The sequence below is a fragment of the Nitrospirae bacterium YQR-1 genome, from assembly GCA_039908095.1.
In the GTDB taxonomy this organism is placed as follows: Bacteria; Nitrospirota; Thermodesulfovibrionia; order Thermodesulfovibrionales; family Magnetobacteriaceae; genus Magnetomonas.
Genome location: JAMOBJ010000013.1, coordinates 1 through 57,671, shown reverse-complemented (window position 1 = coordinate 57,671; position 57,671 = coordinate 1). Strand labels below are relative to the sequence as shown.

Here is a 57,671-nt window from a genome sequence, read left to right as displayed (position 1 = left end):
CACATTAAAGATATACGAACGGCTGAAAAAGGCTAATCTTGGGGATGAGGCTGCTAAAGAGATTGTAATTGTTTATTGTGGATTGGAATTAAGATTTGGTTTTAATGATAGCATGTAAGCGCAGGTGTTGTCAAGAGAGTTGACTTTTTTTTCTCTATATGATAGTCTAAAGACATGGAAAACAGAGAAGAGATAAAAGAAGTCGTTCTTGAGGCATTGGGACAGGTTATACCGCAATTAATAGAAGCAATCGATAAGAAGGTTGATGCTAAGTTTGAGGCTTTTGAAAAGAAGGTTGATGACAGGTTTGAAGCCTTTGATAAAAAAGTTGATGCTAAGTTTGAGGCTTTTGAAAAGAAGGTTGATGACAAGTTTGAAACCTTTGATAAAAAAGTTGATGCTAAGTTTGAGGCTTTTGAAAAGAAATTTGATAAAAAAGTTGACGCTAAGTTTGAAGTCTTTGAAGGCAGAGTGCGCCAGATATTTCGTGAGGAACTTGATAAATCAGCCTTCTCGGTAGACCATCCTATTAAACTTACAAGAGTTTCGTAATTTTTATCCAAAATAAAGAAAAACATTAAAGCGGGCGACGGGATTCGAACCCGCGGCCAAAAGCTTGGGAAGCTTTCACTCTACCACTGAGTTACGCCCGCAATTATATGAATAATAACACTTAACAGCCACTCCTTGCAAATGTTTTTTTCTTTTAACAATATGTCAGTTAATTTTACAGGTTATTAATATTTTATACACCGGTTTTATTCTAATATTTCAAAGACTTAAACAATTTATTAACAAAACATCCCTGAGATTGCCTATAATCCGTCAGTGAAAAAACTTCTCAAAGAACTGCCAATGAAAATAAATGATACCTATCCCGAACATATTGTTTTACATAATATTACTTATCGGACATTATTTCTAAACATCTTCTGTTAATAAATTGTTTGTATTTGCCATAAAACCCCCTGAGATTGCCGTTGCCATGTTGGTTTACCGAAATTGTACAAATATTAGGCAAAATTTTATTCTTTATTTAATAAGAAGTTAGAATGTATTTATAGGATTGCCTGTCAGTGAGCCGCCATTGTAGGCTGTAACTATAAGACTTATAAGGGATTTCTCTGTTATCGGGATGTTACACGCTTCCTGCAATGTTACTTTAAGATAGTTGTCAGTTGTCACCTGTCTGAGAGCTCCGTCACTTCTTTCCACAATTGCTTTGAGTATCCGTCCTTGCTGGTTTTTCATATACGAATTCTTAAAATTATCGGACAACGTCCGTAGTTTAGATGCTCTTTCTTTTTTTATCCTTCCTGTAATGTGGTTAGACATATTAAAGGCTTCAGTGTTTTTTCTCTTTGAATATGGAAACACGTGCAGATACGTTAACGGTAGCATTGAAAGAAATTTGTATGTGTTTTCAAAATGCACATCAGTCTCGCCCGGAAATCCCACAATGACATCTGTGCCAATTGAGATGTTTTCAATTTCACGCCTTAACCTTGTTGTGATTTCCCTGAACTGCTCTGTATTATGAGGCCTGTTCATCAATTTAAGTATCTCATTATCACCGCTCTGAACTGGTATGTGAATATGCTTACAAACCCGTTCATCTTTAAGGAGTTCAAATAAACCCTCATCAATCTCATTGGCCTCTACAGAGCCTATCCTGAGCCGAATTCCGCCGGTGTTACAAAGAATATTTTCAATTAATGTTGAAAGTGTTACTTTCGGAGGTTTTAAATCCAGCCCGTAATGTCCGATATGTACTCCTGTGAGCACTGCCTCATTAAAACCGTCTCGCTCCCATTGTGCAGCCTCCTGCACTATATCCCACACGCCTCTGCTCCTTGACGCTCCGCGTGCCCTGGTAATTACGCAGTAAGAACATTTGCAGTTACAACCGTCCTGAATTTTTATAAAGGCACGGCTTCTGAATGTTGTTGCCGATACTGTGGGTCTCTCTGTGTTTTCCATAACGCCATGGGTTGCCAACTTCATTTTAAAGAAATCTGTTTTGTCCTCATTTTTTATAATTTCAATATTAGAACCAAGCTGTCGTATTTCACTCTCACCGGTCTCTGAATAACACCCTGTCACAAAAACCCTGCCGGATGACCTCAGCGCCCGCCTGATTAACTGTCTTGACTCATAATCGCTCTTTGCAGTGACTGTGCAAGTATTTATGATACAAATATCGGGGTTTTGTTCTAATCCAACAGGTGTGTGGAAATTCTCAAGAAAAGCCCTCTCTATTGTTGCCGTCTCTGATTGATTTGCCTTACAACCTAAAGTGATTATTGAAAATTTCATTATACAACGAGCTCACCGTCAAGTGAATGTTTAAAGCCCTCCGTTATCCGCACTATAACGGCCATTCCCCTTTTAGTGTTTTCATCAGGAGAGAAATTCACTATTTTATTTGAGGCTGCCCTTCCAAACCATCTTTCTGCATTGGTTTCACTCTTACCCTCAACCAACACCTCGATGCGCTTACCCTGAAGAGTTTTGTTCTTCCTTTCCGTAATTTCATCTGCTATTGAAAGAATCTCGGCAAGTCTTTGAGATTTTACAGAATCATCGAGCTGGTTTTCCATAGTTGCAGCCCTTGTATCCGGCCGTGGGGAATATTTAAATGCAAAAATACCGTCAAATTCAATTTCCTTAAGTGCCCTGACAGTCTCTTTATGATCATTGTCGGTCTCGCCCGGAAATCCGGCAATTAGGTCGGTTGTAATGGCAATGTCAGGGACATGTTTGCGCAGTAGCTGTATCTTATTATAATACTGTTCATATGTATAATTTCTGTTCATAAGTGAAAGCACACCGGTTGAGCCGGATTGAAGAGGAAGGTGAATGTGATTACAGATTTTTTGAGTTTTCCCCATTGTAACGGCAAGCTCCTCGTTTAAGTCCTTGGGGTGAGAGGTGATAAAACGGATTCTAAATATGCCTTCAATTTCACTTATCATAGTTAAAAGCTCTGCAAAGGTGCAATTGCCGTTATATGAGTTAACGTTTTGCCCAAGCAGCGTGATTTCTTTATAACCACGCCGGGCCAGCTCCTTCACCTCTGAAATGATATGGCCATATGGCCTTGAGCGCTCCCTGCCCCTTGTGTAAGGCACAACACAGTAACTACAGTAGTTGTTGCAACCATACATAATGTTGACCCATGCACGTAAGTCGTTATCTCTGTGGGTTGGCAGCTGCATTTGATATATGTCAGTGTTTTCGTCTTTCTCCTGAGTAAAAGCCGTCCGTTTTTCATCATAAAGAAACTCCTTAAGGTTGAATATATTTTGAGGGCCAAAGGAGAAATCCACTGAGGGGTGTGACTTAAGAAGTTTCTTTCCCTGTTGCTGGGCAATGCAGCCGGAGACGGCGATTTTTAATTCCGGTTGTTTTTTTTTCTGTATGCTTAATTTACCAAGATGACTGAGGAATTTCTGTTCCGCCTTCTCTCTGATGCTGCAAGTGTTCAGAACCACTAAAGAGGCTCCATCGGGGGTATCTGAAATGTCGTAGCCCTCCCCTTTCAAAATACCTTTTATTTTTTCCGAATCGTGAACATTCATCTGACATCCCCATGTATGAATATAGGCTGTCAATTTATCTTTTTTCATATGTGTTCCTAATAGTTTAATATTTCAAGAAAATCAATGTAGTCATGTCTTTCGGGCTCAGCTATGGTGCGTTTTCTTTTTTCAAACTCCTCACGAGCCTTAGCAAGATCCCCCTTTAAAAGTTGATCTATTTTTATGGCTTTTATGAGATTTTCAGAGGCCTCCCCGTAGCGTCCCATAGAGTTCAGCACCAGAGCTATACCCATGTAGGAGCTGCTGCTTTTCATATTTCTCTTTAAAGATTCATTAAATGCACCAAGAGCCTCACGCATCTTTCCTGTGCGGTAGTACGAATATCCGAGATTATTGTAAGCTCTGTCAGGTTTTTCATAGAATTGGTTTTCAAGTGCCTTTTTAAAATATTTTATGGAATCTTCCCACTGCCCCATTCTTGCATAGGTTATGCCCAGGTTATTGTGGGCTTCAGAGTAATTGGAATCTGATTTTATTGCTTTTTTAAAAGCCTCAATCGCACCTTGCATATCCTGAAAATGCAGACAGGTAAGGCCAAGGGCATTGAGTGATTCCTTGTCGTCGGGGTCTGTCTCAAGAGCTTTTTTAAACTCAATCTGAGCGCCCTGAAAGTCCTGCTCATTTATCTTGGACATGCCCATCTTATAGTGTGAAACCACTCGTCTGTCCTTGTTATCGGAAGCATTCATTGATGTTGCACAGCAACACAACATGGCAGACAGTGCCGCCGGTAAAACCGTTACTTTTAGCAAAGCTCTAATCAAACCAACCACCTCCGTAGTACTACTGTTGAGTATTATCATTTCTTATATAGTCTCATTTGCGTCGTATAATCTTAATTTCACCAAAGTCTTGCTCCTGAGAAACAAAAGCAAGCCCCAGTCTGAGGATTTCAAGCAGTGCCAGAAACGATACAATCATATTCACCCTGTCCTCTGTTTCTTTAAAGAGATCATTAAATATTATCTCACCTCCTATTTCAAGCCTCTCCATAATGATAGCAATTTTGTCCTTTAAGGTCAAGCTCTCTCTGGTAATACGCCTATCCATAGAGGGTTTTTTATCTATCAGAGAGGAAAACGCCTTCAAAAGCACATACAGGTCAACGTTAAACAGTGTTTGCTCAACACTTCCCTTATCCACCTCCTCAACCCACTGGGGTTCCCTGAAAAAATAAGTTTCCCCGAAAGCCTCTTTTTCTTTAAGTGCTAAGGCGACCTCTTTAAATGACTGGTATGCAAGAAGTTTTTCAACAAGTTCAAGACGGGGGTCATCCTCATCGTCAAGTTCATCCTGCTGCTGCACAGGCAGAAGCATCCGTGACTTTATGTGTATCAGGGTTGCAGCCATTACGATAAATTCACTTGCTATGTCAACGTTGAGCTCTTTCCATGCCTCCAGGTAGTCCAAGTATTGTCTTGTTATAAAGGCAATAGGAATGTCGTAAATGTCTATCTTGTTTTTTTGAATCAGAGAAAGCAACAAGTCAAGGGGGCCTTCAAAAACAGGAAGTTTTACTTTAAGTTCCTGCTCCATCTATGCTTTAAATAAAGTGTTTTCAATAAGAACAAATACAAAAACAGTGACGCTTATATAGCCGTTGATATTAAAAAAAGCCATATTGAGTTTACTGAGGTCATCAGGTTTAACCAACGAATGTTCATATATTAAAAGCGCTGCAACCACGGTTATTCCGATAAAGTAAAGAAATCCCATCTTAAAGATGGCCCCGGTTACAGCAAGAAATACAAACGTCAGCAGATGAAAAAACCTCGATATGGTTATAGCTCTTTTGACCCCGAATCTACGTGGTATAGAGTAAAGGCCGTGTCTTCTATCAAAGTCGACATCCTGAAGGGCATAAAGAATATCAAAACCGGCAAGCCAAAACACCACTGCCAAAACAAGCGGAATTATAGATATGGAAATATCGCCTCTTATGGCAATCCATGCTCCAAGGGGTGCTCCGGATATTGCAACACCAAGAAACAAATGTGAACTCCACGTGAAGCGTTTAGTATAAGAATAAAAAAACAAAACAGCTAAGACAAGAGGTGAGAGCTTAAGACACAAGGGATTTAACATGTACGCCGACACCACAAACAGTGCTGAAAAAACTGCGGTAAACACAGAGGCCTCTGCTGTTTTAACTGCCCCGGAAGGTATCTCCCTGTTTTGAGTGCGGGGATTGAGTGCATCAATTTTTCTGTCGGCTATCCTGTTTAGTCCCATAGCAGCAGAGCGCGCACTAACCATGGCTACCGTTATCCAGAGAATTTCCCTTGCCCCCGGTATGCCACCACCAGCCAAAATCCCGGATGTAAAGGCAAATGGCAGCGCAAAGACAGAATGGGAAAACTTTATCATTTTCAGATAAAGTACGGTACGTCTTAAAAAGTGTGGTGTTATTTTGATTTGGAAACCTGTTTTAACAATAATGAATTTTCCAACGCTATGGAGACCTCTTCACAAAGAGCCATGGCAAAGTCTATCTCATCTTTTGTAAAGTCTCTGTGTTGTGTGGTTAGAAGCCGTAACACTCCGATTGTTGTATTATTGTATGACATCAGGGGGACAGCTAAAAGGCTCTTTATGCCTTCTTCCTTTGCCTCCCTGTGGTACATCACCCTCGGGTCTTTACTTATGTCGTAGATGGCTACCGGTTCACCTTTAAGAGCCGCTTTTATGTTTTCCTCTACCTCGACATCACCACGGTCAAGGTACTGGCTGCTTAGTCCGGAGGATGCCATAAGTTTGAGCTTATTCGTTTCAGGGTCTATCAGTCTTATAGTGGCGGCCTTTGTATTCATTACTTCAGGAAGTTTTTTCACGATTAAATTTAAAATCTCACCAAGGTCCTTGTGCTTACTCATAAGCTTTGTTATTTCCTGAAGAGTTTTTAAGTATGTCACCTCTCTGTATTTCTTTTCATACATTCTTGCATTTTCTATTGCTATCCCGCACTGTTCGGCTAAAAAAGCGGAAAAGTCCGTTTCCTCCTGTGTGAAGTTTTTATACCATCCAGTGTAGATACTAAGTATCCCGATTAATTTTTTTCTTACCTGAATAGGTACGGTTAATATACTCTTTATACCCTCTTCTATAATGTTCTTTTTATTGAGGACACGGCTGTCTGTAGTGGCATCGTAAATTGCAACCGGTGACAGATTAAGCTCCTGCATAATTCTTATATCTTTTTCATGTGGAAACGGGATGGCCGGGTTTTCGAGATAGAGGTACCGAAGTGCCTGAGAAATGTTCATATCCTTCAGGGGGGCGTTAGCAAAAAAACTATCCTTCAGCCCGCATGAGGCCACAACTGTGAACTTTTTTGTCATCTCATCTACAAGCTTTATTGTAACAGCCTTCACCCTGAATGCATCGGCTATCTTTTTTACTATGCTTTTGAGAACCTCCTCAAGTTTTAGCGAGGAGCTTACCGCTTTTGAAATCTCCCGAAACAGTCTTAAATATTCCTTTTCACGAGTAACCAAAGTTTCATATTCTTTTGCATTCATTATAACTATTGCAGCCTGTTCGGCTATTGCAAGCAGGAACTTTCTGTCCTCCTCGGCATAATCACGGGGCTCAGCCGTGTACATCCTGAGCACTCCAATTATCTCGTCTTTAAATCTTAGGGGAATTGATAAAATACTGCTTATCCCCTCTTTTTTAGCCTCTTTATAGTATTTGGAATCCTCATCAAATGTTATATCATACACGGAAACTTGCTTACCGGAAAGGGCGTCCTCTATGCTTTTATCAATTTCAACCGACCCTTTATTGACATACTCCTGACTCAAACCATAGTATGCCGCCACATCAAGAGTGCCGGACTTTTTATTTACAAGCCTGAGCAGACTTGCCTTCACATTCATAACTTTCACAATACTGGTTACTATCAGATTGAGCGTTTCATCTAAAGAAATACTTGAACTTATCACTTTGCATATGTTTTGATAACTTTCGAGATACACTCTTTTTTCAAATATCTTTTCAGAACAGTCAGGGCACATTCCATGGGTCGTCTCCCCCATGCCTTTAATGGCAAAGTACTCTTCTATTGTCTGCCATGAAGTATCGTCCGCCCTGATTTTCTTGCACCACCCGCAGACCATTTTTAATTGATTATCCATCAGTTTCCCGTTAAAATATTAAGTATTTCTTTATATTTTTGAGAGGTCTTCTCAATTACCTCAGCCGGAAGCACCGGCCCCGGATAAGTCTTATTCCAGTTTAGTGTAAGCAGATAATCTCTCACGATTTGTTTATCAAAACTCTCCTGAGCTTTTCCTGGAACGTATTTTTCCTTTGGCCAAAACCTTGATGAGTCCGGTGTAAGTACCTCATCTATCAAAATAATCTCTCCGTCACAGAGCCCAAACTCAAACTTGGTATCTGCAATGATAATCCCCTTTGACAAGGCATACTCGGAGGCCTTTTTGTAAATCTTTAAACTAAATTCTTTAAGCTTTGCCATATGGCCGGCACCGGCAATTTCTGAGGCCTCTTCAAATGTTATGTTAATATCGTGGCCGCTTTCAGCCTTAGTGCTGGGTGTAAAAATAGGTTCATGGAGTTTATCCGATTCCTTCAGACCGGCAGGCAGATTAATCCCGCAAACCTTCCCGCTTTTTTTATACTCACTCCAAGCCGAGCCGGAAATATACCCCCTCACTATACACTCAACCGGTGTTGTGACTGCCTTTTTTACAAGCAGCGCCCTACCCTTTAAACTCCCGGCATATTTATGGCAACCATCAGGAAATTCCGATATATCAGCACTTTGAAGGTGATTTCCTACAATATCCTTTAAAAATGAAAACCAGAAAACAGAGACAGCAGTCAGCACCTGCCCCTTTGACGGTATGCAATCGGGAAGGACAACATCAAAAGCAGATATCCTATCTGTTGCGATAAATAAGAGATATTGGTCTATCTCGTAGATATCTCTCACCTTACCCCTTCTCAGTAATTTCAAATCTGTAAAATCAGTCTCTCTTACGCTGCCCATTAAATCTTTCCTTTGCAAGCCATTTTTCAGTACTTTTGCAGGCCGTTTTCAGTACTTTATGTCTCTATGAAAAAATCAAATTTAGTTACTAACATAGTAAATGATAATAGAAATTCTTGTCAAGGTTTAACTATTTTCTTTTTTTTTATAGTGATTGACAAAAGATATATTTGTTCTATATTATACTTAATGGGCTGTATGAATCACATTAAAAAAACTAACAGGGAAGAACGGATAAGGTTATAGATATGATAAATCCTAAACAGAAATTAGCCAGTGCAATAGTGTTTGCATCAGTTTTTTTGGGTAGTTTTATGGGGGCGGCAATAACTATAATAACAACTCCTAAGACAGCCGCAAAGGAATTGAAGGACAAACTAGGTGATACCGCAGAGGTTTTTAAGGAGAATATGACCGAGCACCTCGACAGTGCTGCAATAAGACTGATAGAAAACAGCACTCACTTTTTGACTAAGACTAAGATGACCATCGGTAACTATGACCACATTTTAAGCACCATAAAAGAGTCTTTGCCGGGCATCTTAAAGAAACAGTGATTCATTGCGGCTTTGTGTTATTCCAAATTATAGTTCAAAAGTAGAAGCAGGCGGCAAGGAACTGGCGACGCCTCCCTCACAAGAGATTCCCCTTGTATGTTTCAATAGAGAGTGAACTTCCCCCGAATTAGTGGACAACCTGATAAGATGGAAAAAAGAAAATACAGGGAGAGTTATGTTCAAAAATATATAAAATGATGAAAATCCATATTGATTTTAGTATTGTTGATGAAAAAATAAACTTTTTGTAGTGGAAAAAAATGGATAGTCTGCTGTAATCTGAAATTTCTCCTCAAAAATCCCTTTTAACGGGATACAGGTTTTTCTATATCGGATTTCGGGACCTGCATTTGCATTTTGGTGGCTATTTTGATATTATATAGTATCAATAATGATTACAGTTACGGCACTCAGTACATTAAGGAGGTCGTCAAAATGCCATCTACATTAAAAGAGGCAATTGATTCTATTAAAGTGTTACAGGGGCAGCAGGAAACCGGCAGAAAAACTTCAGAAGAACTTTTAGGGAAATATAAGGGTATTATCCCTGCAGGAAAAACATCGTCTGAATTTATTAGAGAACTTCGACATTCGTCATTTGATAAAGTAAAAGGTTGAGAAGTGGAGTTTTCTAAGGTTTTACTTGATACGGATGCTGTGATTAATTGGCTTATTGAAGAGACTGAAACCGTATCTGGTAAAGAACTGTGGAAAGCGCCGTTTGAGATAGTACGTCTTATTGAAGATAGAAGCATTTTAGGATTCATCTCCCTTACAACACTTCTTGAAATCCGATATTTACTTCGTAGAAAAAAATCATATCATGATTATCAAATAGAAGAGGATATTTCAAAAATAACAGGCATTTTTGATGTTATTATACCTGATGAAATAACTCTGCTTAAGTCAAATTCTCTCCAATCAGCCCGTCCGCTTGATCCTTTTGATGCAATACATCTATCTGTTGCCTTGGGATTGAAACCAATTACTTTAATTTCAAGAGATAAAGAATTTATTAACGTGGCAGGAAATCTCGTAGATGCCTTAACCCCCGAAAATTTTATAAAAACTGTTAAACATTAATTTCAGGAGAATATCTATTACATCCACAACCTACACACTCCATCACTCCCTATACCACCAATGACCCTCTACCACCTTCCTCTTCGTTTTAATAAACACATCTATCAACTTACCCCTCTTAACCACCCGAATTTCACACTCCTGACTAACCCTATGGCATTCAGTGTCAATTGTAAGCGTCAAGTTAACCCCACCCGTGATTTTTTATGTAAACAGTTTTCGGTCTATATATTGTGGGAGCAGGGCTCTGTAATCATTTTCATCTTTAGCATAAGGCAGATGTTCAAAGATGTAGGTTAAATATTTATAAGGTTCAAGTTTATTTGTCTTTGCGGTTTCTATCAGGCTGTATAAGGCAGCACTGGCCTGCCGCTCCACGAGGGTGCCCGGAGAACAGCCAATTCTTACGTCCCAGCACAAAAGGTCTGATGGCATTCTCTATCAAATTGTTGTCGGGCCTTAATCGCCCATCCTCTATATATCGTACAAGTCTGTCCCATTGGTTCAGTGTATATCCTATATCCTTACCCAATAAGCCCTTCGAAGGTGTTATGTTGGCCACTTTAATCAACCATTTATGAAATTCCTCAAGTATTGGCTTAGCCTCCCCTTGTCGAATTCTATAAATATCCTCAATTGAAAGTCCAAACTCTTTTGACTGCTACTTGGTATGCCATTAGTAAACGTAATTTGGATGTAACAGTGGGTTCTAATGGTAGGCATTTTGTAGTTTCAAATGATGAAGAGGGTTTAACTGATTTGGTAAGCCGGATAAAAAAGATAGGCGAAGTAACAGTGGTAATGGAGGCAACATCGGGTTATGAAAGACTTCTTAAAGCTGGTAAACAATCTAAAGTCGGGATAGTCGCCTGTATGCATAAATTGCTTATTATAATGAATAGCATAGTTAAAAAAAGACAATTATGGTCATCCGGAAAACCGACATAGATGTAAGCAAAACGAGTAGAGGAGTTAAAATTAAAGAAGATAATAAGAAGTAAGAGATCAGCGGAGAGGTTAAGCAAAAAAAGGGTCTTTACCCACTCAAAACGTGAAAGAACCTTTTTTTTAAATTTTACTTGACGTCACGGTTGCTTCAGGGGAGACGCCACGGAGCTTGTGACTAAGCCAACAAAGTTAGACAAATAAATTGGAATTGCTAACTTTTACAAGCTGAAGTCGGCTAAGGATATCCTGTTGTTTTCAAAAGAGGCGTACTCTGTGTTGTTTTTGGAGTCCTTTATCTTTATTTTAGGACTAACACCAAGAGTTTCTTTGGCATGGGCTATAGTTTTTATAAAATCTTTTCTTTTGTTAAGTGCGCTTTTTTTCCAAATGATTCCATCAACTCTTACCACAAGGTATCCCTCTTCCTCGCTGTAGTCCTTCACAAATAAATAACTGTTTTTTATGAAAATATCATTCAATACATTCTCGGCGGTTTCTATTTCCTTTGGATCGGTACTTTTTTGTGGAACCTTGGTTTCAACCCTGCCGAAACTCCCCGTAAACAACATTATCGAATATATGAAAATCACAGCCGCTAAAAGTATTATACTTGCAAATTTCACAACATTAACTTTCTTTCCTTTGCATTGAACAGAACTGTCCATTAAAAAGCCTCCATGGTTTTTGGTTACATCATACAGACACTTAAATCAGTGTACCATATATATAAAAATTAGTAAAGAGTAAAAAAAGGTTTTACAAGAGTTTCTTTCTAAAAAAAAATCTCCGGTCTCATGTGATAGGATGCTGATAAAAAAATAAAAAAATTATTGACTTGCAATCTGTAGTATGTTATACTATATGTGTAGTATTATAGCTAAAGGGGAAGTCTAATATTATGGATATAAGCTTATATAATATTAGCAGCTTTAAAAACACCGTCAGTGTCTTAGGTGGCGGCAAGAGGGAGCAAGGTGGGCAAAACGCTACTTCATCTTTGCCTACTGGGCAGGCAATTGCCTCCGCAATAAACGAAAACATCTCACCTGCTTCCATTTATACTCCACCAAAGCTTAACCTGCTGGACCAACTCAGCAAGTCCATGTTGCAAGCGCAGCAAGAGCAGCAGGAAGATAAAAAAAATGAGAAAGATAACTCCGGCGGTTCTGTTAAGGAAGATGAAGAAAATCCTTTAAAGCAGTCTGTAAGCAGTCTGAAAACTCTCTTTAGCGGTACTCAGAGTGCAGAGACAATGCCGCCCTCATCAAATTTACTGTTTACCACGGAACATAAGAAAGCCCTCAATTCATATCAGAGTGCTTCCATGGACTTCACTAACACCACAAAAAAAGGGGCACTTGTGAATTTCTCTGTTTAGCCTTATCAACCCCTGTGATTAAGCCACTTTCAATAAGGACAATTCCTCAAGAGAAAACACCTTATCAATGTCGAGTATCATCACAAAAGAATCGTCCTTTCTACCCATACCCGCAATAAAGTCTCCACTAAGGGTAGTACCAATTTTGGGGGGTTCTTCTATATTAGCAGAGTCCATTCCAACAACCTCATCGACAGCGTCGGCAAGGGCACCAAGAGCAGTGGATTGCCCCTCTATTGAGACCTCTACAATTATAATACACGTATTTACAGTCTTCTGAGTTTCTGACATAGAAAACTTAAGCCGTAAGTCTATCACAGGCACAACGCTTCCCCTGAGATTAATCACACCCCGCATAAAACCCGGTGTCCTGGGCACCTTGGTAATGGTATCAAACTCAAGCACTTCTTTCACCTTCATTATGTTAATGGCAAAAACCTCGTCACCTAACTTAAATGTTAAAAACTGGTTATTTTCTTCCGGTATATTTGTTTCCACCCAGAAATCCCCCCTTTGTTAAAACTGTATTGTCTTTATTTGTTGCCTGCCACCGTTTTGACTATAAATGAGCCTCCATAAATCGATACTGCCAAACTTATACCAAGTTGCAGTCAAAAGAGTAACGAGGCGGCAAGGAGAAAGCGACACAGGCGTACTATGCTCGTACGTCAAGGAGCTTTCGACAAAGCCAACAAAGTTAATCGAATGAATGCAACTTGGTATTATCATGACACTGCAACTTCTTAGTATAGGTAATCATATTTTAACAGGTTTTGTCAATTTTGAAACGCCTCCCCCTACCCTTACGCCCGGGACACTGATACCAGGTTGCAGTCAAAAGAGTAACGAGACGGCAAGGAGGAAAGCAACGCTTTAGTACACCCCGGAGCTTTTAACGAAACCAACGAAGTTAGACAATTGAATGCAGCTTGGTATTAATTCCTATTATCTCCTTTAATTTCAACATCTTTACTCGTTTTTCTCTCCTCTATATCGGATTTCGGGTTTTCCTGTCCCATAGACTTTTTATTCTAAACATGCTAATATAAATAGCTTAATCTATGAGGATGCGCTGTTAGTCAAATGGTGTATAAAAAAAAGCAAATAAAATTGTAATAGCATAATGTTTGACAAAGAAACCTGGGAAAGATTAATACAAGAGTTTTTACTGGAAAGCACTGAGTCAATAGGACACATTGAACGGGGTCTTCTGGAGCTGGAGGCTAATCCTGAAAGCGGGAAAGGGTTGATAGAGGACGTTTTCCGCCATATGCATACGGTAAAAGGTAATTGCCGGATGCTTGGCTTCAGCAGACTTGAGGAGTTAGCCCACTGTGCAGAAAACGTTCTGGATATTTTACGGGATGGAACACTCACCATAAATCGCCAAATCGGTTCAGCTCTGCTTGAAGTGGTTGACCGTGTTTACAGTGTTCTTAAAGCTATTGAAAAAAATGGAGAAGAGGGTAATATTGATTTTAGTATTCTGATTGATAAACTACAACATATTCAAACGACGGTAACTTCAACTCAGAATTTACACACTTCCAATACTCTTGATTTATCAGAGTTTGACTTTGACGATAAACCAAAACCTCCGGATGCCGTCAGCACCGGCACGACGGCCAAATACAACACAGAAGAGTCATCAATAAGTCTTGAGACTATACACCTGCCGATTACACGTTTAGATACCCTGATGAATATAATCGGAACTCTGGTTGTCACGTTTAATCAACTGAGGTACTGCCTTACTCAAAATCGCAAGGATTACCAACAAATGCTCGATGGTATGGAGCAACAACTACAGCAAATGCAGGATGAGGTACTGAAATACCGCCTTCAACCGGTTGGGCGTGTGTGGGAAACATATCATCGGCTGGTGAGAGAGCTTGCCGTGGAATCCGGCAAGAAAGTTTATCTGAGCATGAAGGGAGAGGATACCGAAATTGACCGCACAGTACTTATGTCGCTTAAGAGCATCTTGGGACATATGATCCGAAATGCCATAGATCACGGAATAGAACCCCCTGATGTAAGACTTGCCAAAGGGAAATCCGCCTTGGGTAAAGTCGAGCTGTCCTCTGAACAAAGACAAGGCTATATTTACATGGAAATCGCCGATGACGGCGCAGGGATTGACTTAAACCGTGTCAAATTAAAGGCGGCAGAGGCTGGTCTTATTACACCTCAGCAGGCTCAAACCATAGACGATACAACAGCCTTTAATCTTATCATGGAGTCCGGGTTTTCCACCACAGAAACAGTCAGCAAGATATCAGGCCGTGGCATTGGCATGGATGTGGTGAAAAAAACTGTGGAAAAAGCGGGTGGAACACTTTCAGTCTCAAGCACCACAGATAAGGGAACCTGCTTTTCCATACGCATACCCCAGACTATGGCTATTGTCCCTGTTTTGCTGGTTTCAACGTCAGGGGAGCACTTTGCAGTTCCACAATCAGGCATTGTTGAATTACTCTCTTTTTACGGTGATGAGGTGAAGGGAAATGTTGAAAAAAAAATGCACTCTCTGATGGTTCGCTCACGGGAGCGTTTACTGCCTCTTATAAGACTAAAGCAGGTTCTCAGTGAATGTGATGCAAACAACGATAATATCAGCGAGCTGCTTCTAAAAGAACAATGCCACGTGGTAATATTACACAGCGATGAGGGTGACTTCGGCCTGGAAGTTGACGGGATAGAAGAAACAGTAAATTTGGTTGTAAAGCCCTTAGCACGTATGTTTTCTCATATATCCATCATCTCAGGAACCGCTCTTATGCCTGAGGGCACAGTGTCGTTTCTGCTTAATATTGCTGAAATCAGAAAATTTCAATATCAGCATGAAAAAATTTAAAAATAAATAAATTAACAAGGGAGATAATTATGGCGCAGAAAACTATCTTAATCGTGGATGACAGCTCTCTGGCACGTATGATGATAAAAAATGTGGTATCTCAATCATTCCCGGACTGGGTTATATTAGAGGCCGGTAATGGTCAGGACGGCCTTAACCATGTTAAGAACCACTCTATATCCATAGCCCTGATAGATTTCAATATGCCCGGGATGAACGGAATTGAGCTGGCTGCAAAGTTAATGGAACTAGTCCCTGGTTTAAACGTTCACTTAGTGACAGCCAACATTCAGGAAACCATGAGGCAGAGGGCTGAAGCGATGGGAATCGGATTTATTAAAAAACCCGTATCCAAAGACGATATTATAAGGGTAATAGGCGCACTGGAAGGGGGGAAATAACTCATGGAATTAAGCGAACTGGAACAAGACGCTCTCAAGGAGTTTTTCAACATGGGGCTTGGAATGGCTGCTGATTCATTAAGCCGGATGGTCAAAAAAGAAATATTACTGTCATTACCTCAACTGGCTGTGGTTAGCCACACTGAAGCTGTAGATTTGGTTAATCATAAAGATGAGGGAAAGCTTGTTGCTGTAAGGCAGAATTTTCTTGGTGACCTTTACGGGACGGCGTTGTTGATTTTTCCCGGCGGTAAGAGCCTTGAGCTTGTCAGAACCTTACTTGGAGATGACGTTCCACTTGAGACACTCACCGAGCTTGAACAGGAGACTCTGTTAGATGTGGGTAACGTTATATTGAATGCCTTTCTCTCCAGCTTTACACAGATGATGAGTATTGATTTCGAATTTGAGGCGGCGGAATTTCTCAAGGCTGACTGTGAGGCTCTCTTAGACATGTCCTCTCATAAGTTAACATCCTCGCAGCAAGGCGGCGTTACAGAGAATAGAGAACAGGCGTTTTTTCTTATGATGGACTTTAAAACAGCAGAGGACGAACAAAAGCATAATTCCCTCAGAGGATACGTCTTGCTGCTTTTTTCACAAGATGCTATGAAAACATTAAAGAAAGAAATTCAACAGATTATAGCAGGGCTTTAGCTTTCAAAGGTTTAACGATAAAGGTACAGATTAATCTATGATTGAGTTTGAATCAGACTTTTTGCTTTCGGTATTAGACAAGGGCCAGGATGGAATCGTAATTCTGGATTCCGAGATGCGTATAGTTTTTTGGAACCGCTGGATGGAAAAAACCTCCCGTATCATGAAACCGGATGTAACAGGAAAGGTTCTTACAGAAGTGTTTCCTGAGCTGCTTGATTCAAGAGTTATACAGGGTATAGAGAGTGCTCTTTCCCGCGGACTACCGACCACATTGTCTCACAGGCTGACCAACAGGCCGTTTCCATTGTTTCAACCCGCCTCCGACCCGTGTGAAAGTGAACGTATGTGTCAGGTTATCTATATAAGCGGCATACGTCAAAAAGACAGGGCTTTTATGTGCGTAATCCGTATTCAGGACATAAGCACAGTGGTTTCAAGGGAAGTGTTGCTGCGTTACCAGACAGAACAGCTTGAGATTGCCAAAGAGGCTGCCCTTAGCGCAAATAAGGCAAAGAGTGACTTCCTGGCTAACATGAGCCACGAGATTCGTACCCCTATGAACGCAGTTATTGGTATGACATACCTACTTCAGAAGACCCGTCTCGATGATAAGCAAAAAGACTATCTATCAAAAATACAATCTGCAGCCGTATCGTTACTGGGGATAATAAATGACATCCTTGATTTTTCAAAAATTGAGGCAGGCAAACTCGAAATGGAATACAGCGCTTTTCACTTAGATGAGGTGCTGCACAATGTATCTAATCTGATTACACTTAAGGCAGATGAAAAGAAACTGGAATTTTGTTTTTTTGTTGCAAAAAATGTTCCGCTTTCATTAGTCGGAGATTCGCTGCGTCTGGGCCAAATACTGATAAATCTTGCTAACAATGCCGTTAAATTCACATCAAAGGGTGAGGTTATTATTAACATTGAGGCTGATATGTTAACTGATGACAATGTATGTCTCCATTTTTCGGTAAAGGATACCGGTATTGGTTTAACCCGGAAACAAATAGACAACCTGTTCCAACCGTTTACTCAGGCTGATACTTCTACAACCCGAAAATATGGCGGCACCGGCCTTGGGTTAACTATATGCAAGCGGCTGGTAGAGATGATGCACGGCAAGATTTGGGTGGACAGTATTCAGGGTAGTGGTTCAACTTTCCACTTTACCGCCAACTTTGCCCGGCAAAACTCCGAACGCCGTCGCTTCCGTCTTCCGCAGGACAAATACGTGGGACTCAGGGTCCTGCTTACCGATGATAACGCAGCCTCACGTGAAATTCTTCAGCAGGCTCTTGAGTCGTTTTCATTTAAAGTAACACCGGTTGCCTCCGGTAAAGAGGCACTGGATGAGTTGACGCGCTCCGTTGACAATCCCTACGATTTGGTGTTTATTGACTGGAAGATGCCAGGGATGGACGGCATAGAGACTATAGAGGAAATCAACAGACTGCTTCCTCAAAGTAAAGTGCCTAAAATTATTATGGTCACAGCTTACGGCAGGGAAGAAGTTATTAGTGCCACTAAAACAACACATGTTGACTCGTTTCTTATTAAACCGGTGAGTCTTTCTATTATGTTTGATACCATCTTATCGGTCTTTGGTGAGGATGCAGCCAGGAGGGCCGTTATGCCCCACATGATAGAAACTGAGGTCGAGGGCATTGAAAAACTATCAGGAGCACGGATTCTTCTGGTAGAGGATAATGAGATAAACAGGCAGGTGGCAATGGAACTGCTTGAGATGAAAGACTTTGTGGTTGACACTGCCGTAAACGGACAGGAAGCAGTGGATGCCGTTATGAAAGACGGCTATGATGCAGTGCTTATGGATATTCAGATGGCCGTAATGGATGGTTTTGAGGCAACGGCAATTATACGGCAGGAGTTTAAAGATTTGCCGATTATAGCCATGACTGCAAATGTGCTTTCAGGGGACAGAGAGAGATGTATCGCAGCCGGAATGAATGACCATCTCGGTAAGCCTATTGAGCCTGCTATGCTATATAAAATTCTTACACATTGGATAAAACAAAGAGATTTTCAAAAAGACAGACAATTTTCTGCAAAGAATTCAGGTGGCAGCCGTCAGGTTGTAAAACTACCTGTCGGTTTTTGTGCAATAAATGTAGATACAGGATTAAGAAGAGTTGGCGGCAATGCCGGCCTTTATGTTAAAATGTTAGGCGGTTTTAGGGATAAGTATAAGGACTTTATGGCAACACTTAGAGATGAGTTGGCAAAAGGTGAACTTGATACTGTTTACAGGTTGGTGCACACTATGACGGGCGTATCCGGCACAATAGGGGCAATGGAGCTATATCCAGCCTCACAAAAGCTTGAGAGGGCACTGAAAGACGGAAATGATATGGCAGCTTTGGAGCCTCTGATAAATGTATTTCAGGGAGCTCTGGATGGTGTACTAGGGGAATTGTCAAAGCTTTGTGACACAGGGCATCAACATGTTGCAAATAAGCTTGACAATGAAAAACCAATGATAAGGATAAAGGTAGATGAGAAACTTACAGGTTCGATCCGCCAACTGGCTTTATTGCTTGAAAGCGGAGATTCTGAATCCTCAGTAGAACTTGATAAATTAAAAACAATGCTGAGAGATTATCCTGAAATCGGGGATTTGATAATTATTGGGAAACAGATTGAAGATTATGATTATGATAAAGCACTTGAAACCATGGTAAGGTTTGCGAAGTCATTAAATGTAAGCATATAGGGAGGTATGAAATGACAGAGCAAAAACGTCCGACAATTCTTATAGTGGATGATGAAAAGAGTAATATTGACGTCCTTGTTAATCTGCTAAACGGAGAGTATCGAACAGTGGTAGCTAAAAACGGAGAGCAGGCGTTAAAGCGTTTGAATCCAATTGACGATGATATAGATTTAATTCTTTTGGACATACTAATGCCGGAGATGGATGGCTACGAGGTATGCCGCAGGATTAAGAAAAATATAGATACCAGAGGTATTCCTGTTATTTTCATAACAGCGTTAGGCGAGATGGAGAATGAGACTGCCGGATTTGAGATAGGAGCAGTGGATTATATAACAAAGCCTTTCAAGCCGCCGATTGTTCGTGCAAGAGTACGCACACATATCGAATTAAAGCTCAGCCGTGACCTATGTGAAGCAATGGCCTGGGAGGACAGCCTGACCGGCATCCCAAACCGCAGGAGATTTGAAGAGTTTTTTGAATTTCACTGGAATAGTATAGGAAGGAGGAAGACTCCATTGTCCCTGATACTCATGGATATAGATTATTTTAAGCTCTACAACGACAACTATGGACACGGCACTGGGGATGAATGTCTGAAAACAGTTGCCTGCGCATTAAAAAATGCCATGCCGCGGACTTTGGACCTTGTTGCCCGCTACGGGGGAGAGGAGTTTGTCTGTGTACTTCCCGATACCGATTCAGATGGGGGAATAACGGTAGCAAACAGGCTGCTTGATGTTGTGAGGAATCTTAAAATCACACACGAATTCTCAGTGGCTGCAGAGCATATTACCATGAGTGCGGGAGTTTCAACTGTAAAAGCTCCAATAACGATAAATTCGGGCACACTGGTAGAAACCGCTGATCTGGCACTTTATGAAGCGAAGGCACAAGGTAGAAACCGGACTGTATTTCTACCTTGTTATATATATGGTTAAGGAATATATCTGCAAAGATGCCTCTATGTATGATATTAAAAACACAATAGCAACAGCACTAAAAGATGTGAGGTAAACGCGGTGGAACAGAAGCGTCCGACAATTCTTATTGTAGATGACGAAAAAAACAACATAGACGTTCTTGTTAATCTGCTAAGTGGAAAATATCGGATCGTTATCGCTAAAAGCGGAGAACAAGCTCTGAAACGTTTGAACCAAATTGATAATGATATAGACTTAATCCTTCTGGATGTATTAATGCCGGAGATGGATGGATATGAAGTATGCCGCAGGATTAAGAAAAATATAGACACCAACGGTATTCCGGTTATTTTCATAACAGCGTTAAGTGAAACAGAAAATGAAACAACCGGATTTGAGGCGGGAGCGGTTGATTATATAACAAAACCATTTTCACCTCCTGTTGTAGTTGCCAGAGTACGCACTCATCTTGAATTAAAACTCTACAGGGATACATGTGAGGCGATGGCCTGGGAGGACGGACTGACCGGCATCCCAAACCGCAGGAAATTTGAGGAGTTTTTTGGATTTCAATGGAATGCCACAGGAAGGAGAAGGGCTCCTTTATCTCTTATATTAATGGATGTGGACTTTTTCAAACGATATAACGATAACTATGGCCACGGTGCCGGGGATGAGTGTTTGAAATCAGTAGCGTGTGCGCTAAAGAGCGCTATGCCAAGGACATCGGATATTGTTGCACGTTATGGTGGAGAGGAGTTTGTTTGTGTGCTGCCGGATACTGATTCAGCCGGCGGCTTGAAGGTTGCGCACCGGCTACTTGATGCTGTGAGAAATCTGCAAATACCACATGAATTCTCAGATGCGGCAAAACATGTTACCATGAGTATGGGAGTTTCAACAGTAGCACCTCCTGTAAAAGTCAGTGCTTCTGTGTTGATAGAAACAGCAGATAAAGCACTTTACGAAGCAAAGGCAATGGGTAGAAATCAGGTTAAATTCCTGGCTCTAAACAACCCGATTTAAAAATTTAAAGAAGAGAAATATTACGGTTAAATCGGTATGAAATTGAATTCATTATAAGTGAGCCTAAGCAAAGAATATCCATTAAAGTAATACTTTATCTTCCAAGCAATTTATTTTTATAAATCTTACGCACTTTGTTCAAAAGCTCAAGGGTAGCCTCGTTTGTAAAATCCGTATATGTGAAAAGATGGGGTCTGTAATTGTCGCCGATATAAATTAATGTTGTCTCTGCGTAGATACCGTTTTTTAGATATATTCTGTGTGAGCGGTTTTTAGTTGTAGGGAGCACCACTTTGGCAAGTGTTAAATATCCAGGGTCTATGTTTATTTTTCTTGTACCTGCAATTGAGATATCTTTTTCTATGGCGATGGTTTTTAACTTAATATCTGCAATCAATCCAGTATTTATTAGATTATTAAAAAAAATAAAACGTCTTTTTATAGGAGTTCCCAGTTCTCCGGTATAGTAGGCTGAATGGTCCCACGGGGTTTCTTCAGATTCCATCAAAATTGTTCCGAGGCGGCCTATCAGTAAATCCTTTGCCTGCGTAAGGTAGTGCTCATCGGCATAGAGCAGGCCTGCAAATAAAACCCCCACCTCCGATTCACCGGATGGTGGCACTGTCAATTATCCCCGGCTTAGAAGTTCACTAAGCAACTGCTTACCTGATGCAGATTGCCAATCAATCGGGCCCAATATCCGTCTTACCAGAACACCGTTTTTATCTATCAGATACGTCTCAGGCACCCCTGTTAACCCCAATGAACGGGCGCTTGTGTTACCGGAATCAGTATATACAGGAAAGTCATAATTATACTTTTTCATGTATTTCTGTGCCGATGATATATCATCCTTATACAAAACAGTAACGATGTTTATATTTTGGGTTGTTTTTTGCTCATTATAAAAACTCTGTAACGACGGAATTTCATCCTTGCAGGCTGGACACCATGTCGCCCAAAAGTTAAGAATTAACGGTTTCCCTTTAAATGACTCATAGTTAACTGTTTTACCACTGGAATCGGTAAGTGTAAAGGCCGGTACAGCCGTCCCCTCTACGGAGTTTAAATTCACCACCATTCCCTTATTCCTGCCAAGTTGTAAGACTACAACTGCAGCTACTATCATCACCCCTAATATCAATGCCTTTGATGTTTTCATTTACCTGTCTTTACCTCTGTTGTTGATTTATCATTAATTAACTGCGCCTAAATCCACAGATATATATTCCAGTTCATCCGCCTCTGTAAAAACCGGGGTATTGTCACGTAACACAATCTTTATTTTGCGGACGTCCTTAAATCTACCCCTGAGGATTTCCTCTGAGAGCTGATCGTCTATCTCTTTTTGAATTGCCCTTCTCATAGGTCTTGCCCCGTATGCCGGTTGATAGTACTTCTCTATTAACCAGTCCTTGACACTGTCATCAAGCTCTATGGCCAGATCCTGCTCAATGAGCTGCTTATTAGTCTCATCTATGAGTAAATCCAAAATTGAGTATAAGTCCTCCTTTTCAAGCGGATGAAACACCACTGTCTCATCTATCCGGTTGAGAAACTCCGGGTTAAAAGTTTTTTTCAGCTCATCAAGAACATTGTCTTTTATTTTGGCATAAACGCTGGATTTTTCATTTCTCCGGAATCCCAATGGAGTAGCTTTTTCTATTAACCTTGCGCCCAGGTTTGAAGTCATAATGATAACAGTGTTTTTGAAGTCCACTCTTCTGCCATAATTGTCGGTAAGAGTGCCCTCATCCAGTATCTGAAGCAACACGTTAAACACATCATAGTGGGCTTTCTCCAGCTCATCAAACAATACTACTGAGTAGGGTTTTTTTCTGACCTTTTCGGTTAACTGCCCACCGTCGTCATATCCAATATAGCCAGGTGGGGCGCCTGTCAGCCGGGAAACATTAAACCTCTCCATGTACTCAGACATATCCAGCTTTATCAAAGCCTTCTCATCGTTAAACAAAAACTCTGCCAGTGCCTTGGCCAATTCGGTCTTGCCAACCCCTGTGGGCCCAAGAAAGAAAAAAGACCCAACCGGTTTCTTTCTGTTCTTTATCCCTGCCCTTGAGCGTCGTATTGCTCTGCACACGGCACTAATAGCGTCGTTTTGCGATATAATCCTTTTGTGGATTTCCTCTTCCATGTGCAAAAGGCGTTGAGTTTCCTCCTCCTCAAGTCGTGAAAGGGGTATGCCGGTCATTTTGGAAACCGTATATGCTATGTCATCTTCTGCCAACAGGGAGACTTCCCTACTGAGGTTTTCCTGCCATTTCTTCTGGACTATGAAATGAAGTTTTTTGTGTTTTTCCTCCTCGCCCCTTATGGCGGCAGCCCTCTCTATATCGTTTAACTTTATGTACAGTGACTTTTCCTTGTACAGCCTTTCAAGGTCCTTTTCAATATCCTTCAATTCCACAGGAGGGGTGAAACGTTTTAATTTTATCCTTGAACCGGTCTCATCTATGACATCTATGGCTTTATCGGGAAGGTTTCTGTCGGTAATATAGAGATCGGATAGTTTTGCAGCAGCAGCAATAGCTGCCCCGGTTATTTTTACACCGTGATGAGACTCATACCGGCTCTTTAAACCGCTCAATATTTTTATTGTATCATCAACAGAGGGTGGCTGTATGAAAATCGGTTGAAAACGCCGTTCAAGGGCTCCGTCTTTTTCTATATATTTTCTAAATTCGTTGGATGTGGTAGCCCCGATGCACTGTATCTCGCCTCTTGACAGAGCCGGCTTAAGCATACTGGAAGCATCTACCGAGCCCTCGGCAGCCCCTGCTCCAATTAGTGTATGCAGCTCATCTATAAAGAGGATTATATTGTCTGATTGCTTTATTTCTTTCATTATGATTTTGAGCCGTTCTTCAAACTGCCCCCTGTACTTGGTACCAGCTATCAGAGCGCCTAAATCAAGCGATATTATCCTCTTTCCCATAAGATTTTCAGGGATATCGCCGGAGTTGATTTTTTGGGCAAGCCCCTCAACTACCGCCGTTTTTCCTACGCCGGGTTCACCTACCACGGCAGGATTATTTTTTATCCTTCTGCCCAAAACCTGCAAAATTCTCTCTATTTCGTCCTCACGGCCTATTACAGGGTCCAGTGTGCCCTCAGCTGCCATCTGTGTCAGGTCTCTGCCAAATTCATTCAAAGCCGGTGTATTGCCTTTCTTTAACTTTGCAAAGGTCTGGCTTCTCATAGAAAGGTTTATAGTCAGTTGCCTTGCTCCAAGGAGGTTTGCACCAAGGCTTCTGAGAATCTTACCACCTATTCCCTCGTCTTCCCGTATCAGCCCTAAAAGAAGATGCTCACTTCCTATGTAGTTATGGCCAAGTAAACGTGCCTCTTCAACAGAGAGTTCAAGCACCTTTTTTGCCCGTGGTGTAAATGGTATTTCACCAAAGGTGAGCAGATTTGAGCCGGCCGGCAGATTCCTCTCCACCTCAATGCGTATTTCATCGGTTGCCAACCCCATTTTACGTAATATTGTTACCGGCAAACCGTCCTTATCCCTGAGGACTGCCAAAAGCAGGTGCTCTGTTCCCAGATAATCGTTTTGCCTGTTCTCCGCCTCCTCCTTTGCATATATTATTACCTTTCTGCCTCTTTCTGTAAACTTTTCAAACATCATCTGTACCTCTTCTGCTTACCATTACGTCTTTTATTCTCACATACCACATAATATAAAATAAATTTTTTACATCTCCATTGTCAACATCAACGCTTTAATAAAAATTAAAAACTAAGGAGTCTTCTTTGGCAAATATATATTAAATGTGCTTCCTTTGCCGACTTCCGAGAGCACCTCGATTCGTCCACCGGTTTCATTGACTATCTTCTGTGTCACGGAAAGACCCAGGCCGGTTCCTTTGGAGCCCTTGGTACTGAAAAATGGTTTAAACATATTTTTAAGGGTTTTTTTATCTATCCCACACCCTTCATCTTTTATGCTTATCAGGATTTCGTTTCCCTGTTGTTTTGTGATAACCTCCACAGCAGCACCTTTTTTGTTGGCAGAGGCCTCAAGTGCGTTAGACACCAGGTTTAACACACAACGGTAAATGCCTTTTTGATCAATCATGATTTCATGTATACTATCTTCACGATGAAATACTATTTTTAGACCCAGTTCCTGTGCCTTTGACTCCATCAGATGAACAATGGACTCTGCAATATCGTTTACATTTGTCTTTGAATACTCAGGCCGGCGGTCTTTTGAATATGTCAGCATGTCGTTTACGAGGTCGGTTAACCGGTCTATGTTTTTTTCCAGCATATAGTAGCCTTTTAAGCCTCCTTTAGTATCGAGTTTTTTGATTTCAGAATTCAGGATATACATACCACCCTTGAGGCCGTTTAACATGTTTTTTACACAATGGGAAATTCCTGTTATTGCCATTCCAATGCTTGCCATTCGTTCGGCGTTTAACGATTCCTCTATCAACTGGAAATTCTGCATTGCAATTGCTACCTGAGATGCAATGGAAGAGGACAGTAGTTTATCATAATCGTCAAACCCGCCCGGGCTTTTTTTGTTAACCATTTGCAGTGCCCCCATGCACTTATTGTCCACCATAAGAGGCACGCACAACGTGGAACGTGTAAGGAATCCGCTTGCGTCATCAGCTTGGTTACAGAAATTCGTGTCTTTCATAACATCGTTTACAATTATCGGTTTCTCATGTAAGATACACTGCCCTACAATTCCCTCTCCCCACTTTATCCTGAAATTTATGAGCTTAGATGCCTTAACACCGCAGATGGAATGAAACACTAATTCCTTAGCCCCTTTTTCTATCAATATAATGCTGGTTCCCTCTACCGCCATCATTGCATTGGTAACTTTCACTATCATAAGGAGCAGCTTGTTCAGGTCGCGGGTTGAGGAGTGGATAAGATGTGAGGTCTCAATTAGTCCCAGCAATTCCATATCCTTGAGGTAAAGTTTCTGGTCGGCTTTGCGTCTGCCGTGATATTCTTTTTTTAAGTTAACGACTTCTATTATTGTTTTGCAGCAGCTACAGTAAATTTCAGTGCCGTGGCGGCACTTATTTAAGTCATGTGTGTAGCCGCATTCGGGACAATCCATCATTTTTGGTTCCGAGGTGACTTTGCGTAAAAACACAGAAGGCTTTATTATCATGGTCTTACCGCATAAACAACAAAAGTCCTTTGGTATGCCGGACTTCTCAACCTCAAATCTTATATTACATTGCGGACATATTATTAACATTAATTCAAATCCCCCACAGTACCCATACTGAGTATAGAAAAACAAAAAAATGAGGTTTTTGTCAACTTTTTCCCGAAAGTCATTGACATTTTTCACTTTAAAATTTACACTTAAACAGATAAGCCTATGTTAAACATGGAGGGATATTATGAGTAAACGAGTTTTGGTTGTGGATGATGAGGAAGACACAAGGGAGTATCTATCTTTTGTTCTTAAAGAAAATGGTTATCAAGTTAGTGTTGCCTCAGACGGCGTGGAGGGCTTAGAGAAGGCTATAGATGAAAAACCGGACCTTATCGTAACAGATATAATGATGCCGAGAAAAACCGGCATTGGCCTATTACAAAAATTAAGAATGGATAATGATTTAAGAAACACTCCCATAATAATGTTAAGTGCAATCAAGAACTTCATCGAACAGGCCTCTGAGGAGCTTGACAATGTGGAAAACCTCAAACAGATGGAGACATTGTTAGGTAATCCTGACAGCAAAATAGAGAAATTTTTCTTAAAATTCCGCTCCTTCCGCAAGATGTTACTCATAGACCGGGAGGGGATAATGGAGCAATTTAGAAAGGGAGAGTTAAAATTAGCTGGTATCCCCGTGCTGCCGGATATTTTTTTAGATAAGCCTATCGAACCGGAGGAGTTTGCACATGCTGTATCAAAGCTGATTGGATAGGATTCATCAATATATCCAAGATAACTGTAGAGGCTAAGCTCAAAAAAGTGTTATACCAAGTTGCATTCAATCGTCTAAGTTCGTTGGCTTCGTCAAAAGCTCAGGGGCGTATTAATGTGTCGCTTTCTCCCAGCCGCCTCGTTACTCTTTTGACTGCTACTTGGTAACTTTTACTTATTCGTAATTTAACAACTCCTCAATTGTTATAGTAACAGAGGAGGCGAGAGCCTCAAGGCTGTAGCCTCCCTCAAGGGTAAATATTACGGGTATATTCTTTTTAGCGCTCAGGATTCCCCTTACTATATCTCTGATACCGTCATCGGTTACTGCAAACCCTGCCAACGGATCCTTTTTGTGTATATCATAGCCTGAAGAGACAAGCATTATATCCGGTGAAAACGATTCCACAAGTTCACGGAGTTTAACGTTATAAGCCTCATGCATTTCTTTATCCCCTGCACCGTAATTTAATGGGACGTTATAGGTAAACCCTTTTCCCTTGCCGGAACCGGTCTCTGATGCGGCTCCTGTTCCAGGATAGTGAGGATACTGATGAGAGCTGAAGTAAAACACCGTGTCATCGTTATAAAAACTGTGTTGAGTGCCGTTGCCGTGGTGAACATCAAAATCAACAATAAAGACTTTTTTATAGCCCTGTCTTTGTGCAAACCTGGCTCCGACGGCAACGTTATTAAAAATGCAAAACCCCATAGCTTTGCTGTTCTCGGCATGATGCCCGGGAGGTCTGACGGCACAGAAGGCCCGCTCGATTTCACCTGTCTTACACTTTCTAACGGCGGTAATTATGGCGCCTGCAGCATACAGTGCCGCTTCAAGGGTGTTTTCCGACATGAAAGTATCCGGATCCAGATAGCCTCTGGTAATTTGCTGAAGACGTGAAATGTACGAGTCTGTGTGTATGGCCTCTAAGTCGCTTATTGAGGCTTTCTCCGGTTCAAGATGGATTAATGATTTCCAAACATCAGAGCTCTTCAGCTCTTTTACTATTGCCACCAGCCTTTCACTTGATTCAGGGTGAAAGTCCGGCATTTCGTGTTTTAAAAAAATATCGTCATATATAAATGCAGTTTTCTTCATTGGCCGGCCTCCTAAAATGTTATTTTATAACCGTATCACAGTATAACATAGTTAGTGTCATTGTTTGAATTATTTAAATATTATATCGGATTCCGTGTTTCTGTAACGATTATGCACTTACGTAATAAAAATGTTAGAATATTACTCAGTGAGTAACGGTTAAGCCGTTGTTGCCGGAAGCCGGTTGTAAGCTTGCAACATAATTATAGTTTTTGAGAGTCGGGAGTAAATTATGAAAATAAAGGTAAAAAATTTAGGTGTGCTTAGACAAGCTGAATTTGAGCTTGGAGATTTGACGATTATTTGTGGAAAAAATAATACCGGAAAGACTTATGCCACGTATGCGCTTTTTGGATTTCTTTCGTTTTGGAGAAGTGTTTTCAAAATAGATATTCCTGCAGAATTTGTGGAAAGACTTATGAAAGATGGGGCTGCTGATATTGATTTAGAGTATTTTGTCAGAAAAGCCCCTGATATTGTAAAACAAGGCTGCCTTGACTATATAAAACATCTTCCAAATGTTTTTGCATCTTCAGAAAAAAACTTTTCAGACGCCTCATTTCTTATTAACATAGATGTAAATGATGTAAATCTAAAAAAATCATTTGAAAGAACAATCAGTAGTTCTAATAATAAATTGTTTGCAATCTCAAAACAAGCTGATGATTCCAAATTTCTCATTTCTTTACTTGTTGACAAAGATGATGTAAAGGTGCCTTCCCAGATCATTTCTCAAATAATAGGCGATGCCGTCAAAGAAATCTTATTTAGCAGTCTTTTTCCAAACGTGTTTATTGCAAGTGCTGAACGAACCGGTGCGGCTATTTTCAGAAAAGAACTTAATTTTGCCCGAAATCGTATTCTTGAGGAGATAAGTAGTAAAGGAATAGAAATAGATCCTTTTGATTTACTTACAAAGGCATATTCCGACTACCCTTTGCCGGTAAAGGACAATGTAGATTTTACACGTCAGTTGGAGGAAATTTCAAAAAAAGATAGTTTTATAACAAGGCAGCATCCAGATATATTGTCGGATTTTGGTAATATTATCGGAGGCAGTTACTCTGTGACCAAAAACGAAGAGTTGTTTTTTATTCCAAAGGTAAACAAACGGTTAAAACTTACGATGGATGCAAGCTCCAGTGCCGTCCGTTCTTTGCTGGATATTGGGTTTTACCTGAGACATGTTGCTAAAGAAAATGATCTTCTGATGATAGATGAGCCGGAACTAAACCTTCACCCCGAAAATCAGAGACGAGTCGCACGTTTGTTGGCCAGATTGGTAAACACTGGTATCAAAGTATTTTTAACCACACATAGCGATTACATTATTAAGGAACTAAACACTCTGATAATGCTAAATCACGATAAAACACACTTAAAACATATTATGGAGTCAGAGGGTTATAAAAAAGAGGAGATGATTTCCCCATATAAGGTTAGGGTTTATATTGCAGAGGAGGCTTTGGTTAATATTGATGGATGTAGCAGGAGGTCTAAATGCTTAACATTTGTACCAGCTGATATTGATCCTGAGCTTGGAATTGAGGTAAGGAGCTTTGATACGACTATAAACGAAATGAACCGTATCCAGGAGGCTATCTACTTTGGTGGGGGTGATTCTGAATGAATAATGACCTGAGTGTGTTCAATGATCTTATCGTTAATAACATATTGGTACAATTTGGAATGAAAAACGGGAAACTGTTTGCCGTGCTCAAAGAAAGTGGTACTGAAACAAAATTGAAAAAAGTCGAAATTTCCGACATTCCCGAGAACTCTGTTCTTATCAAACTTGACGGGTATGAGGAACCAAAAACATTATTTAAATCTAATAAAGGCCAACTCAAGAGGTGTGACTATGTACTATTGACAAGAGTTGGAAATCAGGGAATAATGCTATTTATTGAAATGAAATCACAAAGGTTTTCTGATAAAGACATTGAAAAACAATTTAAGGGTGCACTCTGTGTAATGGACTACTGCAATGCTGTATTAAACAGGTTCCATAACAAGGAAGATATTTTAAGTTTATTTGAGAAACGTTTTATTGTTTTTTATACACTCCCAATTCCAAAGAGACCAACCCGCCCAGCTAAATCTGTTAATCTACCTGTCAATCCACCTGTCAGACACAACAAGCCTGAAAGTCCATTAAAGATTGCTAACCCTTATAATCCTTTTTTCAAAAGCCTGATTTGACTTCAAAAAAACGATGAAAATTGTTTTTGAGAGACAGAGATAATCTGATGCCGCAAATCAAAATAAAAGACATAATAACGTCTGTACAAAACGAAAAAGTAAAAGACGCAGTGCTCCGGCGGCAAAGAAAAAAGCCCGAACAAATGGATTCTGTCTTTGTCGAGGGTAAACGGGCAACTGAGACGGCGCTTCTCTCAAGCGCTATACCACTGAGGGTTTTCGTTACATCAGAGTTTTTAAATAACACGGTTAATCTGTCCCTCATAAGAGGGTTATCAAAAAAGGGAGCCGATATTTACGAGGTATCCGTGCCGGTTATGAATAAACTCTCCGATACAGAATCTCCGCAGGGAATAGCTTCTCTTTTCAAAATATATGAAAGCAACACTTTCAATCTCTATCCTGCCACTGACTCCGTATATGTAGTCTTTGACGGCGTAAAAGACCCTGGCAATGTGGGAACTATAATACGAACGGCAGAGGGCTTTGGAGTCAGCGGAGTTATTATTTTACCCGGCACGGCTGATCCCTTTAGCTCAAAGGCCATAAGAGCTTCGGCAGGGTGTGTATTTAACATTAATGTTATCAAAGCCGGTATGGATGAATTTTTGAAATGGATTACCAACACCGGTTTAAAACTAATTACCACAGTAGTTAATGGCGGAGTACCACTATTTGAGGCCGTATTAAAGCCTCCATTTGCACTGGTTTTAGGACAGGAGTCGGAAGGGGTTAGCAGCACTTTAATTAATAAATCCACTGTACAGACTATGATACCGATGTCGGGCAAAACCGAAAGTCTGAACGTTTCAATATCGGCGGCTATATGCCTGTATGAGATGGTGAGGCAAAAAAGTACTTAGATGTTTCTTTCTTTATAAATTGAATTTAGATAAATGCAGACAAGGCTGTTGTCTGTGGAGTTAACCCCAGTTCGGAATGAATCCGGCAGCCCTAACTGTAATCCTACAAATATTGTTATAAACACGGTAGAGACGGAATCAGGCAGATTATAGAAGGCTGCCAGAGGAGCTCCAAAAAGCAGCAATTCTCCGGGGATACCGGGCACCCCAAGCCCTATAATAATTACAACAGGGATACTTATTAAAAGTTCAACAAAAGAAAGTTCAACCCCGACCAATTTTGCCACAGCAGCAGCCATTACAAAAACACATATTGTCGTTCCATTAATACCGATATAACTTCCAATAGAAACAGTAAAGTCTTTTATCGTTTTATTTATTTCAGGGAAATGCTTTTTTACTAAAATAAGATTAAGCGGCATTGATAACGACTCTGAGGCTGTGGCAAACAAAAAAGGATACATTTGTATCCAGTAATTAGAAAAATAGTGTTTTATAGAAAAGCTGGTTACAAATTTCCTTACAAAAAGTACAAATCCCATGTGCCACAGCAAACTCCCAAATCCCACCAATGTTGAAATAACTATATAGATACCGAATAATCCCCGTGGACTATTAGATGAAAACGACAGGCCAAATACTTTAAAATTATCGAATTTTATAGCATTTGTACCTCCTTTTAACATTAAATCATTCACCTCATTTGGCAGGTAATATATGTAAACTCCAACCATAAACATAAAAACCGGTATCAACGGGAAAAGAATATTGCCAAATTTCTCAATCAACGTAAAAGGTACGCTTACAATTTCATAAATGACGCTAAATTTGTTTGAAAGCAGAGCCGCTAAAACAGCCAATAGTATTGCGTAAGAAAACGTATTCTGAGACAATGACAACAGTAAAGTAATGGCTGAGTTTTCAAAATCACTGAAAGAGCCATGAAAAGTTTCCGGCAGAAGTGGTAACTTCAGACAAAGCGATATAAAGGCTATAGCCCATATACAAGCCAGCACTCTGGTCTTCAAAAAGAAGAAAATCGTTTGAACTGCAAACTCCCCTCTGCTTTTTTTAAAAATATAAGAAAGCGAGTAAGTTAAAACGAAAAAAATTATAAAAGGAGATGCATATTTATAATAATCAATAAGTGTTGAAAGCCAGGATGCAACATGAGAGCTAACAGTATGAGAAAACTTTGCCGTCAGTAAGCCCAAAAAAAGAAAAACAACAGCAACAACCGGCATTAACGCTTCAAGTTTTTTATTAATTGTATATTCCTTCCTATATTTTGATAAGGGTTATCTTAACATACGTTTAGTTAATAAGTGCAAAGGGCCGCAATAAAAATCTGACAAATGATTTGCATCAATTTAAAATAAAATGCCGTGCAGCTGACTCCGTTAGAGGGTTCTCTGTCATCGCTGGTTTTTACCCACTCGATTTGACAAAGTGCCCGATTATACGTCTGTTATACGTTTGTGTCAAAGATTTCGGGCTGTATTGTGGCAGCAGGCGTTTATAAGTAATTACAGTTTACCTCTTCTTGACTAATGTCACATTACTTGTGTAAATTAGACTACTGCATTAAGCATTGGAGGTTTATATATAGATGGAACACAGCATTGTCTTTGTTTTTACCATGCTTGCTACAGGGCTGGCTCTTTTAATATTTGGGGCGGATAAGTTTACATATTGTGCCGAACGTATCGGTAAAACCCTTAAACTACCCGGTTTTGTTATCGGAGCGGTGATAATCTCCGTTGGCACGTGCCTGCCTGAGATGATAGCGTCTGTTTTTGCCGTTTTAAAGGGAACTTCAGGAATTGTTGCCGGTAGCGTCATAGGCTCAAACATTACAAACACTTTTTTAGTGCTCGGAGTTGCCTTTCTATTTTTTAAAGGTGAATATGTAAAAATCAATCTTATAAATTTAGATATTCCATTTTTTATATCCGCAACAGCTCTTTTTATTTTTATGACTCACGACGGCCACTATAAAGCTGCTGACGGAATCCTTTCTCTTTTCGGAGTCGCTATCTACATCTGGTCGGTGTTTTCAAGAAAGCCCAATCCGGAGACTGAGGAGGAAGGTGAGGACGAGGCAGCCCCTGCCACGGCTTTTACATACGTACTCCTTGCCGTCAGCTCCGTAATGCTCTACTTTGGAGGCGAATGGACTGTCGATTACATTAATGAAATAGCTAAGATATTTCACATAAATGAAGGGGTTATTGCCGGTACAGCGGTAGCTATTGCATCCTCTTTACCGGAACTGATGATTTCCTACAAGTTTGCCGGAAAGGGCAAGCTGGACGTTGCTCTGGGTAATGTCGTAGGGTCAGGGATTTTTAACTTTTTCTCTGTAGTCGGTGTTGCCTCGCTGTTTAGTTATTTTACACCAAACCCAGGTGTGCTTTTGGTTGCTGAGGACACTATCGGTAAGGGACTGCCCATGATGGCATTTGCCTCTATAATTTTTACCTTTGTCATTATTGACAAAAAACCGTCAAAATTTGAGGGTGCCATGTTTTTACTCATCTATGTGTTTTATCTTGGATGGATGCTTAAGTGGTTTTAACATATTAATATAATAACAGGGGAGTATTTATGAAAATAGGAAATTTTGAAATTGCTGTATTAGACTTTTTTTTGATTTTCATTCCAATTGCTGTTTTTCTGGAATTAACACACGCAAACGCAACGGCGATTTTTGCTACATCTGCGATTGCCATAATTCCGCTTGCCTCTATCATGGGACGGGCCACCGAACACCTGACTGAAAAACTTGGGGCCGGTATCGGTGGATTTCTTAATGCTACATTTGGAAATGCAGCAGAGTTGATTATTGCCATAATTGCTATCAAAGAGGGAATGTATAACGTTGTTAAAGCATCCATAACAGGCTCGATAATCGGCAATATTTTGCTTGTCCTTGGTCTTAGTTTCTTTGCCGGCGGGATAAAAGTTAAAAATCTGAAATTTAATTCAACCGCCGCCAACCTTAACTCCACTATGCTGATTCTCAGCGCCTCCGGTCTTGTGGTTCCTGCCGTTATTTATTCACTGCTTAGTGACCATTCTATGGGGAAAGTACGGGTGGACAGTCTGAACATGAAGTTAAGTCTTGCTATTGCTATAGTGCTGTTTATTACATATGTGTTGAGCCTGGTGTTTTCACTAAAAAGCCACAAGCACCTCTACGGAGTCGGGAATGGAGAAACAGGGGAGCATGAAACTAATGGTGTATGGAGCACTAAAAAAGCCCTGTCTGTGCTTTTAGCTGCAACTGTCGGTATAAGTTTTATGAGTGAGTTTCTGGTTAAATCACTTGAGTCGGCAACTAAATCACTGGGAATGAACGAGGTATTTGTCGGAGTCATTGTTGTTGCCTTAGTTGGTAACGCCGCAGAACATAGTACAGCAATCATCATGGCGCTTAAAAACAAGATGGATGTTTCTGTTTCAATCGCCATCGGCTCAAGCTCTCAGGTAGCCATGTTTCTGGCTCCCATTCTGGTTTTTATCAGTTACTTTATAGGCCCCGCTCCTATGGATCTGGCTTTTACTCCCCTTGAGACCCTCTCCATAGCTTTTTCCGTCTTATTAGTCAATTTTATATCGGCTGACGGGGAGACCCACTGGATGGAAGGCGTGCAACTGCTGGCATTATATATAATTTTAGGCATTGCTTATTTCTTTATTTTTTAAGCATTATATCTTGTATCTGTAGATAAATATTTATTGGAGGTTTAATGGACACGCTGCCAAAAACTGATGGTGATTTTGACCAAATGGCTCTGGATAAAGCCCCGGTAAGGTATTTTAGAAGCCCAACGACCATTAATTCAGCAGTTACATCTAACATAATCAGTCTTGAGGAATATAAGAAAACGATCCATCAGAATTCTTCAGCCTTATTAGAGATTAACAGCTCTTTGCTTAAGCTGCAGCTTAAGTGTGAGATAAAACACTCAATAACAGGCCGGATTCGTTTAAGTATCTCACTTTTGGCTTCATATAAGGATTTAAGTGCAACCCTTGGCAATTACCTGAAAAAACAACCCGGTGTAACAGACGTAAGCGTTAACCACTACTGTGGGAGCTTTACCGTCCTCTATGATAAGGATGCCGTAAAGCCGGAAATAATTGTGTCCTCAGTTTCTGTGCTGACTCTTTCCGACCTCGTGAAATTAAAAACCGAGCCGGCTCTTGTAAAAACCGAGGACAAGGACATCTCGCTTGCATTTTTTAAGTGGTCCTCAGCTGCTATGGGTTTAAGCATTGTTCTTGGAGGCATTCCACCGCTTGCTCTTGCCATAGTCTATCCGGTGCTTTTATATATCTCCGTTCCGGTTTACAAACGGGCGTATAAGTGTATAAAAAATGAGCACAGACTAAACGTTGATTTTCTTGATGCTTCAGCTCTTACTGTGGGTATGCTGACCGGAGACGTTATAAATGCCTCTGCAATGGTCTGGCTTATTCACCTTGGCGACTATATCCGTGACCTTACAGCATCAAGCTCGCAGCGAACCATTAGAAAACTCCTTGATTTTCAGGAAAACTACGCATGGGTGGTAAGGGGCGATGTTGAGGTAAAGGTGCGGGTTAAGGATATTAATGTAGGCGAAATAGTCTCCTTAAACGTTGGAAACCTTATTCCGGTTGACGGGCGGATTACTGAGGGTGAAATCATTGTAGATCAGCAGGTACTGACCGGTGAGTCATTCCCAGTGCATAAAGAGGTTGGAGACACCGTGCTTGCTGCAACCGTGATAAAAGACGGCAAAGCTTACGTAAGAGTAATCAGAACGGGAGATGACACAAAAGTGGCGCAGGTGGTTAAAATGGTGGAGGAGGCTCCGATTTATGAAACTAAAATACAAAACCACGCTGAAAAGTTTGCAGACAGAATTGTGACCCCCTCACTGATAACAACCGGTTTAATTTTTGCGACAACATTAAATCTACACCATCTTGCTGCGCTTCTTACCGTGGACTTCGGTACCGGTGTGAGGGTGTCGGCCCCGACTGCGGTGTTATCTTGCATGATTTCAGCTACCTCGCACGGAATTTTAATAAAAGGTGGAAGTTATCTCGAAAAGCTATATAAAACCGACACAATAATATTTGATAAAACCGGCACACTTACAACCGGTGTGATTAAAGTGGAGGATGTTATCGGATTTAACGGCTACGAAGAGGAAGAAATCATTTCGTATGCTGCAACAGCCGAGCTTCAGATGACACACCCGATAGCCGAGGCTGTGGTAAGACATGCCGAGCATAAACACATCGCACTAAAAAAACGGGATATGGTTCAGTACTGTGTCGGGCGCGGAGTGGATGCATGGATAAACGGCAAAAACGTACTTGTCGGAAGCCTGAGGCTGCTTCAGGAAAACTCCATTCCCATAGGTGATGATATTGCTAACATCACAGATAGGTTTATTGATGATGGCAAAGCGGCACTGTATGTTTCATTAGACGGAAAACTTGGCGGCATTATTTCTTTCAGAGACCAGATACGTAAAGAAGCCAAAGCAATGATAGACGACCTCCACCGCGTGGGAGTTAAAAATGTAATAATGCTTACCGGAGATGTAAAAAAAGTGGCCTATCCGGTTGCAAAAATGCTGGGAATAGACCAGTGTATTGCAGAGGTGCTTCCTGAGCAAAAGGCTGAGGTTGTGATTGATTTAAAGAATAAGGGCAAGATAGTGGCTTTCGTTGGGGATGGAATAAATGACTCAGTGGCACTTTCGTATGCAGATATAGGAATATCTGTAAAAGGAGGCGCTGATATTACAAAAGAGACTGCCGGGGTAATTTTACTTGATGACAATCTTAGTAAAATACCTAAAGCCTTTGAAATAAGCAAGGAAACAATAACACTTATCAAAGAAAACTACACCATAACGGGAGGGCTTAATGTGGTGGCTTATGCCCTTGCCGCTTTTAATTTGATATCTCCCGTCTTTAGCACTCTTATCAGCAACGGCTCTGCCATTGTTGCGTGTTTAAACGGTATGAAACCAATAATAAGAATGAAACTTAAAGGGCGTTAAAATAGCACTTGCTAACTCTGCTTGTTGCAGGCTATACTATGTATAAAATATTCAATAACAGGAGGATGGTATGGAAGAGATATTGGCTGGAGTATTTGGTGGAGCGGTAGTTTATGTAGCAGGTAAATCGAGTTTCATGAGGGATGCCCTCAAGGGAGTAATAAAGATAGGGTACTCTATTGCAGATACCGTTACATCCGGCGGCGGAGAGACCCTGGAATCTTTAAAGGACATTATGGCGGAGAGCAAGGCTGAGTATGAATCTGTAAAAGCCGCAAAAGCAGAGGCAAAGGTCAAAGCGTAATACTAAAACCGGCTGTACTGTACAGGGAGATATATACAGAAGTGTCTAAGTGCGAGGTTGTACACCATATACGTGGCAGGGTAAGGCTCAGGATCCCTGATTTAAAAAAGGAAGGGACTCTGGAAAAGCTAAACAGTCTTTTTTGTGCTGACAAGAGGATTTCCAGTGTCTCAACTAATAAGTCCTGCAACAGTCTTACCCTGTGTTATGACCATAAAGACATCTCACTGCTGGAGATTCTTGATGTAATAGAGCCAAAAGAAGATGTAATAGAGCCAAAAGAAAGGGTGATAATATCAGACACGGAAAAACAAAAGCAGCTTCAAAAGAAACAAATACATAAAAAAATCAGGAAGAAAACAACATAACAATAAGGTGGAAATAACAATAAAGGCGGGTAAAGTCATACTATGGGATACATAATAGCAGGTATTGTTGGGGGGCTTGTTGTAGTTTTTTTCACAAAAATGGTACCAAACAAGGCTTTTATTAAAAGTTTAATAAAAGTTTTTTATTCTGTGAAAGATGCGGTTCTCTCATCTTTAGGGCACTCGTATGAGGAATTTAAAGATATAGCGGCAGAGAGCAAAGCCGAATATGAGCTCGAGAAGATTAAAGAAGCACAAGCAAAGGCCAACCCAAAATGACTGCAGAGTTTGAACTCGTAACGGCTCATTACATACGGGGGCGCCTCAGACTGAGGATTAAAACCGATATGGATATGCGGGTGTTTTTTATCTTTTTGAATGCCGCCCTTAAAAGAGTAAAAGAGATAAAAAAAGCCGCCCTTAATCAATATGCCTCATCTGTTACTCTTTTTTTTGACGACAACGTCAGCGATGTTGACAACTTAATTTCAAAACTCAGCAATCAAATTGTTTTTATAATGTCACTGCCAAATTTTACCAACACTTACTACGAAATACTAAATGCTTTGTGTTTTGGTGAAAGTGATGGAATAGAAGTAATTATCAAAGATGATAAAATTGCTACAAACTACTTACAAAAGCGAGGATGGGATATAAGCACAGATGTGTTTAAAAAAGACACTATGATTTCTAAAACAACGTTTTCCGCCGGTGTGTTAACACTTCTTTTAGCCCCTGCGCTTCCAACCCCTGCGTGGCTTGTTCTGTTAATTTTCGGCTACAGCTCATTTAAACAGTATGAATCCACTAAAGTAATCGAACAGCTCTTAGTGCAATATCTAAGCCCCGAAAAACAAGATACCAATGAGTAAAATCATTTTTGCATCCTCTTGCCCATCTGTTATGTTTGATAACGCCACCCTGCCGGCAGAGAGTTTAAGTGCGATTGGGGCGGAAATATACATCCCTTTTGAAGTAAAACATTCCATCCCAGGGCGCCTTAGAGTGGTGTCGGAGGCTTGCATTGCAAATAAAACCCTGCTTGAGGCTGTTAACACAAAGATTCTCTCAATAGCGGGCATAAAGGAAACCTCTTTAAACAACAACTGTGGCAGTATTGCCATAAATTATGACGAGCAATTAATTAACGAGGCATGTATTTTAAGAAATCTTAGCATAATTAATTTAAATTTGCCTGCTATTGAAACCAACAGCATTATGCCTGTAACAAAATCACTGGTTTTGGATGTTAATACAGATGCCAAACCAAACAGGTTATATGAGGCTGTCGGGGGGCTGCTGGCTGGTGCAGGTGTCATCGGTATTATAATACCTGGTATCCCCGGCATTCCAATTTTACTTCTTTCCGCATATTTTCTCTCCAGAAGTTCCGGGCCTTTATACAAAAAACTCCTTGAAAATGAATACATCGGCAGGTACCTGAAAAAAACAGACAAGCCGGCGCTTAACAATAATCTTAAGAAATGAAACTAACAGATACTTTTGATTCTTTTTGTAGGCTCTTAAAGGAACAGAGAGGCTCTGTGCTCTATCTGGCCCCTAACGACAGCCCATATATCAGAGCTGGAAACACTCTTTCCAAAGTCGGCAAAATTGCCCCTTTAAATGAAAAAATGACGGAGGAGATCGTTGATTTACTCATAAGCCGTGCAATCATAAAGGTGGAAAAACCAATTACTGAGTCAAGGTTTAATTATGAAAGCAAGGAAGCAGGGAGTTTTAAAGTACTGGTAACGCTGGGATGCAATGGTTATATGTTGTCGGTAAGTCCGGTTTTTGAGGAAATACCTGATATAGATGCTTTAGACTTACCACAAATAATCAAGGACCTTGCAAAGGTGCAATCAGGGCTTATACTGGTTATCGGGAAAAACAACTCCGGCAAAAGTGCCACAGTGGCTTCATATGTTGATTTTATAAATAAAAACTATAACAGGAGAATTGTTGTGATTGAGGAGCCTGCCTTGTATTATCATAAAAGCTGGCTTTCAATAGTAAAGCAGCCGTTTGTCAGGCTGTCGGAAATTTCAGATATTTCAAAAACATTTGATAATGCCATCGGAGCGGCCTCGGTGCTTGCCATAGACGGCCTTCCGATGTATGAAACAATGAAGCTCTCGCTTGCGGCTTCCGGAAGGGGGCTTTTGGTAATAGCAGCGGTTGGCGGCGGCGGTGGGATTTCCGAAACTCTCAGATTAATGATAGATTGTTTTCCTAAGAGCCATAGGAAAGATGCCAAAAAAACACTTTCCACGACATTAAAGGCGGTTCTCTGGCAAAATCTCTTACCTAAAAATGATGCTGCAGGAGTAATTCCTGTTTTTGAAATACTTCTTAACGACCCTGTAATATCAGCCTTGTTATTTAATGAGGAATTCCATCTTCTCAGACCTGTTATGGCGGCAGGCTCCCACAGGGGGATGAAAACTATAACTCAGGCGTTGGCCGAGATGACAAATAATAAACTTATAAACAAAGAGGCAGCAGAGAAATTCAGAAACGATACATATTCTTATTATGTTAATCCGGTAAAAGAGGCATATTATTGATACGAAGCCGCCTTCAATCGTCTAACTTTGTTGGCTTCGTCACAAGCTCCGGGGCGTCTCCCCTAAAGGGGAATCCCCTGTGAGGGGAGGCGTCGCTTATTCCCAGCCGCCTGTGTTTATTTCTAAATGCAACTTAATATAAAAAATGGGGGTTAATTAAATGGATGATTTAGATAAAAATCAACAGTTAGAGGACGAGTTTATATATAAAATTGAGGCTATAAAAAAACCGAAGACCGACGTGCCGGAAATTATAAACTACTTTATAGCGGCACGTGAGATAAACGCCTCAGATATATATTTCTCTGTTGATGAATGTCCAGTGCTAAAGCGCCACGGGAAATTTCATAAGCTACTGGAGAGCCCCTTTTACCGGCCTGAGGAACTCAAACGTCTCATATATGGGATTTTGGATAAAAACCAGATAGAACAATTTGAAAAGCAGTTAGACATGGAGCTGATGTATGTAAGCGACCATACAGGAAGTATAAGGATTAATCTCTATCATGCTCAGGATGGCATCGGGGCTGCATGCCGGATAATTCCACGCACGATACCAGACTTTCAGGAATTAGGCCCAAAGGAATCACTTGAGAAAATTGCAGAGTTGGATGACGGTTTTGTTCTTATAACCGGTGAGGCAAGATCGGGGAAATCCACCACTTTGGCATCCTTAATTGAGCACATAAATATTAATAAGAAGAAATACATTATTACCATAGAAGACATAATCGAGTATCATCATGCCAACCAGTCCTCACTGCTGGATCAGCGTCAGGTGGGAGTTCACACCAGAGACTTTGCAACAGCTGTAAATGCCGCCATAAGAAGTAAGGCAGACGTGATAGTGCTAACCGATATACAGTGTAAAGATGCCTTGAATCTTGCCATGAATGCTGCAGAGGCAGGGACTTTGGTAATAGCTGTGATGCGGACATTTGGGGGTTCAGGGGAGGCGATATTCAGAATGCTGAATTTTTACACGGAAAGCGAGCAGCGATATGCCAGATATCAGCTCTCACGGGTGCTAAGATCAATCATTTGGCAGCATCTTCTGCCTCTTAAGGATTTTAAGGGAACAGTTCCGGCTATGGAAATCCTGCACAACACTAAGAAAATCTCCGAGTTGATACGAACAAACCAGCTGGATAAGATCAACAAAGAGGTTGGAAAGGGCACCTCACTGGGAATGCAAACGATGGAGCAGTCCTTTGAGTTTCTTAAAACTATTCATGAGCTTGAGGAAAATGTCTCTCTTGCATTCAGATATGGAAAGTACCTACTGGCTTTGTTGTAGTACTCCAAAGGTTTCTACCCTCCACAGTATATAAACAACAAAATTTAATGGGATATTTTAAGGGTTTTATGTTAGAATTTCAAGGCTATGTTTAAAGACAGATGTGGAAAAGGCTTGAAATGAAAAGTAAAATCCGGGATTTTACAAATGTAACGAGATACCGCCTCTCTGAGAGGAAAAGCAAGGTAGAAGTCTCTCAAACTGCAAAACCATATATTGAAGGCGGCAGCTTCAGGGATTTCCTTGGCAGCCTTCCCAATATCTTAGCCGCCTCCGATTTCAACTCAGCCGTAAGTGCCATAGCAGAGGCACACAGCAGAGGTGACACCGTAATACTGGCAATGGGCGCACACCCCATCAAAGTCGGCTTGTGCCCGATTATTATAAATCTTATAAACGAGGGTATCATTACAGGCGTTGCTACAAACGGCGCTTCCATTGTGCATGATTTTGAATTGTCTTACCTTGGTTATACCTCTGAGGACGTTTTAGAGCAGCTCAACGACGGCAGCTTCGGGATGGCTTATGAAACCGGAGTGTTTTTAAATGAAGCCATCAACAGGGGGGTTGCTGAGGGGCTCGGTTTAGGATACGCTATAGGCAGTTTCATTAGCTCAGATACAACAATGCGCTACGCAGGAGAGAACAGTATTTTTGCCGCCTGTTATCGTAAACAGATTCCAATAACAGTCCACGTTGCCATCGGTACAGACATAATCCACATGCACCCTGAGGCCGACGGAGCCAAAATCGGCGAGGGCAGCCTCAGAGATTTCAAGACCTTAACTTCCATGGTATCAGAGCTTGAACATGGGGTGTTTATAAATCTCGGCTCCGCTGTTTTAATACCGGAGGTGTTTTTAAAGGCACTGACGCTGGCAAGAAATACCGGAAGCCGGATTGATAACTTTACAGCTTTAAATATGGACTTCATAAGGCACTACAGAGCTCATGAAAATGTCCTTAGGAGGCCGACCGCCAAAGGCGGTAAGGCCATAAGCCTTATAGGACATCATGAGCTGATGTTTCCGCTTTTAGCGGCGGCAGTGCTTGATAAAAAAGTGGAATTATCAACCACTTAGATTTATTTATTAAATAGGAGCTTTAGGTTTTATGGAAATAAAAAAAATGTTGGATGAGTCCTCACTGTATGTAATGGAAACTTATAAACGCTTTCCAGTAGTGTTTTCAAAGGGCAGGGATATGCGCCTGTGGAGCGTTGACGGAAAAGAGTACGTTGACTTTCTTGCCGGTATAGCCGTCAATGTCTTAGGCCACTGTCATCCTAAGATTGTCGTGGCTATTCAGAAACAAGCACAACGTCTGATGCACGTATCGAATTTTTACCATAATGATGTGCAGATAAAACTAGCCCGGCTTCTGATTAAACACTCATTTGCCGACAGAGTGTTTTTTTGTAACTCAGGGGCGGAGGCTAATGAGGCTGCTATTAAGTTAGCCAGAAAGTACGCTAAAGCACACCACGGAGAGCACTGCGTAAACATCATAACCGCTGTTAATTCATTTCACGGCAGAACTCTTGCCACCATAACGGCTACCGGACAGCCTAAATTTCAAAAGGGATTTGAACCCCTTGTGCCGGGTTTTAGATATGTTCCATTTAACGATTTCCACTCCATGGAAGATGCAATTGACGAAAACACCTGTGCCGTGATGTTGGAGCCGATTCAGGGCGAGGGCGGTGTGCATGTGGCAGATGAGGAGTATCTGAAAAAACTTCGGACACTTTGTACTGAAAAAGGAGTTCTCCTGATTTTTGATGAGGTTCAAACCGGTATGGGAAGGACAGGTAAGTTATTTGCTTATGAACACTATGATATAGAACCTGACATCATGACACTTGCCAAGGCTCTAGGAGGGGGTATTCCCATAGGAGCCTGCCTTGCCTCCGATGATGTGGCTAAAGCTTTTGAGTACGGCAGCCATGCCTCAACTTTTGGTGGTAACCCTCTGTCATGTGCAGCGTCCCTAGCAACCCTTGAGGCTCTCCTTGAGGACAGCATTATGCTTAACGAGTGTAAACGTCTCGGTGAGTACCTCAGAAACTCACTTTTAAAGTTAAAAGAGCAATTTCCTAATGTAATACTTGATGTAAGGGGCAAGGGGCTGCTGCTGGGCATGGAACTTACCCGGGAATGCAGTCAGGTGGTGCAGGCGTGTTTTGAAAGAGGTTTTCTGATTAACTGTACCGCCGGCAATACGCTTCGTTTTTGCCCTCCGCTAATTGTAAAAGAAGAGGACATAGACAAACTCATAACCGTACTGAGTGAGGTTTTGGCGAGGTTATCATGAAAAGAGACTTTTTAACTCTATGGGAACTGTCAAAGGACGAAATTGAGGCTTTACTTTTGCGCTCCGCAGGTTTTAAAACTGCAAAACCTAAAAACGGCAAGCCCCTTACCGGTAAAAGCATAGGACTGCTGTTTGAAAAGTCCTCAACCCGTACACGTGTTTCCTTTGAGGTCGGCATATATCAGCTTGGAGGATATCCGGTTTATATGCACTCCTCCGACAGCCAAATGGGAAGAGGTGAAACAATTTCCGACACTGCACGGGTGCTTTCACGCTACTTTGACGGACTTGTTATACGCACATATGGACAGGCAATACTTGAGGAGTTTGCAAGGAATTGTACAATTCCGGTAATAAACGGCCTAAGCGACAGCCATCATCCATGTCAGGCACTGGCTGATTTACTTACCATCAAGGAAAAGAAGGGCACATTGAAAGGTGTTAAGTTAACCTATCTGGGCGACTGTAACAATGTCACAAACTCTCTGATTGAAGCATCCGCAATAATGGGAATCCCACTTTCCATAGCCTGTCCTAAAGGTTATGAGCCTGAAGAGTCCATAATGAAAAGAGTCCGTGAGTTTGGCTGCCATGGTATAGAAATATTCAATGACCCGCTTAAAGCCGTAAAACAAGCAGATGTTGTATATACTGATGTGTGGATAAGCATGGGAGATAGAGCTGATCAGCAAAAAAAGAAGGAGGCATTAAGACCTTTTCAGATTAATGACGCCCTTTTAAAAAACGCAAAACCGGATGTAACCGTCTTGCATTGTTTACCTGCCCACAGGGAGGAGGAAATAACCGGCAGCGTCATAGAGGGTCCATACAGTGCTGTGTTTGATCAGGCTGAAAACAGATTGCATACGCAAAAGGCTCTTTTAGAGATGTTGATTACATAGCTTTGGAGTTATAACTGACCTCTGGGCTTTTAATAATTCCTCTGGGTGGTGTAGAGGAAATCGGCATGAACATGTCCGTCTTAGAGACGGAAGATTCTCTCATAGTGGTGGACTCCGGTCTGATGTTTCCTGAGGAAAGTATGTTGGGTGTCGATTTCGTTATCCCTGACTACTCATATATTTTAGAAAAAAAAGAAAAACTTAAGGGAATCATCATAACCCACGGACATGAGGACCACACAGGGGCGCTGCCGTTTCTTCTGAGGGACCTAGGCCCCGATGTGCCGGTTTACGGTACCCTTCTGACCATAGGATTAATTAAAGAAAAACTTAAGGAATACAATATAAAAGACTTGTTATTTATAATAATTAAACCACGAGACAGGATAGACCTAGGCAGCATTACAGTAGAGTTCATTAGGGTATCCCACAGCATAGCCGATGGAGTCGGGCTTGCGATAGAGACCCCATACGGCACAGTGATTCACACGGGTGATTTCAAGTTCGATTCAAACCCTGTGGATGGAGAGTTTATGGATATATCAAGATTTGCATGGTATGGTGAGCGTGGTGTTTTACTTATGATGTCTGACAGCACAAATGCCGAACGCAGTGGTTTTACCCCCTCGGAAACAACAGTGAGGGCGGCTTTTGATGATATCTTCGCAAAGGCCGGGGGCCGGATAATTGTAGCGACTTTTGCTTCAAACATACACAGAATTCAGCAGGTGGTTGATGTTGCCGTTGCGTTTGGGAAAAAGGTGGTTCTCTGCGGCAGAAGTATTGTTTCAAATATTCGTATTGCAATGGATTTGGGATATCTGAAAATTCCGGCTGAGACATGTATGAGGGTTGATGATATTAAAAAACTTGACCCCCTTGAGACTGTTATCATTACAACAGGAAGTCAGGGGGAGCCCATGAGCGTGTTGACACGAATTGCGCTCAATGAGCATAAACAGATAAAAGTCAAAACCGGAGACACTGTTATAATCTCGGCAAAAGCTATCCCCGGCAATGAAAGGGCTGTTGGTAAAATAATCAATCAACTGTTTAAGACCGGAGCCGACGTAATATATGAGAAAGTGGCCAAAGTACATGTCTCGGGACATGCATCGGCTGAGGAGCTTAAACTTATGCTCAATATCATTAAACCAAAGTACTTTGTACCTGTCCACGGTGAGTACAGACACCTTCACCGTCACGCATGGTTAGCCGGAACTCTTGGTATTGCCGGAGAAAACATACTCATACTTTCCAACGGCAACGTGCTGGAAATCACTGAGGAGGGATGTACTCATACCGGCAGGGTCTCTGCCGGCAGGGTTTATATTGAGGGCAAAAAACTCTGCGATATAGACGACATAGTACTTAAGGAGAGGAGACGTCTTGCTCAGGACGGTTTTGTTATAGTGCTGATGACTATTGCCAAAGAGGATGGAACGATAGTTTCCGGCCCTGATATAATAACACGTGGTTTTGTCTTTGAGTGCTCTTCAAATGAACTTATTAATGAGGCAAGGGCTTCCATTGTTGAGGCTTTTACCAATCTTGATGAGTCCTTTGAAAAAAATGTATCCAATGTGTCGGCAAAAGTACACAGCGTGTTGAGGAAACTTATAAGAAACAGGACTGAAAAGAGGCCGATAATTATGCCGGTCATTGTGGAAGCCTGATACCAAGTTGCATTCATTCGATTAACTTTGTTGGCTTCGTCGAAAGCTCCTTGACGTCTCCCCTAAAGGGGAATCCCCTGTTAAGGGGAGGTGTCACTTTCTCCTTGCCGCCTCGTTACTCTTTTGACTGCTACTTGGTATGAGCTGTTTTATGATATTTTTGTGTATAAAGATTTTATGCCAATAGTGGATTTATCTATTTCACTTAAGCAAGAAGGGTTCTCAGATGCTTTGTTATACCAACTCGGTTTTTCATCTTTAGCTTCGATTTCCTTAAAACCTTCAACAACAAGGTAATCTGATATATTTTTCTCTTTTACTTTTCTTGTAACCATTTTAAATACCTTTCCTTGTAAAACTCATAATTATCTTTTAGATCAGCTATAGCCATCCTTAACACCTGAGTGTTGTCAAGGAATTAATACCATACTTTTTTAAATACATTTCTGTCAACATCAAGTATATCTTTATGTTGTTATTTGCTTTTAAAAAGGCATGAATATATGTTAATTTAGATTTATCCATTAAAAAAGGCAGGGATATGCATCAGAAATTTGACATTACGTTAAAAGGTTTATGGAAAAATGTACCTGTTAAGTTACTTAAGATTTTATCAGGTTTTGACAATGGAAAATTTCTTGATAACCAATTAACAAATGTAGGTCTTCTTCTGCCCGACTTAATAATAGAGCTGCCTGATATAAGTCTTCTGCACATAGAAATTATGAGCAACCCTGAGAAAATGCTGAAGCGGATGTTTCTTTATAATGCACTGATTTTTCATCATTATGATAGGTTACCAAGGCAGATACTTTTATATGTGGGTGATAGACCATTAAACATTGAAAATAAAATTGGGAATTATTCGTTTGAAATTATTAACATAAAAGACATAGACTGCTCTGAGTTGCTCGAAAGTAACAAACCTGAAGATATAGTATTGGCGATATTATGCAAATCCGGCAATATGGATGTTACTTTAGCTAAAATATTAGAGAAATTATCTGTTTTGCCGTTAAAAGACAGAGAGGATTATATTATGAGATTACTCTATCTGTCTGACTTAAGAAAGCTATATACTAAAGTAAAACTGGAGGTAAGCAAAATGCCGATAACGATTGATGTCAGAGAAAGTGAAATTTTTCAGGAAGGGTTACTTGAGGGTAAGCAAAAAGGATTACTTGAGGGCGAGCGTAAAGGATTGCTTGAGGGCGAGCGTAAAGGATTGCTTGAGGGGATTGAGTTAGGGCTTGAACTCAAATTTGGTTTAGTTGGACTTGAGTTAATGAATATGGTCAGGACTATAAATTCTGTAGATAAACTGGAGGAGTTCAAAAATCTTATCAAAAAAGCCGGTACTGCGGATGAATTAAAGGAGTTTTTGGGTAAAAATGTATAACACTAAAGAGCTGAAAATGCCAATTTGACCATAACTGAAATAGAGCAAGTTTTCAATGCACTTATTCATAAAGTGATAGAGTGTTCAACTGACAGTGTAAACCTTTGACTTGATATGTAGTATCAATTTCTTTGTCAAGTGCATAAACACGAAAATCATTAAACGGAGGGAATGTTGTGGAGATATTTCATGCTGTTGTGTTGGGAATAGTGCAGGGAGTAACGGAGTTTTTCCCGGTAAGCAGTACTGCCCATCTGATTTTAGTGCCATGGTTTTTAGGATGGAAAGGCGTTGTGAATTCTCTCAGTTTCGATATTGCCCTGCATGTTGGAACTTTGATTGCCCTTGCAGTGTATTTCTTTAAGGACTGGCTGGAGATGTTTATTATAAAGCAAAAGAGAAAACTTCTTCTGTTTATTGTTGTAGCAACCATACCGGGAGCAGTGGCCGGCAAGCTGCTTGATAAGTTTGTAGAAACGACACTGAGAACCCCCTGGGTGATAGCCGTTAGCCTGATAGTGGTGGGAATAGTTATGTTGATTACCGAACGGATTGGAATAAAAGTACAAACAATAGAAAGGATAAGCCTTTCGGATGCCGTTTTAATAGGCATTGCACAGGCTTTTGCCCTGATTCCAGGGGTTTCACGCTCGGGGAGCACCATTTCTATGGGTTTATTTCTTGGAATGAAACGGCAGGATGCGGCAAGGTTTTCCTTTTTACTTTCCACGCCGATTGTGGCAGGTGCTGCGCTGCTACACGGCATTCATATTTTAAAGGGGCAGAGTGTTGACTTTAATCTTCCCATGTTTGCCTCAGGTGTGCTTGCCTCATTTATTTCCGGGATGTTGGCAATTAAATTTCTACTGTCTTTTTTTAAGAGATTTTCGTTAAACTGGTTTGTTTATTACAGATTTATTCTTGCTGCGGTTATAATAATATCAGTGACGGTATGGCAGAAGTCGTAAGAGGATTAAAATATGAGATAAAGGGGCTTGTTGCCATTTTATTTTCCCTTTTCACAGCAACATCGCTGCTTACTTATAATAAATGGGACCCCTCCCCTTTTACTTATACTGATTTACCTCCGTCTAACTACTGCGGCATTGCCGGCTCATGGTACTCAGACATACTTCTGGCTTTTTTTGGTACCGGAGCCTACATTTTCCCGATTATTTTGTTTTTCTACGGGCTGAGGAGACTTATTGGAAGCATAATGAAAAAAGAGAATCTGGTTGGTTCGGCTCTTCTGTCAGTAACCTTACCGATGTTTTTTACCCTGCTTTCAGAGACATTTAGCACAATAGCAGTTGGCGGAGGATTGTTTGGCTTTGTTTTAATCGGTATTCTAAAGAAACCCTTCTCCTCCGTGTTTGCCTACATGGTGACACTATCTGTTTTTTATACATCAATTGCGCTGATGCTGCCGATTAACCTGACCTCTATATCTTTCAGACGGAGGTCTCAGTCCGGGCCGTCCGTTTCATCCGCCTCAACTGCCGGCACAGAGAGCGCTGATGATGGGGATATAAAACCTGATTTTAAAATTATTAAACACAAGGAAGAGCCTCTTGAGGATGAGAGGAAGCCGCCGGAAATATTACGGCAAATTAAGATGCCCCCTGAGATGCGTGCCGGACAGTATAGCCTTCCAAATGTGGAATTGTTAATCACTGATGACATCCACAAGTATGAACTGACCAAAGAGGAGTTGGTACGGGCAGCCGATATTTTGAAAAACAGGCTTTCGGATTTTAATGTAGAGGGTAAGATAGCACAGGCTCATCCGGGTCCGGTTATCACCATGTATGAGTTTGAACCTGCTGCAGGGGTTAAAATCAGTAAAGTCGTAGCCCTCTCTGATGACCTTGGGCGTGCCATGGGCGGCATTAAGGTCAGAGTTTCGCTGATACCCGGGAAAACCCCCATAGGCATAGAAGTACCAAATGAGAAAAGAAGTGTGGTTAGCTTAAGGGAAATCATAGAGTCAGACAGGTTTATTAAAAAGAGCTCTCTTCTGACTCTGTGCATGGGCAAGGACATTTACGGCAACCCGGTGGTAGAGGACCTGGCCCGGATGCCCCACCTCCTTGTTGCCGGCACCACAGGCTCAGGTAAGAGTGTGGCCATAAACTCCATGATTATGAGTATTCTCTTTAAAGCAAAACCCTCGGAGGTGAAAATGCTGATGGTTGACCCTAAGCTGCTGGAGCTTTCCATTTACGAGGGGATTCCGCATTTAATTTCAAACGTAATAACCAGCCCCAAGGAGGCCTCAGACGCCCTGAAGAAAATGCTACTTGAGATGGAGCGCCGCTACCGCCTGATAGCAGGACAGGGGGCTAGAAACATAGAGATGTTCAATGCCTCGGTTACAGATGAGGAGAGGCTTCCGTACATAATAGTGATAATAGATGAGCTTGCAGATTTAATGTTCACAGCCGCCAAAAACGTAGAGGACTCGATAGTGCGTCTGGCGCAGATGGCAAGGGCATCGGGAATACATCTTATCGTGGCCACACAGAGGCCCTCTGTGGATGTTATAACAGGAATAATTAAAGCGAATTTTCCCTCAAGAGTTGCCTTTATGGTATCCTCCAAGGTGGATTCACGAACTATACTGGACACTCATGGGGCTGAAAAACTCCTTGGCCGGGGGGATATGCTGATGCTTAGCCCCGGGGCTAAAATCACCAGAGTGCATGGAGCGTTTGTTGATGAAAGTGAAATAAAGGCGGTAGTGGATTTTGTTAAATCACAGGCTAAGCCGGATTACTCTATTTTTGAAAATCTCGTAATGGAGGAGGCACAATCATCTGACTCTGACAACACAGGCAGTGACAGAGATGAGGTGTATAAGGAAGTCATCCGGTATGCACAAACAATGGGCGAGGTTTCGATATCTTCGATACAGAGGCGGTTTAAGATAGGCTATAACAGGGCGGCGCGCATTATGGATATGCTTGATGAGGACGGCCTTGTCGGCCCTCCAAAAGGCGCAGGGAAACCGAGGGATTTTGTTTCCAACTAAGAGAAGGTATTCTTATTAAATGGGGCTGAGGTTGGGATTATTATACAAAAGGAGGTAGCATAAAATGAGGCTTACTGTGTGTTTATTAATTGTTGTTGCTGCACTGAGTGGTTGTGTTCATGAGTTAAATAAGAGTGTCGGCAGCATTAGTAACTATACCGACCCTGTAACGGGTATGAAGTTTATCTATGTTGTGGGCGGTTGTTATCAGATGGGCGATACATTTGGTGACGGGCAGGACAATGAAAAACCAGTGCATGAGGTTTGTCTGGATAGCTTTTACATTGGAAAATATGAGGTGACACAGGAGCAGTGGGTAAAAATAATGGGTAGTAACCCGGAGGATAAAAAAGACTCCGCCTTTTATCGCTGCCGCCATGACTGTCCTGTTGAACGTGTCACATGGTATGAGGTGCAGGATTTTATTAGCAAACTAAATGTGCAGACGGACGGTAAATATCGTTTACCTACTGAGGCGCAGTGGGAATACGCATGCAGAAGCGGCGGTAAGCATGAGAAGTACTCCGGAGGTAACGACCCCTCGGAGTATGCCTGGTATGAGGCTAACGTTAATGACAGAACAGGAATTATCGGGCTGAAAAAACCCAATGGATTAGAGATTTATGATATGAGCGGCAATGCGTGGGAGTGGGTGCTGGATATGTACAATAAGGATGCTTACAGCAGCCATGCTCATAATAATCCCGTATATAAAGGCCCCGGAGTCGGGCATGTCATTCGTGGCGGTGCGTGGTACGTCTCACGCCAGTATGTAAGATGTGCGCTGAGATACACCGATGCTCCGCCCAATAAGGGAGAAAATGTGGGTTTCCGCCTGCTGAGGACCAATTAGGAGCGCCCTGTCGTCTGAGACCGGCGATTTTTTTGAAATTCACCTGTTGTCTTTTTCAGAAGATAATGGTAACATGTATAACTATTAAAGAAAGCTAAGACTACTGTGTTGATGCTGCTAAGGCTTAAAGCAGAAGTGCTTTGTTACTGTTAACTTAAACTTATACCAAGTAGCAGTCATTCGATTAACTTTGTTGGCTTTGTCTAAAGCTCCTTGACGTCTCCCCTAAAGGGGATTCCCCTGTAAGGGGAGGGGGCGCTTTCTCCTTGCCGCCTCGTTACTCTTTTGACTGCTACTTAGTATTAATTTGAAATCTGGAGGTATTGTATGAAAAGGAACTATCTTATAACTTTGGCTGCTCTTTTGCTGCTTATAGTTTTTCCGGTTGCCGTTTATGCCCATGAGGGTGGTAAACATGGTGATAACGGCGGCAATTCTTTAATTGAGGAAATGGTGCTTATTCAAAAGGCCATTCAGGAGATTGTTGTTGCAGTTGTTTTGAAAGACAGTAAAAGCGTTTTAAACGCAATAGAGCCCCTTAAAGGTACTATGGAAAGAACTCATGAAAGCGTCCATGCCGGCAAGATCAATCTGCCCAAAAATGCCGGCAAACTCAGCGAATTTATAAAAATGGACAAGGAATTTCATGGAAATCTTCATTTGCTGGAAGACTCCGCTTCAAAGAATGATTACAAGAAAATGCACACGCTCACTAAGAAACTCCTGGACGGCTGTATGAATTGCCATAACACATTCAGAAAATAAGTGAGGTGGATTTACTGCTCCTTTTCCACCGTGGCCACAGCACTAAGGGGCAGGTTCATCTCAAAGCTGCTGCCGCTGCCATGTTCACTTTTAACCTTTATGGCGCCCTGATGAACAAGCATTATTTTTGACGCTATGGCAAGCCCCAGCCCGGTTCCGCGCTCTTTTGTACTAAAAAACGGATCAAATATCCTCTCTATGTTTTGATGGCTTATCCCCTCTCCCTCATCTATCACTTTAATAACCGCCATGTTGTTTTCAACCGTCTCAATTATTTTTATTGTGCCGTTTTCAGGGGTTACATGCACTGCGTTTATAATTATATTCATAAGCACCTGCTTTAATAACTCAAGGTCTCCTTTAACCACAGCAGCGGGCCCCTCAACTTCCCTGCAAAGTGTTATTCCACGAGCCTCTATCAGAGGTAAAAGCATATTCAGGGACTCCTCCGCCACTGTTGAAATCTTAATATTATGAAATAACGGTTTCTGCGGTTTTGCAAAAAACAGCATATTGGTAAGAATGTTGTTGAGGCTTCTGATGCCGGTTGATATACCCCGTGCAAGGGTTGCATGAGGACTCAGGCCCAGTTCGTTTTCAAGCATACTGGCATAAAGTTCGATGCTGCAAAGCGGGCTTCTTATTTCATGCACTATCTGGGCTGCCATCTCTCCCATGGCAATAAGCCGTTTGTTTCTCTCATGCTGGGTTTCAAGCTCCTTAAGTCTTGTAATATCCTGAAGTAGAAAGACTTTTCCCCTTACAGCCCCCTCAGAGTCAGTGACCTCCGAACGGGAAACTAACACATTGTACTGATTATTATCCACATTGAGGAATGTATCCGGCCCCTCAGTTTCAATGGTAAAATCGAGGCTATCTATCGGTTTCCCCACCGCATCAGACTCCGCTATCCGAAGAAGGTTCACTGAGGCTCTGTTAAACATAGTTACAAGATCATTTGAATCTGTCACTATTATTGACTCACTCAGGCTTTCCAGAATTCCCTTTAAATAGTCCTTTGCCTCCTCTGTATCACTGAGTGCCTGCTCCAACTGCTTATTTTTTTCCTCTAACTCTATCGTAAGATAATGTACCCGTTCCTTAAGCTTCTCATATATCAGCTCAAGGCTCTTAGAGGCAACGGTAAAGGTGTTGAATGCTTCATTAAGTCTGCCGATGTCTTCCATCAGGGTTTCCCCTCCAGTTTATTATCCAGCTCCTTTTGCTGGAGTATTGATTTAGCATAGTTTCCCAGAGTTGAATTAACGAGGCTCAGTTTTTTTAAGGCCTCATCCGCCTCAGCTCCGCTTGAATTAGTTACAATGCCATAGAGTGCTCTCTCATTACCGGGGTCAGTCTGTACAATTTGCTTGTAATACTTCATTGCGAGGTCCTTCTTTCCGGCATTAGCATACATATCGGCAAGGAGCACATAATCACTCTGAGTGCCACCCAGTGTTGTGACTGCCTTTTCAAAAAATGCCGCCCCCTTTACTTTATCATCTATCTGTCCTATAGTATCATTTATTAATTTCATGTCTTCCTTCTTTAGTTCCTTTATATCCATAATTTTCAGAATTGCATTTTTGAAATCCCCGCTGGAGTAAAACATCTCAGCCTCAAGACGGTTTATTTCATCCGCAGAGATGTTAAGCCCCTTGAGCTGCCCAAGATACTTTACCGCCGCGGTCTTATCCCCTGCTTTTAATGACACATCGGAAAGTTCACGGAGTGCATTATATTTCCCTTCTGAGGCGGCATTTTTGGAAAACCAGATAAGAAGGTCTATGTAGGGTTTTCCCTGACCCTTAAGAGCATCTCTTACTTCAAATAAGAATTTTTCCCTGGACGTATCCAAAAGATATGAACCATAAGAACCCCATAAAGCTGCAAACTCCTTTTTATCACCTGTAAGCGCATCTTTCATTATATTTTCAAGCGCCTCAAGAAGTTGTGCAGATTTTGGTGATTTTTTTAATTGCGGGAGCATGGCCTCTATCATATCTTTATATTTTTTTTCTTTTAAATTCATTTTTACATCTATCAAATTTAATTCATTTTTCTCGTTTTCTTTCAAATGCATAGACTTTAAAACATCAAGCATCTCCTTAGCTTCATTCAGCACCCCCTTTTCCATCTGATTTTTGGCAATTTTCAGATAAGCCTTGCCTACCTCCGCACTGTCACCATCAATTAAATTCATATCCTTAAGTGTTACTACCATCTTCTTTGCCTCTTTAACTTTCCCCTTGTTTATGTATGAATCTATCAGCTTTAAGTTTGTGTTTTTGTACTGGTTTTTCTCATCATCTGACATATGCTGCTCTTTAAAACCCTGAAGCACCTCCTCCGCCTTATCCAACATGCCGGCATCCATATACGTATCAGCCAATTTTAACTTTGATTTCATGAATTGAGCTTTCTCATCATCTGTCATATACATGCCCTGGATATTATGAAGTACTTCCGCCGCCTTTGCAGGCATATCTCTGTCCATATACAAATCAGCCACCTTCATATGTGCCTTTCTAAACTGGCTTTTCTCATCCTCCGTCATAAACAAGGCTTTGAGGTTTTGAAACGCCTCTTTTGACTTATCAGGCATATCATGTTTTATATAAACCTGAAGAAGATTCAGGTAGGCTTTCTTTTGTACACCGCTGTCATGTGACTTTGTCGCATCGGTAAGCATATCAATGACTTTTTCAGGCTTAGAATCGTCCATTGAAGCCATTGCGGCATAGAGTTGTGCCTTCCCCTTATATTTATCGCCCTTTACCATTATCAAGAAACCCAGGGCTTTCTTCTTGTTACCATTAATAAACAAATTCTCACCATAGTAGTAACGTGTTTTGTCGTCTTTCAAAAGATAACCCATACCTTTTGAAGCAGCCTTTGCATAGTCTTTTTCAGCCTCTTTATACTTCCCGGTCTGCTGTAGTATGTTAGCCCTACGAAAGAGAATCTCAGGAGTCTCTCCGGCTTTTCCAAGATACTGTAATGCCTCATCATATGCACCGGTTTCATCAAGACATATGGCAAGGCCGTTAGTAGCTGCAGCAGCATATTTTGATTTTGGAAAGCTCTTTAAAAATGTCTTAAATCCGGCTCTGGCTTCAAAGTAACGTTTTCTCCCCAAATTTATCTCGCTTTGTTTAAACAACGCCTCTTCTTTTATGTTTTTGTTTTCTGCATAGTTATAAGCCCTTCCATACCTCTCAGCCGCCGCTGTAGTGTTACCATTGATCTGAAGAATTTTTGCATACAGGTAATTACATGCCGCCAGCTCATCAGCATCTTTGGTCTTTGACGGTTTACATTCATCAAGCATTGCAACAGCTTTACCGTATTCCTTAAGTTCCATCAAAACCCAGGCCTGCTTTAACTCAGGGTTCAGGATAAGTTCGGGAAGTGACAGTGCATAAGCGTTTGCCGTTAAAGATATAAAAAGAATTATCGAAAAAATACAGACTCTCATCAAATTAACAGTTTGCAAATTATATACCAGTTGGTAAGTGCTTGATTTAAATAGGTTATTTAAACCTCACCGTCAAACAAATGACATTTTTTTGCAATATTTTAGTACTACTGCACATGGGAATCACCTGATCTGGTGTCTATTCCCTTCTTTTTTAATTTCTCTATAAAGGTGGTCCTGTTCAAACCAAGTAACGCCGCCGCCTTACTCTTTACTCCCGCAGAGCGCTCCAGCGCCTGCATGATTATATTGGTTTCTATGTCATCAAGAAAAGAATTCAAATCTATCCCCTCGGGCGGAAGTTGTGATAGATCGCCTGATGAGGTGACAGGGCTGCGTGCTGGAGTTAAAAACCTCTCCGGTAAATCCTCAATATTAACAATCCCGTTTTCTGCAAGTATGGTAAAACGTTCGATAAGAGTTTCCAGTTCTCTGACATTCCCCGGCCAGTTGTACTTCATTAAAATCTCCATAGCATCATCTCTGATTACTATGGGCTCAATTGCTCTCTTGTCGGAGTATATTTTTATAAAGTGGTCTCTCAAAATCTGGATGTCTTCTTTTCTGTCCCTCAGAGGCGCTATATTAATCGGGATAACGTTTAATCTGTAGAAGAGGTCCTCTCTGAATTCACCACGCTTTGTTGCTTCCTCAAGGTTTTTATTTGTGGCGGCAAGTATCCGCACATCCCCTTTGACGGTTTTAATACCCCCTACCCTTTCATATTCCTTTTCCTGCAGAACCCTGAGAAGCTTAACCTGCAGGGATGGGTGCAGCTCTCCGATTTCATCCAGAAAAATCGTACCTGACTCAGCAAGCTCAAACCGCCCTTTGCGGGCACAAACTGCTCCGGTGAAGGCTCCTTTCTCGTGGCCAAAGAGTTCAGATTCAAGTAGCTCTTTAGGAATTGCACCACAATTTACCGGAACAAAAGGGTTTTCTCCTCTTGAGCTTAAAAAATGAATCGCCTTTGCCACCAATTCCTTACCCGTACCACTCTCTCCCATTATCAAAATAGTGCTGTCTGAGGAGGCCACCTTCTCTATTATCGCATAGAGACGCTGCATCTCACGGGATTTGCCTATTAGTTTATAAAACCCGACTTTTGTCTCCACTTCCTTCATTACATGTATTGTATAGTTATTCCTCTGCTATGTCAATAATCATAGGATTTCCCGAAATCCGACATAGAGGTTAGAAAAACGAGTAATACCAAGTTGAGACCGCTGTATACTGCCAATGAAAGTGAGAAAAGATTATATTTTGAAATTATTCTAATTGCCTGCTATGTTGAAATGTCAAGCCTTCTTTTTTTTCTTTTCTAAATTTTCTCCAAAAATTTAGTAGTAGAGCCTGTGG

At 41.2% G+C, this 57,671-nt stretch carries 54 protein-coding genes, 1 tRNA gene and 1 pseudogene; 35 read left to right on the top strand and 21 right to left on the bottom strand.

The features are described from left to right. The first annotated feature begins 174 nt into the window (after positions 1-174). Positions 175-552, top strand: coding sequence for a hypothetical protein (locus tag H7844_08245; GenBank protein ID MEO5357272.1), 378 nt, complete (start codon positions 175-177; stop codon positions 550-552). Positions 553-581: 29 nt separating this feature from the next. Here H7844_08245 and H7844_08240 read toward each other — a convergent pair. The 8 genes from H7844_08240 to H7844_08205 all read right to left on the bottom strand — a co-directional run bounded on the left by H7844_08240 (position 582) and on the right by H7844_08205 (position 8,616). Beyond that, positions 582-653 (bottom strand) — tRNA-Gly (locus H7844_08240). A 394-nt stretch (positions 654-1,047) separates the two neighbouring features. After that, positions 1,048-2,316: a tRNA (N(6)-L-threonylcarbamoyladenosine(37)-C(2))-methylthiotransferase MtaB gene (gene mtaB, locus H7844_08235; GenBank protein ID MEO5357271.1), complete on the bottom strand. Its 1,269-nt coding sequence runs from the start codon at positions 2,314-2,316 to the stop codon at positions 1,048-1,050. Further along, positions 2,316-3,629, bottom strand: coding sequence for a tRNA (N6-isopentenyl adenosine(37)-C2)-methylthiotransferase MiaB (miaB, locus tag H7844_08230; protein ID MEO5357270.1), 1,314 nt, complete (start codon positions 3,627-3,629; stop codon positions 2,316-2,318). The genes mtaB and miaB overlap by 1 nt, the downstream gene beginning before the upstream one ends. 8 nt (positions 3,630-3,637) lie before the next feature. Then, complete coding sequence (locus H7844_08225) at positions 3,638-4,366, bottom strand: tetratricopeptide repeat protein (protein MEO5357269.1); 729 nt, start codon at positions 4,364-4,366, stop codon at positions 3,638-3,640. 52 nt (positions 4,367-4,418) lie between these two features. Next, complete coding sequence (locus H7844_08220) at positions 4,419-5,138, bottom strand: segregation/condensation protein A (protein MEO5357268.1); 720 nt, start codon at positions 5,136-5,138, stop codon at positions 4,419-4,421. Beyond that, positions 5,139-5,969, bottom strand: coding sequence for a putative 4-hydroxybenzoate polyprenyltransferase (gene ubiA, locus H7844_08215; GenBank protein MEO5357267.1), 831 nt, complete (start codon positions 5,967-5,969; stop codon positions 5,139-5,141). A gap of 38 nt (positions 5,970-6,007) precedes the next feature. Then, on the bottom strand, positions 6,008-7,738 hold the full coding sequence (locus tag H7844_08210) for a GAF domain-containing protein (GenBank protein MEO5357266.1): 1,731 nt from the start codon (positions 7,736-7,738) through the stop codon (positions 6,008-6,010). After that, positions 7,738-8,616 carry a phosphoribosylaminoimidazolesuccinocarboxamide synthase gene (locus H7844_08205; protein MEO5357265.1) on the bottom strand — a complete coding sequence of 293 codons (879 nt, stop codon included), beginning with the start codon at positions 8,614-8,616 and terminating at the stop codon, positions 7,738-7,740. Before H7844_08205 ends, H7844_08210 begins: the two co-directional genes overlap by 1 nt. A gap of 248 nt (positions 8,617-8,864) precedes the next feature. Here H7844_08205 and H7844_08200 point away from each other — a divergent pair, with 248 nt between their 5' ends. The 3 genes from H7844_08200 (at position 8,865) to H7844_08190 (ending at position 10,256) form a co-directional block, all read left to right on the top strand. Continuing rightward, positions 8,865-9,173, top strand: a complete 309-nt coding sequence (locus H7844_08200; GenBank protein MEO5357264.1) for a YtxH domain-containing protein — start codon at positions 8,865-8,867, stop codon at positions 9,171-9,173. 435 nt (positions 9,174-9,608) lie between these two features. Beyond that, positions 9,609-9,791 carry a hypothetical protein gene (locus H7844_08195; protein MEO5357263.1) on the top strand — a complete coding sequence of 61 codons (183 nt, stop codon included), beginning with the start codon at positions 9,609-9,611 and terminating at the stop codon, positions 9,789-9,791. A 3-nt stretch (positions 9,792-9,794) separates the two neighbouring features. Then, positions 9,795-10,256, top strand: a complete 462-nt coding sequence (locus H7844_08190) for a type II toxin-antitoxin system VapC family toxin (protein MEO5357262.1) — start codon at positions 9,795-9,797, stop codon at positions 10,254-10,256. Between the two features lie 204 nt (positions 10,257-10,460). Here the strand turns inward: H7844_08190 and H7844_08185 are convergent. After that, positions 10,461-10,872 (bottom strand): annotated as a pseudogene (locus tag H7844_08185) (transposase). Between the two features lie 86 nt (positions 10,873-10,958). On the opposite strand from H7844_08185, the gene H7844_08180 reads away from it, so the two are divergent. Continuing rightward, on the top strand, positions 10,959-11,204 hold the full coding sequence (locus tag H7844_08180) for a hypothetical protein (protein ID MEO5357261.1): 246 nt from the start codon (positions 10,959-10,961) through the stop codon (positions 11,202-11,204). Positions 11,205-11,422: 218 nt separating this feature from the next. Here the strand turns inward: H7844_08180 and H7844_08175 are convergent, their stop codons facing one another. Then, entirely contained in the window at positions 11,423-11,869 is a 447-nt protein-coding gene (locus H7844_08175; protein MEO5357260.1) for a hypothetical protein, read from the bottom strand. 233 nt (positions 11,870-12,102) lie between these two features. Between H7844_08175 and H7844_08170 the strand changes: the two genes are divergently transcribed. After that, the gene (locus H7844_08170) at positions 12,103-12,582 is read left to right on the top strand and encodes a hypothetical protein (protein ID MEO5357259.1); all 480 of its coding nucleotides are present in this window, start codon (positions 12,103-12,105) and stop codon (positions 12,580-12,582) included. A gap of 18 nt (positions 12,583-12,600) precedes the next feature. On the opposite strand, the gene H7844_08165 is transcribed toward H7844_08170, so the two are convergent. Continuing rightward, the gene (locus H7844_08165; protein MEO5357258.1) at positions 12,601-13,080 is read right to left on the bottom strand and encodes a chemotaxis protein CheW; all 480 of its coding nucleotides are present in this window, start codon (positions 13,078-13,080) and stop codon (positions 12,601-12,603) included. A 625-nt stretch (positions 13,081-13,705) separates the two neighbouring features. On the opposite strand from H7844_08165, the gene H7844_08160 reads away from it, so the two are divergent. From H7844_08160 to H7844_08135, 6 genes are all read left to right on the top strand, one after another. Next, positions 13,706-15,439 carry an ATP-binding protein gene (locus H7844_08160; protein MEO5357257.1) on the top strand — a complete coding sequence of 578 codons (1,734 nt, stop codon included), beginning with the start codon at positions 13,706-13,708 and terminating at the stop codon, positions 15,437-15,439. Positions 15,440-15,468: 29 nt separating this feature from the next. Continuing rightward, the gene (locus H7844_08155; GenBank protein ID MEO5357256.1) at positions 15,469-15,840 is read left to right on the top strand and encodes a response regulator; all 372 of its coding nucleotides are present in this window, start codon (positions 15,469-15,471) and stop codon (positions 15,838-15,840) included. A gap of 3 nt (positions 15,841-15,843) precedes the next feature. After that, positions 15,844-16,497, top strand: a complete 654-nt coding sequence (locus H7844_08150; GenBank protein ID MEO5357255.1) for a chemotaxis protein CheC — start codon at positions 15,844-15,846, stop codon at positions 16,495-16,497. A 37-nt stretch (positions 16,498-16,534) separates the two neighbouring features. Beyond that, a complete protein-coding gene (locus tag H7844_08145) occupies positions 16,535-19,240 on the top strand; it encodes a response regulator (protein ID MEO5357254.1) in 2,706 nt (901 codons plus the stop codon). Between the two features lie 11 nt (positions 19,241-19,251). Beyond that, positions 19,252-20,181 carry a diguanylate cyclase gene (locus tag H7844_08140; GenBank protein ID MEO5357253.1) on the top strand — a complete coding sequence of 310 codons (930 nt, stop codon included), beginning with the start codon at positions 19,252-19,254 and terminating at the stop codon, positions 20,179-20,181. Positions 20,182-20,262: 81 nt separating this feature from the next. Beyond that, on the top strand, positions 20,263-21,189 hold the full coding sequence (locus H7844_08135) for a PleD family two-component system response regulator (GenBank protein ID MEO5357252.1): 927 nt from the start codon (positions 20,263-20,265) through the stop codon (positions 21,187-21,189). Positions 21,190-21,283: 94 nt separating this feature from the next. On the opposite strand, the gene H7844_08130 is transcribed toward H7844_08135, so the two are convergent. The 4 genes from H7844_08130 to H7844_08115 form a co-directional block, all read right to left on the bottom strand. Next, complete coding sequence (locus H7844_08130; protein MEO5357251.1) at positions 21,284-21,811, bottom strand: DUF4416 family protein; 528 nt, start codon at positions 21,809-21,811, stop codon at positions 21,284-21,286. A gap of 6 nt (positions 21,812-21,817) precedes the next feature. Further along, positions 21,818-22,351, bottom strand: coding sequence for a TlpA family protein disulfide reductase (locus H7844_08125; protein ID MEO5357250.1), 534 nt, complete (start codon positions 22,349-22,351; stop codon positions 21,818-21,820). Positions 22,352-22,384: 33 nt separating this feature from the next. Next, positions 22,385-24,838, bottom strand: coding sequence for an ATP-dependent Clp protease ATP-binding subunit (locus H7844_08120; protein MEO5357249.1), 2,454 nt, complete (start codon positions 24,836-24,838; stop codon positions 22,385-22,387). A 114-nt stretch (positions 24,839-24,952) separates the two neighbouring features. Next, positions 24,953-26,443, bottom strand: coding sequence for a GAF domain-containing sensor histidine kinase (locus H7844_08115; protein ID MEO5357248.1), 1,491 nt, complete (start codon positions 26,441-26,443; stop codon positions 24,953-24,955). A gap of 148 nt (positions 26,444-26,591) precedes the next feature. Between H7844_08115 and H7844_08110 the strand changes: the two genes are divergently transcribed. Continuing rightward, a complete protein-coding gene (locus H7844_08110) occupies positions 26,592-27,125 on the top strand; it encodes a response regulator (protein ID MEO5357247.1) in 534 nt (177 codons plus the stop codon). Positions 27,126-27,299: 174 nt separating this feature from the next. On the opposite strand, the gene H7844_08105 is transcribed toward H7844_08110, so the two are convergent. Continuing rightward, positions 27,300-28,223 (bottom strand): histone deacetylase, encoded by a 924-nt coding sequence (locus tag H7844_08105; GenBank protein ID MEO5357246.1) that lies wholly within the window; start codon positions 28,221-28,223, stop codon positions 27,300-27,302. 232 nt (positions 28,224-28,455) lie between these two features. Here H7844_08105 and H7844_08100 point away from each other — a divergent pair, with 232 nt between their 5' ends. The 3 genes from H7844_08100 to H7844_08090 are packed head-to-tail and all read left to right on the top strand — an operon-like array spanning position 28,456 to position 31,288. Then, positions 28,456-29,853 carry an ATP-binding protein gene (locus H7844_08100; GenBank protein MEO5357245.1) on the top strand — a complete coding sequence of 466 codons (1,398 nt, stop codon included), beginning with the start codon at positions 28,456-28,458 and terminating at the stop codon, positions 29,851-29,853. Continuing rightward, a complete protein-coding gene (locus tag H7844_08095; protein ID MEO5357244.1) occupies positions 29,850-30,425 on the top strand; it encodes a hypothetical protein in 576 nt (191 codons plus the stop codon). Before H7844_08100 ends, H7844_08095 begins: the two co-directional genes overlap by 4 nt. A gap of 47 nt (positions 30,426-30,472) precedes the next feature. Then, entirely contained in the window at positions 30,473-31,288 is an 816-nt protein-coding gene (locus tag H7844_08090) for an RNA methyltransferase (GenBank protein ID MEO5357243.1), read from the top strand. Here H7844_08090 and H7844_08085 read toward each other — a convergent pair. Then, on the bottom strand, positions 31,285-32,532 hold the full coding sequence (locus H7844_08085; protein MEO5357242.1) for a cation:dicarboxylase symporter family transporter: 1,248 nt from the start codon (positions 32,530-32,532) through the stop codon (positions 31,285-31,287). The two genes, H7844_08090 and H7844_08085, sit on opposite strands and share 4 nt — an antisense overlap. Positions 32,533-32,897: 365 nt before the next feature. Here H7844_08085 and H7844_08080 point away from each other — a divergent pair, with 365 nt between their 5' ends. The 14 genes from H7844_08080 (at position 32,898) to H7844_08015 (ending at position 46,786) form a co-directional block, all read left to right on the top strand. Then, on the top strand, positions 32,898-33,866 hold the full coding sequence (locus tag H7844_08080) for a sodium:calcium antiporter (GenBank protein ID MEO5357241.1): 969 nt from the start codon (positions 32,898-32,900) through the stop codon (positions 33,864-33,866). A gap of 29 nt (positions 33,867-33,895) precedes the next feature. Next, positions 33,896-34,996 carry a calcium/proton exchanger gene (cax, locus tag H7844_08075; protein MEO5357240.1) on the top strand — a complete coding sequence of 367 codons (1,101 nt, stop codon included), beginning with the start codon at positions 33,896-33,898 and terminating at the stop codon, positions 34,994-34,996. A 44-nt stretch (positions 34,997-35,040) separates the two neighbouring features. Beyond that, on the top strand, positions 35,041-37,356 hold the full coding sequence (locus H7844_08070; GenBank protein ID MEO5357239.1) for a heavy metal translocating P-type ATPase: 2,316 nt from the start codon (positions 35,041-35,043) through the stop codon (positions 37,354-37,356). A 70-nt stretch (positions 37,357-37,426) separates the two neighbouring features. Next, on the top strand, positions 37,427-37,660 hold the full coding sequence (locus H7844_08065; protein ID MEO5357238.1) for a hypothetical protein: 234 nt from the start codon (positions 37,427-37,429) through the stop codon (positions 37,658-37,660). A gap of 41 nt (positions 37,661-37,701) precedes the next feature. Beyond that, the gene (locus H7844_08060) at positions 37,702-38,028 is read left to right on the top strand and encodes a hypothetical protein (GenBank protein MEO5357237.1); all 327 of its coding nucleotides are present in this window, start codon (positions 37,702-37,704) and stop codon (positions 38,026-38,028) included. Between the two features lie 42 nt (positions 38,029-38,070). Continuing rightward, positions 38,071-38,307 carry a hypothetical protein gene (locus H7844_08055; protein ID MEO5357236.1) on the top strand — a complete coding sequence of 79 codons (237 nt, stop codon included), beginning with the start codon at positions 38,071-38,073 and terminating at the stop codon, positions 38,305-38,307. Further along, a complete protein-coding gene (locus tag H7844_08050; protein MEO5357235.1) occupies positions 38,304-38,900 on the top strand; it encodes a hypothetical protein in 597 nt (198 codons plus the stop codon). The genes H7844_08055 and H7844_08050 overlap by 4 nt, the downstream gene beginning before the upstream one ends. Next, entirely contained in the window at positions 38,893-39,516 is a 624-nt protein-coding gene (locus H7844_08045) for a DUF454 family protein (protein ID MEO5357234.1), read from the top strand. Before H7844_08050 ends, H7844_08045 begins: the two co-directional genes overlap by 8 nt. A gap of 56 nt (positions 39,517-39,572) precedes the next feature. Next, complete coding sequence (locus tag H7844_08040) at positions 39,573-40,598, top strand: type IV pilus twitching motility protein PilT (protein ID MEO5357233.1); 1,026 nt, start codon at positions 39,573-39,575, stop codon at positions 40,596-40,598. Between the two features lie 160 nt (positions 40,599-40,758). Next, positions 40,759-41,895 carry a Flp pilus assembly complex ATPase component TadA gene (tadA, locus tag H7844_08035; protein ID MEO5357232.1) on the top strand — a complete coding sequence of 379 codons (1,137 nt, stop codon included), beginning with the start codon at positions 40,759-40,761 and terminating at the stop codon, positions 41,893-41,895. A 119-nt stretch (positions 41,896-42,014) separates the two neighbouring features. Beyond that, positions 42,015-42,977, top strand: coding sequence for a hypothetical protein (locus H7844_08030; protein ID MEO5357231.1), 963 nt, complete (start codon positions 42,015-42,017; stop codon positions 42,975-42,977). A 31-nt stretch (positions 42,978-43,008) separates the two neighbouring features. Next, on the top strand, positions 43,009-44,208 hold the full coding sequence (locus tag H7844_08025; GenBank protein ID MEO5357230.1) for an acetylornithine transaminase: 1,200 nt from the start codon (positions 43,009-43,011) through the stop codon (positions 44,206-44,208). Then, positions 44,205-45,110, top strand: a complete 906-nt coding sequence (argF, locus tag H7844_08020) for an ornithine carbamoyltransferase (protein ID MEO5357229.1) — start codon at positions 44,205-44,207, stop codon at positions 45,108-45,110. Before H7844_08025 ends, argF begins: the two co-directional genes overlap by 4 nt. A gap of 65 nt (positions 45,111-45,175) precedes the next feature. Beyond that, positions 45,176-46,786 (top strand): ribonuclease J, encoded by a 1,611-nt coding sequence (locus tag H7844_08015; protein ID MEO5357228.1) that lies wholly within the window; start codon positions 45,176-45,178, stop codon positions 46,784-46,786. Positions 46,787-46,935: 149 nt separating this feature from the next. On the opposite strand, the gene H7844_08010 is transcribed toward H7844_08015, so the two are convergent. Then, positions 46,936-47,121 (bottom strand): hypothetical protein, encoded by a 186-nt coding sequence (locus H7844_08010; GenBank protein ID MEO5357227.1) that lies wholly within the window; start codon positions 47,119-47,121, stop codon positions 46,936-46,938. A 206-nt stretch (positions 47,122-47,327) separates the two neighbouring features. On the opposite strand from H7844_08010, the gene H7844_08005 reads away from it, so the two are divergent. The 5 genes from H7844_08005 to H7844_07985 all read left to right on the top strand — a co-directional run bounded on the left by H7844_08005 (position 47,328) and on the right by H7844_07985 (position 52,834). Next, positions 47,328-48,185 carry a hypothetical protein gene (locus tag H7844_08005; protein ID MEO5357226.1) on the top strand — a complete coding sequence of 286 codons (858 nt, stop codon included), beginning with the start codon at positions 47,328-47,330 and terminating at the stop codon, positions 48,183-48,185. Positions 48,186-48,361: 176 nt separating this feature from the next. Then, positions 48,362-49,153 carry an undecaprenyl-diphosphate phosphatase gene (locus H7844_08000; GenBank protein MEO5357225.1) on the top strand — a complete coding sequence of 264 codons (792 nt, stop codon included), beginning with the start codon at positions 48,362-48,364 and terminating at the stop codon, positions 49,151-49,153. Continuing rightward, positions 49,138-51,216 carry a DNA translocase FtsK 4TM domain-containing protein gene (locus H7844_07995; GenBank protein MEO5357224.1) on the top strand — a complete coding sequence of 693 codons (2,079 nt, stop codon included), beginning with the start codon at positions 49,138-49,140 and terminating at the stop codon, positions 51,214-51,216. Before H7844_08000 ends, H7844_07995 begins: the two co-directional genes overlap by 16 nt. A gap of 64 nt (positions 51,217-51,280) precedes the next feature. Beyond that, positions 51,281-52,069 carry a formylglycine-generating enzyme family protein gene (locus H7844_07990; protein MEO5357223.1) on the top strand — a complete coding sequence of 263 codons (789 nt, stop codon included), beginning with the start codon at positions 51,281-51,283 and terminating at the stop codon, positions 52,067-52,069. 327 nt (positions 52,070-52,396) lie between these two features. Beyond that, positions 52,397-52,834, top strand: coding sequence for a hypothetical protein (locus tag H7844_07985; protein ID MEO5357222.1), 438 nt, complete (start codon positions 52,397-52,399; stop codon positions 52,832-52,834). An 11-nt stretch (positions 52,835-52,845) separates the two neighbouring features. On the opposite strand, the gene H7844_07980 is transcribed toward H7844_07985, so the two are convergent. From H7844_07980 to H7844_07970, 3 genes are all read right to left on the bottom strand, one after another. Beyond that, complete coding sequence (locus tag H7844_07980; protein ID MEO5357221.1) at positions 52,846-54,021, bottom strand: ATP-binding protein; 1,176 nt, start codon at positions 54,019-54,021, stop codon at positions 52,846-52,848. After that, a complete protein-coding gene (locus tag H7844_07975) occupies positions 54,021-56,312 on the bottom strand; it encodes a tetratricopeptide repeat protein (GenBank protein ID MEO5357220.1) in 2,292 nt (763 codons plus the stop codon). Before H7844_07975 ends, H7844_07980 begins: the two co-directional genes overlap by 1 nt. Before the next feature lie 107 nt (positions 56,313-56,419). After that, positions 56,420-57,436: a sigma-54 dependent transcriptional regulator gene (locus H7844_07970; GenBank protein MEO5357219.1), complete on the bottom strand. Its 1,017-nt coding sequence runs from the start codon at positions 57,434-57,436 to the stop codon at positions 56,420-56,422. Positions 57,437-57,671 lie beyond the last annotated feature (235 nt).

Coding starts and splice junctions, on each gene's coding strand:
- H7844_08245 (MEO5357272.1), top strand. CDS start 175: ATGGAAAACAGAGAAGAGATAAAAGAAGTCGTTCTTGAGGCATTGGGA.
- mtaB (MEO5357271.1), bottom strand. CDS start 2,316: ATGAAATTTTCAATAATCACTTTAGGTTGTAAGGCAAATCAATCAGAG.
- miaB (MEO5357270.1), bottom strand. CDS start 3,629: ATGAAAAAAGATAAATTGACAGCCTATATTCATACATGGGGATGTCAG.
- H7844_08220 (MEO5357268.1), bottom strand. CDS start 5,138: ATGGAGCAGGAACTTAAAGTAAAACTTCCTGTTTTTGAAGGCCCCCTT.
- ubiA (MEO5357267.1), bottom strand. CDS start 5,969: ATGATAAAGTTTTCCCATTCTGTCTTTGCGCTGCCATTTGCCTTTACA.
- H7844_08210 (MEO5357266.1), bottom strand. CDS start 7,738: ATGGATAATCAATTAAAAATGGTCTGCGGGTGGTGCAAGAAAATCAGG.
- H7844_08205 (MEO5357265.1), bottom strand. CDS start 8,616: ATGGGCAGCGTAAGAGAGACTGATTTTACAGATTTGAAATTACTGAGA.
- H7844_08200 (MEO5357264.1), top strand. CDS start 8,865: ATGATAAATCCTAAACAGAAATTAGCCAGTGCAATAGTGTTTGCATCA.
- H7844_08195 (MEO5357263.1), top strand. CDS start 9,609: ATGCCATCTACATTAAAAGAGGCAATTGATTCTATTAAAGTGTTACAG.
- H7844_08175 (MEO5357260.1), bottom strand. CDS start 11,869: ATGGACAGTTCTGTTCAATGCAAAGGAAAGAAAGTTAATGTTGTGAAA.
- H7844_08170 (MEO5357259.1), top strand. CDS start 12,103: ATGGATATAAGCTTATATAATATTAGCAGCTTTAAAAACACCGTCAGT.
- H7844_08160 (MEO5357257.1), top strand. CDS start 13,706: ATGTTTGACAAAGAAACCTGGGAAAGATTAATACAAGAGTTTTTACTG.
- H7844_08155 (MEO5357256.1), top strand. CDS start 15,469: ATGGCGCAGAAAACTATCTTAATCGTGGATGACAGCTCTCTGGCACGT.
- H7844_08150 (MEO5357255.1), top strand. CDS start 15,844: ATGGAATTAAGCGAACTGGAACAAGACGCTCTCAAGGAGTTTTTCAAC.
- H7844_08145 (MEO5357254.1), top strand. CDS start 16,535: ATGATTGAGTTTGAATCAGACTTTTTGCTTTCGGTATTAGACAAGGGC.
- H7844_08140 (MEO5357253.1), top strand. CDS start 19,252: ATGACAGAGCAAAAACGTCCGACAATTCTTATAGTGGATGATGAAAAG.
- H7844_08125 (MEO5357250.1), bottom strand. CDS start 22,351: ATGAAAACATCAAAGGCATTGATATTAGGGGTGATGATAGTAGCTGCA.
- H7844_08120 (MEO5357249.1), bottom strand. CDS start 24,838: ATGTTTGAAAAGTTTACAGAAAGAGGCAGAAAGGTAATAATATATGCA.
- H7844_08115 (MEO5357248.1), bottom strand. CDS start 26,443: ATGTTAATAATATGTCCGCAATGTAATATAAGATTTGAGGTTGAGAAG.
- H7844_08110 (MEO5357247.1), top strand. CDS start 26,592: ATGAGTAAACGAGTTTTGGTTGTGGATGATGAGGAAGACACAAGGGAG.
- H7844_08105 (MEO5357246.1), bottom strand. CDS start 28,223: ATGAAGAAAACTGCATTTATATATGACGATATTTTTTTAAAACACGAA.
- H7844_08100 (MEO5357245.1), top strand. CDS start 28,456: ATGAAAATAAAGGTAAAAAATTTAGGTGTGCTTAGACAAGCTGAATTT.
- H7844_08095 (MEO5357244.1), top strand. CDS start 29,850: ATGAATAATGACCTGAGTGTGTTCAATGATCTTATCGTTAATAACATA.
- H7844_08090 (MEO5357243.1), top strand. CDS start 30,473: ATGCCGCAAATCAAAATAAAAGACATAATAACGTCTGTACAAAACGAA.
- H7844_08085 (MEO5357242.1), bottom strand. CDS start 32,532: ATGCCGGTTGTTGCTGTTGTTTTTCTTTTTTTGGGCTTACTGACGGCA.
- H7844_08080 (MEO5357241.1), top strand. CDS start 32,898: ATGGAACACAGCATTGTCTTTGTTTTTACCATGCTTGCTACAGGGCTG.
- cax (MEO5357240.1), top strand. CDS start 33,896: ATGAAAATAGGAAATTTTGAAATTGCTGTATTAGACTTTTTTTTGATT.
- H7844_08070 (MEO5357239.1), top strand. CDS start 35,041: ATGGACACGCTGCCAAAAACTGATGGTGATTTTGACCAAATGGCTCTG.
- H7844_08065 (MEO5357238.1), top strand. CDS start 37,427: ATGGAAGAGATATTGGCTGGAGTATTTGGTGGAGCGGTAGTTTATGTA.
- H7844_08055 (MEO5357236.1), top strand. CDS start 38,071: ATGGGATACATAATAGCAGGTATTGTTGGGGGGCTTGTTGTAGTTTTT.
- H7844_08050 (MEO5357235.1), top strand. CDS start 38,304: ATGACTGCAGAGTTTGAACTCGTAACGGCTCATTACATACGGGGGCGC.
- H7844_08045 (MEO5357234.1), top strand. CDS start 38,893: ATGAGTAAAATCATTTTTGCATCCTCTTGCCCATCTGTTATGTTTGAT.
- tadA (MEO5357232.1), top strand. CDS start 40,759: ATGGATGATTTAGATAAAAATCAACAGTTAGAGGACGAGTTTATATAT.
- H7844_08030 (MEO5357231.1), top strand. CDS start 42,015: ATGAAAAGTAAAATCCGGGATTTTACAAATGTAACGAGATACCGCCTC.
- H7844_08025 (MEO5357230.1), top strand. CDS start 43,009: ATGGAAATAAAAAAAATGTTGGATGAGTCCTCACTGTATGTAATGGAA.
- argF (MEO5357229.1), top strand. CDS start 44,205: ATGAAAAGAGACTTTTTAACTCTATGGGAACTGTCAAAGGACGAAATT.
- H7844_08015 (MEO5357228.1), top strand. CDS start 45,176: ATGAACATGTCCGTCTTAGAGACGGAAGATTCTCTCATAGTGGTGGAC.
- H7844_08010 (MEO5357227.1), bottom strand. CDS start 47,121: ATGGTTACAAGAAAAGTAAAAGAGAAAAATATATCAGATTACCTTGTT.
- H7844_08005 (MEO5357226.1), top strand. CDS start 47,328: ATGCATCAGAAATTTGACATTACGTTAAAAGGTTTATGGAAAAATGTA.
- H7844_07995 (MEO5357224.1), top strand. CDS start 49,138: ATGGCAGAAGTCGTAAGAGGATTAAAATATGAGATAAAGGGGCTTGTT.
- H7844_07990 (MEO5357223.1), top strand. CDS start 51,281: ATGAGGCTTACTGTGTGTTTATTAATTGTTGTTGCTGCACTGAGTGGT.
- H7844_07985 (MEO5357222.1), top strand. CDS start 52,397: ATGAAAAGGAACTATCTTATAACTTTGGCTGCTCTTTTGCTGCTTATA.
- H7844_07980 (MEO5357221.1), bottom strand. CDS start 54,021: ATGGAAGACATCGGCAGACTTAATGAAGCATTCAACACCTTTACCGTT.
- H7844_07975 (MEO5357220.1), bottom strand. CDS start 56,312: ATGAGAGTCTGTATTTTTTCGATAATTCTTTTTATATCTTTAACGGCA.
- H7844_07970 (MEO5357219.1), bottom strand. CDS start 57,436: ATGAAGGAAGTGGAGACAAAAGTCGGGTTTTATAAACTAATAGGCAAA.